We start from the raw sequence: 57,671 nt of genomic DNA, 5'->3' as shown, positions 1-57,671 counted from the left end.
TTTGTGCAAGGTTGTTTACAAAATGGTTATGACGAGACATCTGCAGAGAAAATTTACGATTTAATTGTAAGATTTGCAAATTACGGCTTTAACCGAAGTCACGCTGTAGCCTACAGTATGATTGGATATCAGCTTGCCTACTTAAAAGCGAATTATACGCTGGAATTTATGACGGCACTATTATCGAGTGCAATTGGAAATGAAGATAAGATTGTGCAGTATATACGCGAAACGAAGCGAAAAGGTTTTCATGTTTTGCCGCCGTCTCTTCAGAGAAGTGGTTACAATTTCCAAATAGAAGGAAATGCGATACGTTACAGCTTACTTTCCATTCGAAACATCGGAATGGCTACAGTGACAGCATTAATCGAAGAACGAGAGAAAAAAATGTTTGAAGATTTATTTGAATTTTGTCTGCGCATGCCATCAAAGTTTGTAACGGAGCGAAATTTAGAGGCGTTCGTCTGGTCTGGATGTTTTGATGATTTTGGTGTTTCGAGAACGAATTTATGGAAAAGTCTTAAAGGAGCGTTAGAGTATGCCAATCTTGCACGTGATTTAGGAGATGCTGTTCCGAAATCAAAATACGTACAAGGAGAAGAGCTCTCTTTTATTGAACAGTTAAATAAAGAGAAGGAAGTACTAGGTTTTTATTTATCAAGCTATCCGACAGCGCAGTATGTGAAGTTAGCGAAAGAATTAGAAATTCCAACTCTCGCTCAGGCGATGCGACATAAGAAAAAAGTACAAAGAGCTATCGTGTACATAACAAGCGTGAGAGTGATTCGTACGAAAAAGTTGCAAAAGATGGCATTTATTACATTTTGTGATCAAAATGATGAAATGGAAGCAGTTCTTTTCCCCGAGACGTATATACATTTCTCAGATAAGTTACAAGAAGGAGCAATTGTTTTAGTTGACGGCATGATTGAGCTTAGAAATCATAAGCTGCAATGGATTGTAAATGGACTATATCCGTTAGAAGAAATGGATGTGTATGAAGGAAAAAAAGATGCGTCTGTTTACGTGAAATTGCCGTCTCAATATGAGAAAAAGCTTTTAAATCAGGTTACTAAAATATTGTTTGACTATTCGGGTTTTGCGAAAGTACTAATTTATTATGAAAAGGAACATAAAATGGTACAATTATCTCGAAGTTTATCGATTCATCCAAGTGAAGAATGTTTAGGAGCACTTCGTGAAATTGTCGGGGAAGAAAATGTGGTTGTGAAAATATAATGGACAATTTCCCTACACTTCGATTATTATAGTAGTAGTGTTCGTGGTCAGACCACTTGGAGAAATTGATATCAGCAAGAATAATTTGAGGAGAGTGGATAGTTTGTCAACACTTCGTGAAGAAGCACTTCACATGCATAAAGTGCATCAAGGAAAATTAGAAACTGTATCAAAAGTAAAAGTAGAAAATGCAAAAGATTTAAGTCTTGCATATTCTCCAGGGGTTGCAGAACCTTGTAAAGAAATTTATGACGATAAAAGTAAGGTATATGAATATACGATGAAGGGAAATATGGTAGCAGTTGTGACTGATGGAACGGCTGTACTTGGTCTTGGTAACATCGGACCAGAAGCATCTCTTCCAGTAATGGAAGGTAAAGCTGTATTATTCAAGAGCTTTGCTGGTGTAGATGCATTCCCAATTGCCTTAAATACAAACGATGTAGATAAAATTGTTGAAACTGTAAAATTAATGGAGCCAACTTTTGGCGGCGTTAACTTAGAGGATATCGCAGCACCAAACTGCTTCATTATTGAAGAACGTTTGAAAAAAGAAACAAATATTCCTATCTTCCATGATGATCAACACGGAACAGCTATCGTAACAGTAGCAGGTCTTGTGAACGCGCTAAAATTAGTTGGAAAGAAAATGTCTGACATTAAAGTTGTCGCAAATGGCGCAGGTGCAGCAGGTATTGCAATTATTAAACTTTTATATCGCTATGGCGTACGCGACATTATTATGTGTGACCGTAAAGGCGCGATCTATGAAGGTCGTCCTACAGGTATGAATCCGGTGAAGGATGAAGTGGCAAAATATACAAATAAGAATCGTATCGAAGGTTCTTTAGCTGATGTTGTACAAGGTGCGGACGTATTCATTGGTGTATCTGCAGAAGGTGCATTAACAGAAGAGATGGTTCGTACAATGAATGACGATGCAATTATTTTTGCAATGGCGAATCCAGTTCCAGAAATTATGCCAGAATTGGCAAAAGCAGCGGGCGCAGCTGTTGTTGGAACAGGTCGTTCTGACTTCGCAAACCAAGTAAATAATGTACTAGCGTTCCCTGGTATTTTCCGCGGTGCACTTGACGTACATGCGACACAAATTAACGAAGAAATGAAGATGGCAGCTGTACAAGCTATTGCTGAGCTTGTAGCAGAAGATGAGTTAAATGCAGACTATATCATTCCAGCACCGTTTGACGCGCGTGTAGCGCCTCAAGTAGCAGCTTACGTTGCGAAAGCTGCAATGGAGACAGGAGTAGCTCGCCGTCAAGTAGATCCAAATGAAGTTGCTGAGAAAACAAAACAATTAGCGCTGATTGGTAAAGAATAAGCGAGGAATTTCCATTGACATCATCAAATACAAAAGTATATCTCGAAATTGTAAAAAAAATCCGTTCCATTATGGAAGAGGATGGATTGGTAGCAGGGGATCGTTTGCCGTCTGAGCGTGAGTTAAGTTCACGTTTAAACGTAGGACGTTCCTCTGTAAGAGAAGCGTTGCGTGCTTTAGAACTTGTAGGATTAATTGAAACGAGACGTGGTGAAGGGACGTTTATTCGAAACTTTTACGATAACGGTCTTGTACAATTGATTGCTCCGTTCTTGCTGCAAGATGAGAAAACAATTCGTGATTTATTACAAACAAAACGATTGCTTGAGAAAGATATGATTCGAATTGTATGTAATTTACCGAAAGAAACGTTTTCTAAAGTGCTAAGTAAATTACATCAAGTGCTTGAAGGAAATGAAAACTCAGTTCCAATGCTTCACCAAACGTTCTTTAAAACACTTATTGAACAAGTCGATAATTATTTACTATATCGCATTTGGATGATCGTAAATGATTACGTATCAACTCTTTCTTGTAAAGTTTCAGGAGATTCTATCGATATGTATAGAAAGCTTTACGCTATTTTGGAAGAAAAACAAGAAAATGATGCACTAAAAATTTACGATGAATTAGTAGAGAATATACAGTTTCACTCGTAATGTATAAAATTTGTCGAAATGACCATGACACGTTATGACAAACATTCTATCGCGTAGCGGTTAAAGTTAAACGTAAAGAGTGAGGTTATTAGACAGATTGAGAAGATAAGGCTAACATCAAACTTTGGTGTTAGCCCAATTTTCTTCTTACGCTAACCTTAGCTCTCAACGAAGGGGGTCAAATTGTGCTAAGAGATTTATTCGTGAAAAAGAAAAAGTACGCTGCAATACCTTCAGAACAAGTACGAAAAGATGTACCAGACGGCGTTATGACAAAATGTCCGAAATGTAAAAAAATCATGTATACGAAAGAGCTTCTAAAAAATTTAAAAGTATGTGTGAATTGTGGATATCATCATCCTATGAATGCATGGGAACGTCTTGATAGTATATTGGACGAAGGGTCATTCCGTGAGTATGACAAAGAAATGGTTTCATTAAATCCACTCGAGTTTCCAGGATATGAAGAGAAACTAGAGAGCGATCGTAAAAAGACTGAATTGAACGAAGCGGTTGTAACTGGTGAAGGAACAATTGATGACATGCTTGTTGTTGTTGCAGTAATGGATTCTCGTTTTCGAATGGGGAGCATGGGCTCTGTTGTAGGAGAAAAAATTGCCCGTGCGGTTGAAAAGGCGTACGACTTACAAGTTCCATTTATTATCTTTACTGCTTCGGGTGGTGCTCGTATGCAAGAAGGGATATTAAGTTTAATGCAAATGGCAAAAACAAGCGTAGCTTTGAAAAAGCATAGTAATGCAGGAGGATTATTTATTTCTGTTATGACTCACCCAACGACGGGCGGGGTTTCAGCGAGTTTCGCTTCACTTGGTGATTATAATCTTGCAGAACCAGGGGCGCTGATCGGATTTGCTGGTAGACGTGTAATTGAACAAACGGTGCGTGAGAAACTACCGGAAGATTTCCAAACGGCAGAATTCTTACTAGAACATGGTCAATTAGATGCGGTGGTACATCGTGATGATATGAGAGAATCGCTTCGTAAGATTTTAGAAGTTCATCAAGGAGGGGAAATGGCTGTATGGCAGAGCTAGAATTTGAGAAACCAGTTGTTGAGCTAAGAAATAAGATTCGTGAACTGAAAGACTATACGAAAAACAGCCAGATGGACTTCAGTGAGGAGATTCGTATTTTGGAAGACAAGCTAGAAAATTTAGAGGAAGATATATACGGCAATATGAAAGTGTGGGACCGTGTTCAAATTGCTCGTCATGCAGAACGACCGACAACGCTCGATTATATTGAGCACTTATTTACTGATTTTTTTGAATGTCATGGAGATCGTCTATTTGGCGATGATGCAGCGATTGTCGGCGGCATTGCGAAGTATAAAGGGATGCCTGTAACTGTAATCGGGCATCAACGCGGAAAAGATACGAAAGAAAATATTCGCCGTAATTTTGGGATGCCTCACCCAGAAGGATATCGAAAAGCATTGCGTTTAATGAAGCAGGCGGAAAAGTTCAACCGTCCAATTATTTGTTTTATTGATACAAAAGGAGCTTATCCTGGTAAAGCTGCTGAAGAACGTGGTCAAAGTGAAGCTATCGCCCGCAATTTATTCGAAATGGCAGGCTTAACGGTGCCTGTTATTTGTATCGTTATCGGCGAAGGTGGTAGTGGTGGTGCACTAGGTCTTGGAGTAGGAGATTACATTCATATGCTAGAAAATTCCACTTATTCTGTTATTACGCCAGAGGGTGCAGCGGCAATTCTTTGGAAAGATGCAGGAAAAGCAAAGGAAGCTGCAGAGGCGATGAGAATTACAGCAGCAGATTTGAAAGAATTAGGTGTAATTGACGAAATTATTCCAGAGACAAAGGGTGGAGCACACCGTAATATTTTGAAACAATCAGAAAATATAGATTTAATGCTAGGGAAAACTTTTGAACAATTAAACGGAATTTCGAAAGATGAATTAATCGAAAAACGTTATGAAAAATATATGAAAATTGGGCAAGTTTCGTTTTCAAACGCTTCCATTTGGATAAAATAAGAAAAGCGTGCGTTCCACTTCGCGAATGCACGTTTTTATTATGAAAAGACACATCTTCTCCATTGTATTTTTATATTTTTTCGTGTTATTTTATTATAAGGCAAATAATCTTTATGAGGTGAGTACAAATGAAACGTATTGGTGTATTAACAAGTGGTGGAGATTCACCTGGTATGAATGCTGCCATTCGTGCAGTTGTTCGTAAAGCGATTTTCCATGATATTGAAGTATATGGTATTTACCATGGATACGCTGGATTAATTTCTGGTCACATTGAAAAATTAGAACTAGGTTCTGTTGGCGATATTATCCACCGCGGTGGTACGAAATTATATACAGCAAGATGTCCTGAGTTTAAAGACCCAGAAGTACGACTAAAAGGTATCGAGCAATTAAAGAAACACGGTATCGAAGGACTTGTTGTTATTGGTGGAGATGGTTCTTACCAAGGCGCTAAAAAATTAACTGAACAAGGATTCCCATGTGTTGGTGTACCAGGTACAATTGACAATGATATCCCTGGAACAGACTTCACAATTGGTTTCGATACAGCTTTAAACACTGTTATTGATGCAATTGATAAAATCCGTGACACAGCTACATCTCATGAACGTACATATGTTATCGAAGTAATGGGACGTCACGCTGGTGATATCGCATTATGGGCTGGTTTAGCTGATGGTGCGGAAACAATCTTAATTCCAGAAGAAGAGTATGACATGGAAGATGTTATCGCTCGTCTAAAGCGCGGTAGTGAACGTGGTAAAAAACACAGTATTATCGTTGTAGCTGAAGGTGTTGGAAGTGCAATTGACATCGGTAAGCACATTGAAGAAGCAACAAACTTTGATACTCGCGTAACTGTATTAGGTCACGTACAACGTGGTGGATCACCAAGTGCACAAGACCGTGTATTAGCAAGCCGTCTTGGTGCAAGAGCAGTTGAATTATTAATTGCTGGTAAAGGTGGACGTTGTGTAGGTATTCAAGATAACAAACTTGTTGATCATGATATTATCGAAGCGTTAGCTCAAAAGCATACAATCGATAAAGATATGTATCAATTATCTAAAGAATTATCCATCTAATCGGCGTAATGTCGGATATTTGGGAACGGTTTCATAATTTTCGGAGGTGCAATATGCGTAAAACTAAAATTGTATGTACTATAGGTCCTGCTAGTGAAAGTATTGAAAAATTAGAGCAATTAATCGAAGCAGGTATGAACGTTGCTCGTTTAAACTTCTCTCATGGTAGCCATGAAGAACACGGCGCTCGTATTAAAAACATTCGTGAAGCTTCAAAGAAAACTGGTAAAACAGTTGGTATCTTACTTGATACAAAAGGTCCAGAAATCCGTACTCACGACTTCGTAGACGGACAAGCTGAGCTTGTAACAGGTGCAGAAGTTGTTATTTCTACTGAGCAAGTATTAGGTACTGCAGAGAAGTTCTCTGTATCTTATGCTGGTCTTTATGACGATGTAAACCCAGGTTCTCGCATTCTAATCGATGATGGTCTTATCGAGCTAGAAGTAATCGAAAAAGCTGACGGAAACATCCGTACAAAAGTTCTTAACAGCGGAACTGTAAAAAATAAAAAAGGTGTTAACGTACCAAACGTAAGCATTAAGCTTCCTGGTATCACTGAAAAAGACGTAAAAGATATCATCTTCGGTATCGAGCAAAAAGTTGATTTCATCGCAGCTTCATTCGTACGTAAAGCAGCTGACGTATTAGAAATCCGTGAATTACTAGAAGAGCATAACGCTCAATACATCCAAATCGTACCAAAAATCGAAAACCAAGAGGGTATCGACAATATCGATTCAATCTTAGAAGTTTCTGACGGTTTAATGGTAGCTCGTGGTGACATGGGTGTAGAAATTCCGCCAGAAGAAGTACCATTAGTACAAAAACGTCTAATCAAAAAATGTAACGTGTTAGGTAAACCAGTTATTACTGCAACACAAATGTTAGATTCTATGCAACGTAACCCACGTCCAACTCGTGCGGAAGCAAGTGACGTAGCTAACGCAATCTTCGATGGTACAGACGCAATCATGCTTTCAGGTGAAACAGCTGCTGGACAATACCCAGTAGAAGCAGTAACAATGATGGCTAACATTGCAGTACGTGTTGAAAAATCATTACAATATGAAGATATGTTCAAAAAACGTATTAAAGAGTTCACTCCAACAATTACAGATGCAATTAGCCAATCTGTTGCGCATACAGCACTTGCTCTTGATGTAGCTGCAATCGTAGCTCCAACAGAAAGTGGATATACTGCGAAAATGATCTCTAAATACCGTCCAAAATCTCCAATCGTAGCTGTAACATCTGACGAGCAAGTAGGACGTCGTCTTGCGCTTGTTTGGGGTGTACAAGCATTTATGGCTGAGAAGCGCGCAGCTTCTACTGACGAAATGTTAGATACAGCGATTCAAACAGGTATGGATGCAGGTCTAATCGGACTTGGAGACACTGTAGTAATCACTGCTGGTGTACCAGTTGCTGAAACTGGTACAACAAACTTAATGAAAATCCACGTTGTTGGTGAAGAAGTTGCTAAAGGACAAGGAATCGGTCGTAAAGCTGCAAAAGGTAAAGTAGTTGTAGCGAAAACAGCTGCTGAAGCTGTAGCGAACGTAAACGAAGGTGATATCCTTGTTACAACAAGCACTGATAAAGATATGATCCCTGCAATCGAAAAAGCTGCTGCTCTAGTTGTAGAAGAAGGCGGTCTAACAAGCCATGCGGCTGTTGTAGGTGTATCAATCGGTATTCCTGTTATCGTTGGTGTAAACGGCGTAACAGCAACTTTAAAAAATGGCCAAGAAGTAACAGTTGATGCAGCACGCGGAATTGTTTATAATGGACATGCGGAAGTGCTATAAGTAATACGGAGAGAAGGATCGGAGTCCTTCTCTTTTTTTTACACAAAAATGAGGTAAAATTAGCTTAAAACGTCTGAAATTGCTTTTAAAAGCTATTTATTATGAAGTTTGATGGGAAAGTGCGTTTGGCTTTTATATGGTGTATATGGACGTTGTGAGGGTGTTTAAAGTGATGGGATATGAAAGGAGTGTAGAACTATGAAGTGGTTACTATTCTTGTTTATTTTAATACCGGCTATTGAGATTACAGTCTTAATTGGGTCGAGTCATGTAATAGGTTTGTGGTCTACGTTCGCTATGATCGTATTTACAGGCGTTGTAGGTGTATATTTGGCGAAAAGACAAGGCTTTAAAGTGCTTGGAGAGATTCAATCTAAGTTGAATAGAGGAGAAATGCCAGGAGCAGCGGTTTTAGATGGTATTTTTATCTTTGTAGGAGGTATTCTTTTGGTGCTTCCTGGATATGTAACGGATATAATAGGTTTCATCTTTGTTGTCCCTATGACGAGGGCTTTATTGAAGCCGTTTGTTATGAAGTGGATGGAATGGAAGTTTAGAAAAAACTCAACTATTATTGTGCAGAAATAGTGCTTAGATTATAGCGATCTAAGCACTATTTTTTTGTCTGTAAAAGGATGAGAGGGTGGTTAAAATTCAGTTAATGAAAGATGTGTTTTAACATGCGGCGAATGTGACAGTTAATAATCGATGGGGATAGGATCCTTGTAGATTAAAGTTTTACTTTGTTGTGTATTTTTTCGATTGGATATGTGATTTGGGGAGTTGTTAACTCTGAATTAGTGTGTTTAAAGTGGGAATCTGAACTTAAGATTGTTTTTGTATGTAAAAAAGAATGAATTGGAATGAAAAAAGTTAAATAAGAATAGGCAAACGGTCAGTTTAAGTCTCATTTTATGCCATTTTGTATATTTATTCATTTACATAAAAAGTAATAAATGTAAGTAATAATTATAATGATAACAGAATAAATATGTAAAAACACCACGAAATATGCGTTTTTTATGCAAAAAAACAAGAGGATTATCTTTTTTGAGTGCAATTCTCTTGTTTTATGTAATGAGTATGAAAAATAAGTACAAGGAATAATCAGTGGGAAATTCCCACTGATTACATGTAAGTTTTTTTGTTGTGTATGAATTAGAAACTATTATTTTGAAGGTGAGCCTTTAATATATTTCCACAAATCATGGAATACACGAGCTTTGTGTAATGTATTAAGTAGTACTAAGGTGACTGGACCGATGATTAATCCTAAGAAGCCAAAGAGCTTAAAGCCGACAAATAGAGCAATCAGTGTTGCTAATGGATTAAGGCCGATGTTAGATGAAAGTACCTTTGGCTCCATAATTTGTCTTTGGACAATCACGACGATGTATAAAATGAGAAGACCGATGGCGAAAGCAGTGTCGCCAGTGAAAAATACGTATATAACCCAAGGAACGAAGACAGCTCCTGTTCCTAAATACGGGAGTAAATCTACAACCCCTGTAATAATCGCGATAGTAATGGCGTATGGTACGCGTAATATTAAAAGTCCGATTAATACAATAACAGTTGTCATAGATACGAGTGTAAGTTGTGCTTTAACAAAACCGAATAAAGCTTTTCTTAAATCCACAAAAATAGTTTTTCCATAGCCATGAACACGGTTGGGCAAAAACTTTCTTACCTTCTGAGCAAGACGATGCCAATCGTAACTAATGAAGAAAGTGGCTAATAAAACGAAAACAAGTACAGTTAAAGTAGTTGGTAGTGCACTAATAAAATTTGTTAACCCGCTTATAATAGCGGTTAAAAGTTCTTTCATTTGCGTCGTTGCTTCAGTTCCTAAGTTTTGAATGTTTTGTGTAATCGTATAGCGCTGTGGTTCCCCAAGATGATTAAATTTAGAAATTAAATCATCATAGAGAGGCATAATATGATTAAGTGCAAACTGCTGAGCGAATGCAACGATATCCGGAAATTTTATTGTAACAAGTTGTAGTAAGTATGTTGTAGCAGATATTGCTTCTGTTACAAGGTATGTAACGAGTCCGACGATAGCTCCAAATACGAGAATTAAGCTAACGAGTACTGCGAGTGCGCGAGGAAATTGTAGTTTTTGATTAAGGAAATTGACGACAGGATTAATCAAATAAGCAAATGCGAAAGCGATAATAAAAGGATAGATAAGTCCTGACATATATAGTAATGCATAGAACCCGGCTACCGTAGCTACAATGACAAATATGAGTCGCAATATCATATATAGTAAGTTTCGATTCAAAGATGTATACCTCCCATTCCAATTTGGATTATCCTAATTCGTTCAACTTATAACGAGTGTGCCCCACTGATTAAAGTTTCACTTTATGTTATAGTGGAATGATGGATTTTTCCTGCTTTTTCAGTACGTGAGTGACTGTGAAAGCTTGGTGTTGATGCTTCTACTATATGGTAAAAACTTCATTTTCTCTTCTTTTTATTTTACCTGTTTCTAATTAGAAAAGAAAGGAGAGACGCTCGTTTTTTAAAATGTATACATGCTTACATTTGTATGGTGAAAGTCTCAGTTTTTCATTTTAAAATGCATAAAAAATGAAGTGATTCATGTTGGATAGGCATCGATATAGCATGTATAACGATAGGTTTAAAGGTATTTTTGTTTGGAAATGAGTTCATTATTTTCAGAAAGGAAGTGCAAACATGATTAGTCAGTCAACGTTATTTTTATTCATACTACTTATTATAGGACTTATTGCGAAAAACCAATCGCTTACTGTAGCTATTGGTGTGTTATTTCTATTGAAATTTACGTTTCTAGGAGATAAAGTCTTCCCTTATCTACAAACGAAAGGGATTAACCTCGGTGTTACGGTTATTACAATAGCAGTACTCGTACCGATTGCAACGGGGGAAATAGGTTTTAAACAACTTGGGGAAGCAGCGAAATCGTATTATGCATGGATTGCTTTAGCTTCAGGGGTAGCAGTTGCTCTGTTAGCGAAAGGTGGCGTAAAATTATTAACGACAGATCCTCATATTACAACTGCACTCGTTTTCGGGACAATTATAGCAGTTGCTTTATTTAATGGGGTCGCTGTAGGTCCATTAATTGGGGCTGGAATTGCCTATGCAGTTATGAGTATTATACAGATGTTTAAATAAAGAATTTTATAGTAATATAAAATTTTTGAATTCTTTCTGTTCACAAAAGTCAGATAATTGTTTATAATAGGATTAGAAACTTTGAAAAGTTACATAACAGCAGAGACTTTACACCAGATAAAATAAAAACAACATAAAACAATTTTATAATGATATTGCTTTATGTTGTTTTTATCATAAAACTCTTCGGAATTCATTTTCCTCACTAACTTGTTGTTTTGAGCGTGAGGATTCGGGGAGACATTCACGCTCATGCTTTCCATGTAAACAATGGACAATAAGAGGGGAACAACGCAACAAATTTGCATGATCGTGCATTTTGCTTGCCTAAAGAGTGAACGGGCGTTCATAATTCAAAAGGGGAGCAAATAGATATAAGGAGCAAGGTTGGGAGAATTTTCAGGAAAAGGAGAGAATGTCATGACTGTTATTCGAGGTTTAGAAGGGGTAGTAGCAACAACATCATCTGTGAGCTCTATTATTGATGATACATTAACTTATGTTGGGTATAATATTGATGATTTAGCTGAGAATGCTACATTTGAAGAAGTAGTGTACTTATTATGGCATCGCAAGCTTCCTAACGAGCAAGAACTAGCGGAATTTAAGGAGATTGTATCGGAATACTATAAAGTTCCAGGTGAGATTTTAGCATATTTGAAACAAGTAGATTTAAAAATCGCACATCCGATGTCTGTTTTACGAACTGCAATTTCCATGCTATCATTATACGATGAGAGCGCTGAAATTATGGATGAAAAGTCCAATTATTTGAAAGCGGTTAAATTACAGGCTCAAGTAGGAACTTTAGTTGCTGCTTACGCAAGAATCCGTAAAGGCTTAGATGTTGTTGAGCCTAGAAATGATTTATCATTAGCTGCAAACTTCTTGTACATGTTAAATGATCGCGAGCCAAATGAAGTTGAAATTGAAGCTTTTGATAAGGCGCTTGTACTTCACGCAGATCATGAGTTAAACGCTTCTACATTTACTGCACGCGTTTGTGTAGCTACACTTTCAGATGTATATTCTGGTATTACAGCAGCAATCGGTGCGTTAAAAGGTCCTCTTCACGGCGGGGCAAATGAAAATGTAATGAAGATGTTAACTGAAATTGGCGAAGAAGAAAATGTAGAATCATATATTCATAATGCTCTTCAAAATAAAGTGAAAATTATGGGCTTTGGCCACCGTGTATATGAGCATGGTGATCCACGTGCAAAACATTTACGCGAAATGTCTAAGAGATTATGCGTGCTTTTAGGAGAAGAGAAATGGTATAATATGTCTATCAAAATTGAAGACATTGTAACAAAAGAAAAAGGTCTTCCACCAAATGTTGATTTCTATTCAGCTTCTGTATACCATTGTTTAGGAATTGACCATGACTTATTTACACCTATTTTTGCAATTAGCCGTATGTCAGGCTGGTTAGCTCATATTCTAGAACAATATGAAAATAACCGTTTAATCCGTCCGCGTGCTGATTATAATGGACCAACACATCAAGTTTATGTTCCGATTGCACAACGATAAGCGAATAACACTATTTTGATAGTGAAAATACGCTTTCAAAAGTCTGATTTTTTCGGAAAGATGTAATGATTAGAATATTTTAATTTGACTAACGGTTTGAACTGAGGGGTTATTCCCTCAGTTTCATACATATGAAATTTCAAACATGGGGGTTATCACATTGACGACAGGTGAAAAAATTACTGTAACTAATGGTGTTATGAATGTACCAAACAATCCGATTATTCCATTTATTGAAGGAGATGGAATTGGTCCTGATATTTGGGCAGCTGCATCTCGTGTACTAGAAGCAGCAGTTGAAAAAGCTTATGATGGTGAGAAGAAAATCGTTTGGAAAGAAGTGCTTGCAGGGGAAAAAGCATTCAACCAAACAGGCGAGTGGTTACCAGAAGAAACTTTAAATTTAATTCGTGAATATTTAATCGCGATTAAAGGTCCACTTACAACTCCAGTTGGCGGTGGTATTCGTTCTCTAAACGTAGCACTTCGTCAAGAATTAGATTTATATGTATGTCTACGTCCAGTTCGTTATTTTGAAGGTGTTCCTTCACCTGTAAAACGTCCGGAAGATACTGATATGGTTATTTTCCGTGAAAATACAGAAGACATTTATGCTGGAATTGAATATGCGCAAGGATCTCCAGAAGCAGAAAAAGTTCTTACTTTCTTAAAAGAAGCAATGGGTGTGAATAAAATCCGCTTCCCAGAAACATCTGGTATTGGTATTAAGCCAATCTCAGAAGAAGGGACAAAGCGTCTTGTTCGTGCTGCAATTCAATATGCAATTAACGAAAAACGCTCTTCTGTTACATTAGTTCATAAAGGAAACATTATGAAATTTACAGAAGGTGCTTTCAAAAACTGGGGTTACGAAGTAGCGGAACAAGAATTCGGCGACAAAGTATTTACTTGGGCTGAATATGATCGTATCGTTGAGAAAGATGGAAAAGATGCAGCGAATAAAGCGATGGCAGACGCTGAAGTGGCTGGAAAAATCATCGTAAAAGATTCTATTGCAGACATCTTCTTACAACAAATTTTAACTCGTCCACGTGAGTTCGATGTTGTTGCAACAATGAACTTAAACGGAGACTACATCTCTGATGCACTTGCTGCACAAGTAGGTGGAATTGGTATTGCACCTGGTGCAAACATTAACTATGTGACTGGACATGCTATCTTTGAAGCTACGCACGGTACAGCTCCAAAATATGCAGGTTTAGATAAAGTAAACCCATCTTCAGTTCTTCTTTCTGGTGTATTATTATTAGAGCACTTAGGATGGAACGAAGCTGCGAAATTAGTAACTGCTTCAGTTGAGAAAACAATTGCTTCAAAAGTAGTGACTTATGATTTCGCACGCTTAATGGAAGGTGCAACAGAAGTGAAATGTTCTGAGTTCGCTAATGAACTTATTAAAAACATGGATGTAGCGATAATCAAAAACGCATAATTAAAGCGGGGGGTAAATTATGACAATCAAACGCAAGAAAGTTTCAGTCATCGGTGCAGGATTTACAGGAGCAACAACAGCATTCTTATTAGCACAAAAAGAACTTGCAGATGTTGTATTAGTGGACATTCCACAACTGGAAAATCCAACAAAAGGGAAAGCGTTAGATATGTTAGAAGCGAGCCCAGTACAAGGTTTTGATGCTAACATTATTGGAACATCTGATTACGCAGATACTGCTGATTCTGACGTTGTTGTGATTACAGCAGGTATTGCGCGTAAGCCTGGTATGAGCCGTGATGACTTAGTAGCAACAAACTCTAAAATTATGAAAAGTATTACGCGCGACATTGCAAAACATTCACCAAATGCAATTATTGTTGTATTAACAAATCCAGTTGATGCAATGACATATTCTGTATTTAAAGAAGCGGGATTCCCGAAAGAGCGTGTTATCGGTCAATCGGGCGTATTAGATACAGCTCGTTTCCGTACATTCATCGCTCAAGAATTAAATCTTTCTGTGAAAGACATTACAGGATTTGTTCTTGGTGGACACGGTGACGATATGGTACCTCTTGTACGTTATTCTTATGCAGGTGGCATTCCGTTAGAAACGTTAATTCCGAAAGAGCGTTTAGAAGCAATTGTAGAACGTACCCGTAAAGGTGGCGGTGAGATTGTAGGCTTATTAGGAAACGGTAGTGCATATTACGCACCAGCTGCTTCTTTAGTTGAAATGACAGAAGCAATCTTAAAAGATCAACGCCGTGTATTACCGGCTATTGCGTACCTTGAAGGTGAATATGGTTATAGCGATCTTTACTTAGGGGTACCAGTAATTCTTGGTGGTAACGGAATTGAAAAAATTATTGAATTAGAACTTCTTGCAGATGAAAAAGAGGCGTTAGATCGCTCTGTAGAATCTGTACGTAACGTTATGAAAGTTCTTGTTTAATAATGAAATAGAAGTAGAAAAAGATTCGGGGCCCCGAATCTTTTTCTACTATTTATACAAATGTTTTTTTGAAATAACATGAAAACGCTATCATTTGTAATATCCTATAATGAAACTGTAGATTTATACTATACATTGCCCTCATCATAGTAAATTTCGGATCAGGTATCGCTTTTCGTAGGATAATAAGGTGAAAAAATCGGAGGGGGTTGTAACATGTTAAAGAAAAAAGTTCAAATTGGTCGTAAAATGGATGAAATTACAGTAGGAGAGAAATTATCTATCACTGAAAAAATTGAGGATAAAGATTTGTTATTGTACTTAGGGTTAACAAATGATGCCAATCCATTATATATTCAGCATGATTACGCATCCCAAACTCCGTATGAAAAGCCGATTGTACCAAGCATTATGCTAACTGGAATGATTACAACGGCAGTTACGAAATATTTACCAGGTCCAGGTAGTCATATTACGAGAAAGGACCTTACGTTCGTGAAGCATGTTCACCATTATGAAACGTTACAAATCCACTTTGAAGTAGTGGCTGTTTCTGAGGAGGAACATACAATTGATATGCTTGTATCTGCTCATGATGAAAAAGGAGAAACGGTTGTAAAAGGTTCCTTAACAGTAACGCCTCCTTTCAAATCAGTTTCTATTATGGAGAAAGCATTAGATAATTTTTAAAACATGAAAATATGAATAGCGCTAGCATACCTTTCATAAAGGAGCTAGCGCTATTTTTAATTGAAGAATCCTTCAGTAAATCCTTGAGCGAAATCTGAACAACCTGTTTTAATCGTATCCCAGCTTGGGGCGTTGAATGTAAGAATACACGTTACTAGTAAAGATAGAATAGGTAGAACTAGTCGCATAATAGACCTCCATACTGTTTATATCTATATATTTAAATTTATAATATACAGATTGTTAATGTAAGTCAATGGAAGGAGTGATTTTTAAGGTGAGATGGAAAAGAGAAGACGTTATCTTTGAAACGATAAGAGAAGCTGAAGTGTGGGCGGACGGGGTTGCGAATGAAATGCATGGAAGAGTATTTGATGGGTATGAAACACTAGATTATAAAATAGCGTACGCTCTATCTTTTTTCTTAGCGCAAAGTCGAGAATATCATATTCATACGAGTATTGAATTTAATAAAGATATAGAAGTGTATAAAGTATGGATCACTACAAGTTAATTGCGCAATCCGAATCCATGAATAGACAATTATATTGAGAGGGAACTTGTTTTCTAGTATGATGAGAATAACGGGGAAAATACTAGGATGAAGAAGGTTTCAAGTCTATAACTTGGAGGAAAAGAATGAACAATCGTATTTTAGTAGTTGATGATGAGGAGTTTATCTTAACTTTAATCGAATTTAATTTACAACAAGCTGGTTTTGAAGTGATAACAGCGATGGATGGAGAAATGGCGCTTCAAAAAGCGACAACAGAACGTCCAGATTTAATTATATTAGATTTAATGCTTCCAAAAATGGATGGTATGGAAGTATGTAAAGGATTACGATTGCAGCGCGTTATGACGCCGATTTTAATGTTAACAGCAAAAGATGATGAATTTGATAAGGTACTAGGTCTTGAGCTTGGGGCTGATGATTATATGACGAAGCCATTTAGTCCAAGGGAAGTTGTCGCGCGTGTGAAGGCAATTTTACGCCGCACGAAATTACAACAAGAAGAGCAAGTTACAGAATCGTCAGATGAAGAGAGCATTACAATTGCTGAACTTAAAATTTTACCAGAGTTTTATGAGGCTTATTTCCAAGGAAGAAAGCTTGAATTAACACCAAAAGAATTTGAACTACTTGTTTATCTTGCGAAAAATAAGAGCCGCGTGTTGACGCGTGATCAATTATTAAGTGCTGTATGGAATTATGATTTCGCTGGTGATACACGAATTGTTGACGTTCATATTAGCCATTTACGCGATAAAATTGAACAAAATACGAAAAAACCGACGTACATTAAAACGATACGTGGTTTAGGATATAAATTAGAGGAGCCAAAAGGGGATGAATAAATTTCGTTCCAGGCTTCTTTTTACATTTGTTTCTCTTATTGTTTTTATTTTAGTCGGACTCGGTTTATTGCTGGAGACCGTGTTTGAAAACTATTATATAGATCATGCGAAAGAGAGAATGGTAAAAGAGACAGAGTATGTTGCGGTATTAGCAGAAGAACAAGGTTTTGATGATGTTTTAAAAAATCCATATGTATTTGAGAAGTTAGAAGAAAAAATACAGGCTTCTATTGCATTTGTAGATGAAAAAAAGAAAGTTCAATATAGTGGGGGAGAACAATCTGCTTTTAGCCAAGGAATAATTAAAGAACTTTCCTCGGAAACAACGAAACAAAGAAATAAAGTCATTACGAAAGAAACAGATCAGAATAACGAATTTTACCATGCGGTGTTCGTGCAAGATGTAGCAGGGAAACAAGGATACATTTTGGTGAAGAGCACAATTGAGCCTTTGAAAGACGTTCATCAAAAAACGTGGGGATTATTAATTATCGGATTTGTTATCGCGTGTCTCGTCGTCGTATTTTTAGGTATGAAAATTACAGGGCAATATATTAGGCCGATTGAGTCCGTTACGAAAGTTGCCATCGAATTAGCGAAGGGGAATTATAAAGCGCGCGCTTATGAAAGTCATTCGGATGAAACGGGAATGTTAAGTAAAGCGATTAATATTTTAGCTCGTAATTTACAAGAGATGACACTTGAGCAAGAAATGCAACAAGATCGTCTGCATACGTTAATTGAAAATATGGGAAGTGGAATGATTTTAATTGATAGCCGCGGTTATATCAACCTTGTAAACCGTTCGTATAAGGAAACTTTCCACGTCACAGATGAAGAATATTTAGATCGTTTATATTATGAGTCATTTCATCATCCGGAAATTATAGAACTTGTGGAAGAAATCTTTATGACAGAAGTGAAAGTGCGCAAACAAATGTTATTGCCACTTGGCATTGAGCGAAAGCATTTTGAAGTATATGGAGCACCGATTATCGGGACGAATCATGAATGGAAAGGGATTGTCCTTGTATTCCATGACATTACTGAGCTGAAAAAGTTAGAACAAATGAGAAAAGACTTTTTAGCGAATGTTTCTCATGAACTAAAAACGCCGATTACTTCTATTAAAGGTTTTTCAGAAACACTTTTAGACGGTGCTATGGATAATAAAAAATTCTGCGAGCATTTCTTGCATATTATTTTAAAAGAAAGTGAACGTATGCAAGGATTAATTGAAGATTTATTAGATTTATCAAAGATTGAGCAACAAGGGTTTAAATTGAGTATGGGGACCGTTGATATGAAGGGACTTCTTGAAGATATTCATATGGTGCTTGATAATAAAGCGGGAGAAAAAGAAATCTCTTTACAAGTAAATACGCTAAAACGTGTCTCTGTCATTGGAGATCCAAGTCGTTTGCAGCAAATCTTTATCAATTTAATGAATAACGCAATCGTATATACACCGGCTGGAGGCGTTGTTTCTGTAGAATTAGCAGAAGATAAATATAATGCTTATATAAAAGTATCAGATACTGGAATTGGTATTAGTAAAGAGGAAATTCCACGTATTTTTGAACGCTTTTACCGAGTGGATAAAGCGAGAAGTAGAAATACTGGTGGTACAGGCCTTGGATTATCAATTGTAAAGCATTTAGTCGAGGCGCATCACGGTACGATTACAGTGGATAGTGAAGTTGGGGAAGGGACAACATTTACAGTTGTTTTACCAAAATCAGCAACTGAAAAATAGGATGAAGGATGTTTACAATATATTAACAATGGCTTAATTAAATATTAATAAAGCTCTGTTAATATAATACATGAAAACCCCTTCATCCAAGGAGTAATTTTGGACGAGAATAGTTAAGCTGTTCTCGTCACTTCCCTTTATGCCAATATAAGTCTGTTTTATATATGAAAGAAAATAACCGTTATTTTTCTTCTCTCTATTAGTCATGTTAATATAGAGAGAGGAAAGAAACGGTTTTTTTCTGTGAAAAAAATCATTTCAAATTTGTATGGGGAGGTTTCTGATTTGGAAAAAAAGGTCGTATTAGTAGATGGTAATAATATCGCGTATCGTGCTTTCTTTGCACTACCGCTTTTAAATAACGACAAGGGTATACATACGAACGCAATTTACGGTTTTACAATGATGTTAATGAGAATATTAGAGGAAGAAAAACCGACGCACATGTTAGTAGCATTTGATGCGGGTAAAACGACATTCCGTCATAAAACATATAGTGAGTATAAAGGAGGACGTCAAAAGACTCCACCTGAGTTATCAGAGCAATTCCCGTTTATTCGTGAGATGCTCGATGCATTCAATGTACCGCGTTATGAATTAGAAAATTATGAAGCGGATGACATTATGGGAACGCTAGCGAAAGAAGCGAGTGAACAAGGAGCTAGTGTAAAAGTTATTTCAGGAGATAAAGATTTACTTCAACTTGTTTCTGATAACACGCTTGTATGCATTCCTAGAAAAGGGATTACGGAAGTAGATGAATATACTAAAGAAGCTTTATTCGAGAAATACAGCTTATCACCAAAGCAAATTATCGATATGAAAGGCTTAATGGGAGACCAATCAGATAATATTCCAGGTGTACCAGGAGTTGGTGAAAAAACGGCGATTAAATTGTTAACACAGTTTGGAACAGTTGAAGAAGTGTATGAAAATATAGATCAAGTAAGCGGGAAGAAATTAAAAGAAAAGCTGGAAGCAAATAAAGAGCAAGCTCTTATGAGTAAAGATCTTGCAACGATTATTACAGATGCGCCGATTACTGTGCATGTGGATGATATGGAGTATAAAGGGTATGAAGCAAGTGATGTCATTCCAATGTTCGAGAATTTAGGATTCACATCTCTTTTAAATAAATTAGGTGTTACGCCAGAAGAAACGGCTCCAGCTGAATTAGATAATATTACATTTGATATTGTGGAAGAAGTTACAGAAGAAATGCTTCAACAAGATAGTGCGCTTATCGTTGAAGTACAAGAAGATAATTATCATAAAGCAGATATTCAAGGTTTCGGTATTCAAAATGAAAATGGATGTTACTTTATTCAGACAGACATTGCTCTTAAGTCAGATGCTTTTAAAGAGTGGCTTGCGGATGGAGAAATGAGAAAGTATACATTTGATGCGAAGCGTGCGATTGTTGCACTGAAATGGAACGGTATAGATGTGCAAGGGATTGACTTTGATCTATTAATTGCTGCTTATTTACTTGATCCGGCTGATACAGATAAAGATTTCCGCACTGTAGCGAAAATGAAAGAAACGCATGCTGTGAAATCCGATGAAGAAGTTTACGGAAAAGGTGCGAAGCGTGCTGTTCCAGAGCTAGAGATAGTAGCGGAGCATGTAGCTCGTAAAGTGCATGTATTATATGATGTGAAGCAAACGTTCGTTGAAGAGTTAGAAAAGAATGAGCAATATGAACTGTTTACAGAGTTAGAATTACCACTTGCACGTGTATTAGCTGATATGGAAGTAAAAGGTGTAAAAGTTGATACAGAACGTCTTCGTAATATGGGAGAAGAACTTGCCGGTAGATTAAAGGAGATGGAACAGGAGATTTATAAGCTGGCGGGAACAGAATTTAATATTAATTCACCGAAGCAGCTTGGTGTTATTCTGTTTGAGAATTTAAACTTACCGGTTATTAAGAAGACGAAAACAGGTTATTCTACGTCAGCTGATGTACTAGACAAGCTGATGGATCACCATGAAATTATTCCAAACATTTTACATTACCGTCAATTAGGGAAACTAAATTCAACTTATATTGAAGGGTTATTAAAAGTTGTACATGAAGATTCATCTAAAATCCATACTCGTTTCAATCAAGTATTAACGCAAACGGGCCGATTAAGTTCAACGGATCCAAACTTACAAAATATCCCGATTCGACTAGAAGAAGGAAGAAAGATTCGTCAGGCATTCGTTCCATCAGAAGAAGGATGGATTATGTACGCGGCAGATTATTCGCAAATTGAACTTCGTGTATTAGCTCATATTGCAAATGATAAAGGGCTAGTTGAAGCGTTCCAACATGACATGGATATTCATACGAAAACAGCTATGGATGTATTTGGCGTTGAAAAAGATGAAGTAACTTCAAATATGAGACGACAAGCGAAAGCTGTTAACTTCGGAATTGTGTATGGTATTAGTGATTATGGTCTTTCACAAAACTTAGGAATTACAAGAAAAGCAGCAGCGGAATTTATTGAAAAGTATTTAGAAAGTTTCCCTGGTGTACAAGAATACATGAATGACATCGTAAAAGATGCGAAACAAAAAGGGTATGTGGCTACATTATTAAATCGCCGCCGTTACATTCCGGAAATTACGAGTCGTAATTTCAACTTGCGTAGCTTTGCTGAGCGTACAGCTATGAATACACCAATTCAAGGTACTGCAGCAGATATTATTAAAAAAGCGATGATTATTATGGCAGATCGTTTAGAAGAAGAAGGATTACAAGCGCGTCTTCTATTGCAAGTACACGATGAATTAATATTTGAAGCACCAAAAGAAGAAATTGAAAAATTAGAGAAGCTTGTACCAGAAGTAATGGAGCATGCAATTGAACTCGCAGTTCCGCTGAAAGTTGATTATTCTTACGGCCCAACTTGGTACGACGCAAAATAAGGAAGTGATGAAATGCCTGAATTACCAGAGGTTGAAAACGTCAGACGGACACTTGAAAATCTTGTAACAGGAAAAACAATTGAAGATGTCATTGTTACCTATCCCAAAATAGTAAAACGTCCAGATGATGCAGAAATCTTTAAAGAAATGCTAAAAGGCGAGACGATTGAAAATATAAAGCGAAGAGGAAAGTTTTTGCTTTTATATGTAACGAATTATGTCATTGTTTCACATTTGCGTATGGAAGGTAAATTTTTACTGCATCAAGAGGATGAGCCAATTGATAAGCATACGCACGTCCGTTTCTTATTTACAGATGGAACTGAATTACATTATAAAGATGTGAGAAAGTTCGGTACGATGCATCTCTTTAAAAAAGGTGAGGAAATGAATCAAATGCCTCTTGCTGACTTAGGTCCAGAGCCATTTGATGCTGAATTGACACCACGGTATTTACAAGAGAGATTGCAAAAGACAAATCGTAAAATAAAAGTTGTATTATTAGACCAGCGTCTTTTAGTAGGACTTGGAAATATATATGTAGATGAAGTTTTATTCCGTTCTCAAATTCATCCAGAACGAGAAGCGTCGTCTTTAACAGCAGAAGAAATTGAGCGAATTTATGAGGCGACTGTTACAACGTTAGGCGAAGCAGTGAAGCGTGGCGGAAGTACAATTCGAACGTATATCAACTCACAAGGGCAAATTGGCTCATTCCAAGAACTTCTAAATGTATATGGAAAAAAGGGAGAACCGTGTGTGACTTGCGGTACGATATTAGAAAAAACAGTTGTTGGCGGAAGAGGAACGCATTACTGCCCGATTTGTCAGCCAAGAATATAGAAAAGAGATAACATCGGATAGGCATTTGTCATATACATACAGCAGAGCTATGTATAAGGGAGGAGCTTACCGATGTACCTTTATTTATCTCTTATTTTATTAGCTTTTACATTAAGCTTAGATAGCTGTAGTGTAGGGCTAACATATGGTTTAAGAAGCGTAAGAATTCCACTAAGATCAATTGTAATTATCGGAATGTGTTCAGCGGCTGTTATGCTTGTTTCAATGGGAGTTGGACATATGATCGCGAAAGTATTTTCACCTGTTATCGCAACGCGTATCGGTGGGCTTGTTCTTATTGGAATAGGAATTTGGGTATTATACCAATTTTTTCGAAGTGAGAAAAAAGAAGAACCGAAGCAAGAGGAGAAGGTCTGGAAGTTAGAGATTGCCTCGCTTGGGTTAGTCATTCAAATTTTACGGAAACCGACTGTAGCAGATTTCGATAAATCAGGCACCATTTCTGCAGGAGAAGCATTGCTTCTTGGTATCGCTCTTTCTGTAGATTCATTCGGTGCTGGAATTGGTGCATCTTTATTAGGGTATACACCCGCTATGATGGCGATATTAGTTGCAGTGATGAGTTCTTTGTTTTTATTTATTGGAATGAAACTTGGAACGGTTTTATCAAATATGAAATGGTTGCAAAAATTTACATTCCTGCCTGGAGTATTACTCATTATTATTGGAATTTGGAAAATGTAAGTACGGGCGTGGAACATTAGTTTCGCGCCTTTTATTATGAGGAGGGGTATGATGACAGTAGTAATTGGATTAACGGGAGGTATTGCAAGCGGAAAAAGTACAGTATCTCAAATGTTTCGCGAGCTCAGTATACCAGTTATTGATGCAGATATTATTGCACGAGAAGTTGTAGAACGAGGAAAGCCAGCATATAACAAAATTATAGAAGTGTTTGGAACGGAAGTATTACAAGAAGATGGGGAACTGGATCGGCCGAAATTAGGAAGTGTCGTTTTTTATAATGAAGAGAAACGATTGCAGTTAAACAAAATTGTTCATCCTGCAGTGCGTGAGGAAATGAATAGGCAAAAGGAAATGTACATAAAAGAAGGTATGCAAGCGGTTGTGTTAGATATTCCTCTCTTATTTGAAAGTAAATTAACAAGTCTCGTTGACCGCGTTTTAGTTGTAGCAGTTAAGCCACGTACGCAATTAGAACGTTTAATGAAGCGAAACGATTTTTCAGAAGAAGAAGCAACAGCTCGTATTCAATCTCAAATGCCGTTAGAAGAAAAAGTGAAACGTGCAGATGAAGTGATAAATAATGATGGCACAATTATGGGAACGAAAACACAATTACAGGTGATTTTAAAGAATTGGAACATTATTGACTAAAAAATTGTGAAATTAATGAAAATGCTTAGTGACATATCCCCTTTTTGTGTTATACTATTATTGGGATTGGAGATAAATAGTATAACGCATTCAAGGGGGATAACATATTATGACTCGTGTGGCAATTAATGGATTTGGACGTATTGGGAGAATGGTATTTCGTCAGGCAATAAAAGAAAGCGCATTCGAAATTGTAGCAATCAATGCAAGCTATCCATCTGAAACGTTAGCACATTTAATTAAATATGATACAGTTCACGGCAAGTTTGACGGAACAGTAGAAGCATTTGAAGATCACTTATTAGTTGATGGGAAAATGATTCGCCTTTTAAACAACCGCGATCCAAAGGAATTGCCTTGGACAGATTTAGGTGTTGAAGTTGTAATTGAAGCAACTGGTAAATTTAATTCAAAAGAAAAAGCAATTCTTCACGTTGAAGCTGGAGCGAAAAAAGTTATTTTAACAGCGCCTGGTAAAAATGAAGATGTAACAATTGTAGTAGGTGTGAACGAAGACCAATTAGATATTACAAAGCATACTGTTATTTCAAATGCATCTTGTACAACAAACTGTTTAGCGCCTGTTGTGAAGGTGTTAGATGAGCAGTTCGGAATTGAAAACGGTTTAATGACGACAGTTCACGCTTATACAAATGACCAAAAAAATATTGATAACCCACATAAAGATTTAAGAAGAGCACGTGCTTGCGGACAATCAATTATTCCGACAACGACAGGTGCTGCGAAAGCGCTAGCAAAAGTTCTTCCACATTTAAATGGAAAACTTCATGGTATGGCACTTCGTGTACCGACACCAAACGTGTCTCTTGTTGACTTAGTAGTAGATGTAAAACGCGATGTGACAGTAGAAGCTATTAACGATGCATTCAAAACTGTTGCAAACGGTGCGTTAAAAGGCATTGTAGAATTTAGCGAAGAGCCTTTAGTATCTATTGACTTTAATACAAATACACACTCAGCTATTATTGATGGTTTATCTACAATGGTAATGGGTGATCGTAAAGTGAAAGTACTTGCTTGGTATGATAACGAGTGGGGCTACTCTCGTCGTGTTGTAGATCTTGTAACGTTAGTTGTGGATGAATTAGCGAAACAAGAAAATGTACAACATATTTAATTGAATAAGGGGAGGGCAAGTGAATATTTGCCCTCTTTTTTTTATTTTTTCTGAAAAGGAAAAAAATTATATAAGTATATTTTTAGAAGTGGACATACCACGAAACGTTGAGGTTACTGTATTCGTGAATCATTTATTTTTTTTAGGGAAAAGTAAAGAGGAAAATATGACAGAAAATCGAAAAAACTGTTGTTGCAAAATGAAAATAAACAAAGTATACTAACACTCGTAAACTTAAGAGCTGAGGTACGTAGTCACTACTTAAAGGGTTAGGACCTCTCTGGACTAACTTTCCCCCGTGGTAGTGGAGCAAGCCAAATTGCAAATTAGTTTTCAATTCGAACAGTTAGAATAAATTTACAAGGGGGAACTGTAGAATGGATACTATGGATACGATGGGTCGTCACGTGATCGCTGAACTTTGGGATTGCGATTTCGACAAGCTTAATGACATGCCGTATATTGAACAATTATTTGTGGATGCAGCACTAAGAGCTGGTGCTGAAGTGCGTGAGGTGGCTTTCCATAAATTTGCACCACAAGGTGTAAGTGGAGTAGTAATTATCTCGGAATCACATTTAACAATTCATAGCTTTCCGGAGCACGGTTACGCGAGTATTGATGTTTATACTTGTGGGGATCGTATTGATCCAAATGTTGCTGCAGAATATATTGCAGAAGGTTTAAACGCGAAAACGCGTGAGAGCATCGAGCTTCCTCGAGGCACTGGTAGCTTCGAAATTAAGCAGAGAGAAACAAAAGCTCTTTAAAAAAGAACATAATTGATTTAAAATGTAAAGAGGTGTATAATGCACCTCTTTTTTAGTTTGAAAAAAAGGAAAAATATGACGTACTCGTTAGTTGAATGAATTGAGCTCTTGCGAATAAGTTAACGCCCTATTCTAGCATCTTATTTTTGGAACCGAGATGATAACATAATGCGTTTAAACTTAAAGTGGTAAGAGAGTTAGAATGAGTTATATAATACTGTATATATATTGTCAGATGAAGTAAGTAGAGAAAAATAAAGAGTATAGTGTAAAGGAGTGAATATATTGCGTTGTCCATCCTGTTCTCATAATGGTACAAGAGTGTTAGATTCGCGTCCGGTAGACGAGGGGCGCTCTATTCGAAGAAGGAGAGAGTGTGAAAGCTGTTTAAGCCGCTTTACGACATTTGAAAGAGTGGAAGAGTCACCTCTTATCGTTGTAAAAAAAGAAGGAACACGAGAAGAGTTTAATAAAGAAAAGATTTTACGCGGCTTAATTAAAGCGTGCGAAAAAAGACCAGTATCTTTAAGACAATTAGAAGAAGTAACTCAAAGTGTGGAACGTGAACTTCGTAATTTAGGTATATCAGAAGTGAAAAGTGATATGATTGGTGAAATTGTTATGGAAGAACTACGTGATATCGATGATGTTGCTTACGTGCGTTTTGCTTCTGTATATCGCCAATTTAAAGATTTAAATGTATTTATTGAAGAATTAAAAGATATACTGCAAAAAGAAAGAGAGTAGAATCTGTATTGTATTCTCTTTACATACCGTAAATAATGAGATAAGAGAGCTAGAAGCGAAAGCTAATAGCTCTTTTTCGCTAATAAATTATATAGTGAAGATTGGATGAGAGAAAGGAAAAGCAAGAATGGAAAAACAGTCATGGATGGAGCTATTGCCGATTGATCGTTATAAAGTAAGTGCGAAAGGGTTACTGCATAATTACGACCGAAAAGTGTTAACGATGTTATATCAGCCGTTAATAGGTAGTAGAGCTTTTAGCTTGTACATGACGCTATGGGGAGAGTTAGAGCAAGATCGTGTGTTTGGAAAAGAGAATACGCACCATTCCCTTATGGTGACCATGCAAATGCAACTTCCCGAAGTGTATGAGGAACGAGTAAAGTTAGAAGCAATTGGGCTTTTAAAAGTATATATTAAGAAAGAAAAAGATATTCGAATGTTTATATATGAGCTGCAACCACCTTTATCCCCGAAGCAGTTTTTTGATGATATTGTTTTAAGTATTTTTTTATACAATCGATTGAGTCGGACAAAATATAATCAAGTAAAACAATATTTCTTAGAAGAAGAATTTGATTTTGTATCGTATGAAAATGTTACGCGTTCTTTTAATGATGTATTTGGTTCGTTTAATCCAGGACAGCTTGAGCATGCGCAAGAAGATCTTCGTATTCCAAAAGCGACAGTTATGCCAAGTAATGAAAAGGGAGATGCTCCAAAAGTTTGGAATGATTTCTTTGATTTCTCCTTATTTGTAGACGGCTTGTCCGCTCTTGTTCCTAAAAAGGCGATTACAGATCAAGTGCGAGAATGTGTCATTACACTTGCTTACGTGTATGATGTAGATGTGTTATCGATGCAAAATATCGTTCTTGGTGCGGTGACAGAGATGCAGACAATTGATATCGAAAGGCTTAGAAAAGGAGCGCGTGATTGGTATCAGTTCGAAAACGGTCAAGCGTTACCTGTATTAAGTGAAAGAGTACAGCCTCACGCTGCACGTATGATGAAAGAAAAAGAGCCTACATCGCAAGAAGAGATGTTAATCAAACAGTTAGAGGAAATCTCACCAAAGCAACTATTGAAAGAAATCTCTGGCGGTGCAGAGGCGACGAAGGCTGACTTGCAAATTGTTGAAGATGTAATGATGAATCAAAAGTTAACACCAGGTGTTGTGAATGTACTTATTTATTACGTTATGCTACGCTCAGATATGAAACTTGCGAAAACGTATGTGGAGAAGATTGCGGGACATTGGGCACGTAAAAAGGTCGGTACAGTTGCTGAAGCAATGGCATTAGCGAAAGAAGAAAATCGTCAATATCAAGAATGGGCTGAGACGAAGAAGAAAGGTCGTACATCCAAGAAAACAGTACGAAAAGAAATGGTACCAGATTGGCTGAAAGAAGAGCCGAAAGAACAAGAGAAAGAAACTGTGAAAAAAGATGTAAGTGCTGAAAAAGGTGCAAGTACGTTAGAGGACGAACGAAAACGATTAGAAGAAGTGTTAAAAAAATATAAGCGTGATTAATAGAAGAGAATGAACGCTCTTTGAGGTGAGAAAATGGAGCATATTCAAAATTCATTTGCAAAGTTAATGGAAAATGAAAATTTTAAAAATAGATATGAAGTATTAAAGGCGGAAGTAATGGCACATCCGCGTGTGAAAGAATTTATAGACGAACATAAAGGGGAAGTAACAACGTCTATGATTGAACGCAGTCTTGTGAAATTATACGAATATATTGGACAAAGTGTAGGTTGCGCGGATTGTCCGGATCTAGGTTCGTGTAAAAACATGCTGCAAGGATATGAGCCAAAGCTCGTTATCCAAGGGAAGATGATTGATATTCAATATGATCGTTGTGTTAGAAAAGTAGCATATGACGAGAGGAAGAAATATGAAAAGCTCGTTCAAAGTGTATATATGCCAACTGATATTTTACAAGCAACGATGGAAAACTTAGACCCTTCAGATTTAGATGCGCGTATTGATGCGATTGGTGCAGCTAATGAGTTTTTAAGTACATATGAACCTGGTAAAAAAGTACAAGGTTTATATTTGTACGGTAAATTTGGTGTAGGGAAAACGTATTTGTTAGGAGCAATTGCGAATGAGCTTGCTCGAAAGAAAATAAGTTCGATGCTCGTATACTTCCCTGAATTTCTACGTGAAATTAAAAGTTCGATTCAAGATAATTCAATTGGGGAAAAGATTGATGCGGTGAAACGCGTACAAGTTTTAATGTTAGATGATATTGGAGCAGAAGCGATGTCAAGCTTTGTGCGTGATGATGTACTCGGTGCAATTTTGCAATTCCGTATGTTAGAAAACTTACCGACGTTCTTTACGTCTAACTTTGATTTTAAACAGCTAGAACATCATTTAACATATACGCAGCGCGGTGAAGCGGAAGAAATGAAAGCAGCTCGTATTATGGAGCGAATTAAATATTTAGCGAAACCAATTCCAATTGGCGGGAAAAACCGTCGTCATAAGTAAAGAGTAAGCTGAGAAGCTTGCTCTTTTTTTCGTAGTTAAACGCTTTTTAAAGTAGTCGAATGATAAAATGAAAAGTTCTTATTGAAAATTCCTAGTAGCTTGTATCATTTTTTTCTCCCTCCCTTAATATATATAAAATTAGCAAGCCATATCGAGTGGATTTTCTAACGATAGGAAATGTAATTCTACTAAGAGTGAACTTTCACGCGGGACGGACTCTTATAGGATTTGTAACGTATAGATACAGTCCTTTAGAGCAGGGATAAAAGGGGGGACAAAAGTGATTGAAATTTGCTTCGAAGAAAAAAATGATGCTATGCATGTATATAGACAACTACTGAAAAGAGCGGAACTGTTATATAAGGAAACGAGTGTGTATTTACAGAAACAAAAAGTGGTGATTCACATACCAGTATGTGAATCAAATTATATTGAAAAGATTTTATTGCCGGTAATGGTATATTTCATTGTGAATGTGAAACAAAATGAGTGGATATATACAATCTTAAAAGAGAAGTTTTTTTATGAAGAAGAGGAAGAGTGTCATCAAATATTGCATATGGCACAAGAGATTTTAAAAGGGAGAAGAAAAGGAATTGCTCGTGAATTAACACGTCACACATTTGAATCATATATTAAATCCTCTTTAAATAACTGGCTTTGTGATCCACTTTCATTCTCGTTTTCATCATATGTTCGCTTTCGTCTTCGTACATATAGGGAAATGGTAGCTAAGCTTGCTGAAGTGGCAATTGATGAGTATAAGTTAGAACAAGAATATCAAATGTTTATTGAAACGCTCCGGCAACAAGTTCGTAGCCGGAAATCACGTTTGTCATGTGTCCATCTTATTTTTGATGAAAGTTTTATTTTCTATGATGATAAAGGTAGACGTTTAAAACAAGAGAAATTGGTTCAATATATAGATGAAGACTTATTAAAACAAAAGGATGTATATATTGATACGAAAGTAATTGCACCACTTCTTTCTATTTCGCCGAAAAAAATTTATTTATATACGAAGGAACAAGATCATAATATGATTATTACTTTGCGAAATGTATTTCAAGAACGGGTACAATTACATGGATTACATGAGTTTGAGCGCAATGTGAAAAATTTAAAAAATAAAGGTAACGCCCTTGATTTTCTAAGTTTTTGAGCATATAATTACCTACATAAATGAAATATATTGAAATGTCATGATGAGGACATGAGTAGTTTTCTACGATTTTCAGAGAGGGAAGCCTTAGGGTGTGAGCTTCCTAGTACGGGATTATTACTTACCACCTCTAAACTTTAGCAGTGAACGGTTTTTCTAGTAATTGCTAACGGACAACACCGTTATGTTGAACTTGAGCAATTAACAATTATGTTAATTGGAACAAGGGTGGAACCACGAATTCAACACTCGTCCCTTTTTACGGGATGAGTGTTTTTTATTTTGAGAAAAAGAGGAGTGACCAGTGATGGCAGATGTAGTTAAAATTACTTTCCCTGATGGAGCTGTGAAGGAGTTTCCAAAAGGCGTAACAACTGAAGAAATCGCAGCTTCTATTAGCCCAGGCTTAAAGAAAAAAGCTGTGGCTGGAAAATTAAATGATGAGATGATCGATCTTGTTACACCAATCGAAGAAGATGGTGCAGTTTCTATCATTACATTAGATTCTGAAGATGGCTTATATATTTTACGCCACTCAACAGCTCACCTTTTAGCGCAAGCGTTAAAACGTTTATATAAAGATGTTAAGGTTGAGCTTGGCATTGGTCCAGTAATTGAAAATGGCTTCTACTACGATATTGATATGGAAGAAGCAATTACAGTTGAAGACTTCAAGAAAATCGAAAAAGAAATGCAAAAGATTGTGAACGAGAACTTAGAAATCGTTCGTCATGAAGTACCACGTGCAGAAGCAATTCGTCGTTTTGAAGAAATCGGCGATGAGTTAAAATTAGATTTAATTAACGATCTTCCAGAAGATGCAGTTATTTCAATCTATGAGCAAGGCGAATTCTTCGACCTTTGCCGTGGTGTTCACCTTCCATCTACAGGGAAAATTAAAGTATTTAAATTATTAAGCGTTGCAGGTGCTTACTGGCGCGGTGATAGCAATAATAAAATGCTACAACGTATTTATGGTACTGCATTCGTTAAGAAAGCAGAATTAGATGAGCACTTACGTATGCTTGAAGAAGCGAAAGAGCGCGATCACCGTAAATTAGGTAAAGAATTAAAACTATTTACTAATAGCCAAAAAGTAGGACAAGGTTTACCACTTTGGTTACCAAAGGGTGCAACAATCCGCCGCATTATCGAGCGTTACATCGTTGATAAAGAAGCAAGCTTAGGCTATGATCACGTATACACTCCAGTACTAGGAAGCAGAGAGCTTTATGAAACTTCTGGTCACTGGAACCACTACCGTGATGGTATGTTCCCATCAATGGAAATGGATAATGAAGAGTTAGTTCTTCGTCCAATGAACTGTCCTCACCACATGATGGTTTATAAAAACGATATTCACAGCTACCGTGAATTACCAATCCGTATTGCGGAACTTGGAACAATGCACCGCTATGAAATGTCAGGTGCGTTATCTGGATTACAACGTGTACGCGGAATGACTTTAAACGATGCGCACATTTTCGTACGCCCAGATCAAATTAAAGAAGAATTAAAACGTGTTGTAAACTTAACGCTAGAAGTGTACAAAGATTTCGGTTTAGAGAACTACTCATTCCGTCTATCTTATCGCGACCCAGCAGATACTAAAAAGTACTATGCTGATGATGAGATGTGGGAAAAAGCACAAGGTATGTTAAAAGAAGCTATGGATGAAATGGGTCTTGATTACTATGAGGCTGAAGGTGAAGCGGCATTCTACGGTCCAAAACTTGACGTTCAAGTTCGTACTGCTCTTGGAAAAGACGAAACACTTTCAACTGTACAATTAGACTTCTTACTTCCAGAACGCTTTGAACTATCTTACGTTGGTGAAGACGGTAAACAACATCGTCCAGTTGTAATTCACCGTGGTGTTGTATCTACTATGGAACGTTTCGTAGCCTTCTTAATTGAAGAATACAAAGGTGCATTCCCAACTTGGTTAGCTCCAGTTCAAGTACAAGTAATTCCAGTTTCTCCGCAAGTACATTTAGACTACGCGAAGAAAGTACAAGATGAATTGCGTCGTGCTGGTATCCGTGTTGAATTAGATACTCGTGAAGAGAAAATTGGTTACAAAATCCGTGAAGCACAAATGCAAAAAATTCCGTACATGCTTGTAGTAGGTGACAATGAAGTAACTGAAAACGGCGTAAACGTACGTAAATACGGTGAACAAAAATCAGAAACAATCGCATTAGATGCTTTTGTTGATATGATTAAAGTAGAAGGAAAACGATAAGAAAAAGCCGCGGTATACCGCGGCTTTTCTATGTAATATGAGTAAGGAAAATTAGAAAAAAAAACCATGTAACACTTATCGTAAAAAAGTATTGCAAGTATGTTAGTTGTTTGTTACAATATTTCTTGTTGTTAGTAAAACACATCGCGTCTTCTTGACAGACGTCATGTCCTATGATAAACTCATCAAGGATAATAGAATATTGTTTTGTGGAACAAGTAGAAGCACCCGCTTCTCACCTGATGGACGCATTCGCAGTTTACAGGTAAATGTATTTCTTACTTAAGATTTTACAAGTGTGGGTGTCGTATGCCCGCACTTTTTTTGTCGGGTTCTATGACTACAAACTATGTTCTGAGAAAACCTTGGAGGTGGCTTACTATTAGCAAGGATATGATGATTAACGAGCAAATTCGTGCACGTGAAGTACGTTTAGTTGGTGCAAATGGCGATCAACTTGGAATCAAGTCTCGTAATGACGCTTTAGACTTAGCTGCAAATCTTAATCTTGATTTAGTATTAGTTGCTCCAAATGCGAAACCGCCAGTATGCCGCATTATGGACTACGGTAAATTCCGCTTTGAGCAACAGAAGAAAGAAAAAGAACAGCGCAAAAATCAAAAAGTAATTAGCATGAAAGAAGTACGTTTAAGTCCAACAATTGATGAACACGACTTTAACACAAAACTTCGTAATGCTATCAAGTTTTTAGAGAAAGGCGACAAGGTTAAAGCGTCAATTCGCTTTAAAGGACGTGCCATTACTCATAAAGAAATCGGTCAACGTGTTTTAGATCGCTTCTCAGAAGCTTGTGCTGAAGTTAGTACAATCGAATCTAAGCCTAAAATGGAAGGACGCAGTATGTTCTTAGTTTTAGCACCGAAAAACGATAAGTAATAGATAGAGGAGGAAATACCTATGCCTAAACAAAAAACTCATCGCGGCGCTGCAAAGCGTTTCAAAAAGACTGGATCAGGTAAACTGAAACGTTCTCACGCTTACACAAGCCATTTATTCGCTAACAAATCTACAAAAGCTAAACGTAAACTACGTAAAGCTGGTGTAGTAAGCGCTGGTGACTTCAAACGCATTCGTCAAATGCTTGACAACTTAAAATAAGTTCGGCTGATATATAGAACAATTAGGAGGTAATATTATGCCAAGAGTAAAAGGTGGTACAGTTACTCGTCAACGTCGTAAAAAAGTAATTAAATTAGCAAAAGGTTACTACGGTTCAAAAAATACATTATTCAAGGTTGCTAACCAACAGGTTATGAAATCTCTAATGTATGCATTCCGTGACCGCCGTCAAAAGAAACGTGACTTCCGTAAATTATGGATTACACGTATCAACGCAGCAGCTCGTATGAATGGTCTTTCTTACAGCCGCTTAATGCACGGTCTTAAAAATGCTGGCATCGAAGTTAACCGCAAGATGCTTGCTGACTTAGCTGTTCATGACGAAAAAGCTTTCGCTGAATTAGCAACAGTTGCAAAAAACAACATTAACTAATTAATTAGTTGAAACCTTAGGAGAATTTTCTTCTAAGGTTTTTTATTTGTATACAAAGAGAGAGATGTCGTTATTGATATGACAAAACCTATATAAAAGCTATAGCAATATAGAAGAATATACATATGAAGTCAGGAGAATCCTTCTGGCTTTTTTTTATTATGCCCCTTTGGAAAGAAGAGTATCTTTCCTAGGTGAAACGACACTGCTATAATGGAAAGATGATATGGAACTTTCATCAGATAAAATAACATTTTCATTAGTGGACAATACACAGATAATGATTACCTATCACCAATCGGAGTGAACAATCTAATCGTGATGATTGAAACGTATTTGTAAATTAAGGACAAGCTATTTTGTAAAGAGGTAAATGGCTTACTTATTAATAAGAAATGAAAAATAATAATGAACTTTGAAATGAAACAACATTGTTGCGTAACATGCGATGTTGGAGGAGGACAATAGAGTGGACTTACTACAACTATTTAAATTACAAAAAGAATTAGATGACCGTATTGCGAAAGAACATGACTTACAACCGAAAAAATTGTTAAAAGAGAAAATGTTAGCTCTTCTTGTAGAAATTGGAGAACTTGCAAATGAAACACGTTGTTTTAAATATTGGAGCAACAAACCAGCATCAGAACGTGAAGTCATACTAGAAGAATACGTAGATGGTTTACATTTTATTTTATCAATCGGAATTGATTTAGGTATTGATAAAAACTTCCTATTCTATAAGTGTGCACAGACGAATAAAACACAAGTAGAAATTTTCTTAGACACATATGCGAAGGTAATTCGTTTTACAGATCAACCATCTATTACGAACTATATTGAATTATTTACAAGCTACCTTCGACTAGGACAAGCGCTTGAGTTTGAACAAGAAGAGATTGAAAAGGCATATTTAGATAAAAACGAAGTAAATCATCAGCGTCAAACACAAGGATACTAAGTTAATTTTTGAATATTTCAATTTCCTTTTGTATAATGAAGTGACTGAAGAAAAAGGAGGGTGTTGGCAATGACAAAATTAGACGAGACATTGACAATGCTAAAAGAATTAACAGATGCACGTGGTATTGCGGGTAACGAGCGTGAACCACGTGAAGTAATGAAGAAATATATTGAGCCGTTTGCGGACGAACTTTCTACTGATAATTTAGGAAGTTTAGTTGCGAAAAAAGTAGGGGAAGAAAACGGCCCGAAAATTATGGTTGCAGGTCATTTAGATGAAGTTGGCTTTATGATTACACAAATTGATGACAAAGGTTTCCTTCGTTTCCAAACAGTTGGTGGCTGGTGGTCACAAGTTATGCTTGCACAGCGCGTAACAATTGTAACGCGTAAAGGAGATGTAACAGGTGTTATCGGTTCAAAACCACCTCATATCTTACCTCCAGAAGCGCGTAAAAAGCCAGTTGAAATTAAAGACATGTTCATCGATATTGGTGCTTCTAGCCAAGAAGAAGCAATGGAGTGGGGCGTACGACCAGGAGATCAAGTTGTACCTTACTTTGAATTCCAAGTGATGAAGAATGAAAAAATGTTACTTGCAAAAGCATGGGATAACCGAATTGGTTGTGCAATTGCAATTGATGTATTAAAACAATTAAAAGGTGAAAAGCATCCAAACGTTGTATATGGCGTCGGGACTGTACAAGAAGAAGTCGGTCTTCGTGGTGCAAAAACATCTGCAAACTATATTAAACCAGATATCGCGTTCGCAGTAGATGTTGGTATCGCTGGTGACACACCTGGTGTAACATCAAAAGAAGCGCAAAGTAAAATGGGTGATGGACCACAGATTATTTTATATGATGCTTCTGTTATTGGTCATACAGGTTTACGTGACTTTGTAGTTGATGTTGCTGATGAATTACAAATTCCATACCAATATGATTCAGTAGCGGGCGGTGGAACGGATGCAGGTGCAATTCATATTGCTGTAAATGGTATTCCGTCTATGGCCATTACGATTGCAACGCGTTACATTCATTCTCATGCGGCAATGTTACACCGTGATGACTATGAAAATGCAGTGAAGTTAATTGTAGAAGTTATTAAACGTCTTGATAAAGAGGCAGTACATAACATTACATTTAATTAATAGAAAAAGCGAAGGAGCCTCTCCTTCGCTTTTTTATGTTTTAAAAAGGCCGTTCTAATCCAGCTGCAGTATGAGCCCCTAAAATGATTAAACGAGTTAATTGCATGGCCATAAAATGCGGGGTATATATCATTCCTTTTTTTAGCCATGACATAATCATGCCGAGGTGGGCACCAGTAACATAACTAATAAGAATATCACGTGGAACCATTAGTTTTTCATCGTTAGGTTGTGAAATAGAGAGGCTTAATGTTAAATGTGTTTGAATTGCTTTCATCATTTTATACGTATAATTTCCGGCAGCTTTATCACCAAGCATGACGTTATAGAAGTTCGCATTTTCTGCAATATGTTCGAACAAGGCCAAAAAACTTGGATGTGGTGAATCAAATGTAAGTTGAAAATCTTCTTTATTTCTATTTTTTTGTTTAATGACTTTTGTTAACTTCTCTAACATTTCTTCAATGCTTTTGTCTAATAAGTCATATTTATCGTGATAATGGCTATAAAACGTAGCACGATTTACAGGAGCACGTTCTGCAATATGTTGAACAGTTACATTTTCAAACCCTTTTTCGCCTACTAAAGCGACAAAAGCATCCTGTATGAGTTGTCTCGTCCGTTTTACACGTGGATCATTTGTATTTTTAATAGACATTTTTATTTCCCCTTGTTTAATTTTCTTTACTTAAACAACATATCAGCGTTATATTGTTGTTTAAACGACATTTCATACGTAAATTGTCGGTTGTAGATTTAAAATAATTATTTATAATTATAAACGATAGTCCTTCAGAAATCAGCACCGCTCGCAGGTAGATAAATTTCGATTTACACCGCAGATGGTGTGATTTTTTTGTTTAAAAGTTAATATAATTAACAATTAAGCAATCTAAACAATAAGGACATAAATAGTTTAGAAAAAAATTATATGCGATATAAGGAGAGGAATGCAATGAATCAGTTTCGAAGAATGGTAATTATCAACATTATCACATTAATTGTACTAGTTGGCGGCGGTATTGGCGCTTATTACTATTACAACCAAACGGAAAATTACTTAAAAACAGACAATGCAAAGATTGACGGAAAGGTAATTCCGATTGCGTCACCAGTAGCAGGTAAACTAACTGACTGGAAAGCAGAAGTAGGTAAGAACTACAATGAAAACGATAAATTAGGTGCTGTTACTGTAGCAGCAGCAAATGGAGAACAAACAGTAGATGTAACAATTCCGCAAAACGCAACAGTTGTACAATCAAACGCAACAACAAATGCTTTCGTTGGAGCAGGTAGCCCGATTGCTTATGCATTTGATATGAACAATTTATGGGTAACAGCAAATATTGAAGAAACAGTAATTGATGATGTTCAAAAAGGCCAAACAGTAGATGTATATGTAGATGCATACCCAGATACAACGTTAACAGGAAAAGTAGAACAAGTTGGCTTAACAACAGCGAACACATTCTCAATGTTACCATCAAGTAACGCAACAGCGAACTATACGAAAGTAAAGCAAGTTGTACCAGTTAAAATTTCTTTAGATCATAGTAAATCAGTAAATATTGTTCCTGGAATGAATGTGTCAGTTCGTATTCATAAGTAAGGGGGAGATGAGATGTCCTCAATTGCAATTGTAGGATATGCACTATTTTGTATAATCGTCTTCTTCCTTGTAAATCGTCTTTTACGAAAGAAAAAAACGAACGTGGGAGAAGAACAAGTCCCAGCCGTAAGTAAAATAGAAGTAAGTAAGGTAGAAACAGAAGAGAAAGAAAATGAACAAAAGCAAGAAGTAGAAATTTCTAATGTAGTTGAGTTAGAAACAAGCAAGCAAGAAGAAGTAAAACAAGAAAAAGAAATGCCGAAAAAACAAACGTCTATGCCTATAGAGAATGTAAATGTAAAAGCAGTTGTAACAGTATTAATTCTCGGTATGTTCGTTTCTATTTTAAACCAAACAATTATTAACGTTGCATTGCCACCGTTAATGAATGAATTTAACGTATCAACTTCAACAGCACAATGGTTAATTACAGGATTCATGCTTGTAAATGGTATTTTAGTACCGATTAGTGCCTTTTTAGTTTCACGATTTACGTATCGTAAATTATTCGTAGCAGCAATGTTATTCTTTACTGTAGGATCTATCATTTGTGCTACATCAGGAAACTTTACAATGATGATGACAGGTCGTATTATTCAAGCGGTCGGTGCAGGTATTTTAATGCCGGTTGGTATGAATATTTTCATGACATTATTCCCACCTCATAAGCGCGGAGCAGCGATGGGATTACTAGGTGTAGCGATGATTTTAGCTCCAGCTATCGGACCAACTGTAACAGGTTGGGTAATTGAAAACTACAGCTGGAACTTAATGTTCTATGCGATGTTTATTATCGGTTTAATTATTACCTTCCTATCTTTAAAATTCTTTACACTAGCTCAGCCAGTATCTAAAACGAAATTAGATGTATTTGGTGTTATTAGTTCAAGTATTGGACTAGGAAGCTTGTTGTACGGATTTAGTGAAGCTGGAAATAATAGTTGGACTAGTGCCGAAGTTGTTATTTCACTTGTTATCGGTGTAATTGGTTTAGCGTTATTTATTTGGAGAGAGTTGACAACAGACAATAAAATGCTTGATTTACAAGTATTTAAATATCCAGTATTTACTTTCACTTTATTAATTAACGCAATCGTTACGATGGCATTATTCGGAGGTATGCTACTACTTCCAGTATATCTGCAAAACATTCGTGGCTTCACACCAATTGAATCAGGTTTATTATTACTTCCAGGTTCATTAATTATGGGAATCATGGGACCTATTGCAGGTAAACTATTTGATAAATATGGAATTCGTCCGTTAGCGATTGTTGGATTAGCTATTACAACGTTTGCGACATATGAATTTACAAAGTTATCAATGGATACGCCATATAGCGTTATTATGACGGACTATATTATACGTTCAATTGGTATGTCATTCATTATGATGCCAATTATGACAGCTGGTATGAACGCACTGCCGATGAAATTAATTTCTCACGGTACAGCAACGCAAAATACATCAAGGCAGGTAGCTGGTTCAATCGGAACAGCGATTTTAATCACACTTATGACGCAACAAACAACTGCTCACGTAGCAGATTACGGTAACATGTTAACAACGTCAAACCCAATTTTAGTTGATAAAGTACATGGCATGGGGCAAAGCTTAGCGGCCTTAGCTGGATCAGCGCAAGCAGGAGATGCGATGAGCACGCAACTATTATATGGACAAATTTCAAAGCTATCTGCAATTAACGGTATTAACGATGCATTCTTAATTGCAACAATATTAGCAGGTGTTGCATGGGTGTTATCGTTCTTCTTACAATCAGGAAATAAACCAAATAGAAAAGCAGGGAATTAATTTCCCTGCTTTTTTGTGTTCTTTATGCAGTTACATATAAAAGCTGATAACCAGCTACGGAGCAAAGCCCTGCTATAAACAAAATCGTCCCCATAGAACGAATACTCGATATGTGTCTGCCGCTTATAATAGTTAATAGTCCAGCTAAAGAGAAGAAGCACCAATATAAAGTTCCCGAAATTGGAACCATCCCTTCTAAATCTATTCCAGAACCTATACAAAAGATAGGAACAACGATAAGTAATATGCTAATGAAACCAGCTATAGTGGTAAGTGATTTCCGATGTTTCATGCCAGCAATAATTAAAAAAATACCGACGATGAATTCACATAACATGAAAGTAAGAGCTAAAATCATCCAAGTTAATATTCCGAACACTTCTGTATTACCTCCGATTTTTGGGTTTCAAAAAATGTTATATATAGAATGAATCACCTACAGACATGAGCACCCAGAAAATAACCCCTAATATTCCAGCGGTAAAAATAATGAATCCCATATTACGTATACTTTTAATTTTGGCTTGTAATCCACTTATCCCTGCTAATAATCCAGTTAAAGAAAACAGTATCCAATATAAAGTAGTTGAAATAGGGATGATTGTATTGCTCTCCACTCCCATGCCCCAAAAAACAAAAGGTAGTGTGACAAAGGAAAAGCTAAGTAACCCCATTAAACCGACAAATAATTTACGGTGTTTCACGCTAGTAACAATTAAAAAAATACCACCGAAAAATCCGCATAAAACAAGAAGTGGCATATAAACAATCCAAAGTAAGCTCAACATATGTAATCTCCTTCTGTGTAATCAGTTATATTTTACTACATGAGGTTTATTTTGGATATTATTAATGAATATGTATAATTTGATAGAAATGAGTAGTGGTCATACGAATTAATAAAAGAGGTATCGCGATGATACCTCTTTTTAACTCAAGAACGCCAACATATTATTCATAATATGAAATAACATAGCTGGAATAATGGATTTTGTTTTTTTACATAAAATAGCCATTAATAATCCCATGAAGAAAGTAATTACCATAACCCCAAGTGAGTATGTATGAGCGATACCGAAGAAGAAACTTGTTACGATGGCTGCGATCCAAAATGGAAAGCGTTCTGAGAAGAAGCGAAGTATAAAACCACGGAAAATAAGTTCTTCAAAAATGGGTGTGAGTATGGCGAAGCTGAGAAGCAATAATATTTGATATTGCTTAAAGACGTCTAAGCTTAGTGCGGAAGATTGCTGCTTCGTTGCATTTTGGAACACATAATTTAACAGTATGTAATTGAGTACGATGTTTATAACGAAGAAAAGAAGTAAATATACGTATGTGCGCCATTCTTTCAGTGCTTTAAAGTTAAAAGATTTTAGTAGTAATTTTTTTGCGGGTTCGAATTTAAAAATGAAGAATAACAGTACGGCTAGTTGTAATACGGTACTTGCGGTATTGGCAATAGATTCGTACAGGGCAATTTGTTTTTTATTTGTGAGACCAGCTGTATAAATTGTTAATGGCATTGCGAGGAACACAGTAATAAGTCCGGTTCCGAAAAAAGCGAATAAAACGGAGCTAATAAATTGTAACCATGACATAGAGTATTTCTGTTCATTAGAAAGTTGTGTAGCGGGTTGCATTTGTAAAATCACCTCTTTATATTTGTATATTTAATTATAAAGCATATCGTTTTCGGGTGTAACATTTAAATATTACATATAAAGGTGTATTTTCCATAAAATAATAAAAGAGGTATCACCCTATAGTGATGCCTCTTTCTTATTGATAACTATGTTCTGCTTTGTTATTCGATTTTGATTGCTCTATTTGCAATTCACGCTCTACTAAACGGTCTAACTGTTGAATAGCTTTTAATGCTTTTTCATAAGAAATTGTTCGATAATGATGCGCTCCGCCCGGTTCTTCATCTGCTTCGTCTGCCCATTTAATAATGTTTTGAAGAGATGTTCTTTCGATTTCTTGTTCTACTAAGAAAGAATCAGTATGAAGAAGAATGGCGATAGAAATCTCTTTTGCTAGTTTAGGGTGCTCTCCTAATCTAATAAGCAATTTATGAGCTCTTTCTGCTCCTTTAATTGCGTGTATATCATTCTTTTTATATAAATCATAGTCCCATTCGCCGCCTGTGTACCACGTATGATGTCCGATATCATGAAGGAAACCAGCCTTTGTAGCAGCATCGACTGAGGCGTGATGCTTTTTAGCTAAGTGAAACGCATGGTAAGCGACAGCAATCGCGTGGACCATCCCAGAACGATTTACGTATTTTTGTGTAATATGGTGTTTAAAAATTTGTTCAAGCGTAATACGGTGCATAAAACATTCACTCCTTTTATCCCGCTTTAACGGGCAGTAAGATTCCTACTTCAAAATTCAGCGAATACGAGGAAGTTAGGTGAGGAATCAATTGCCCGTAAAAGCCCGATTGGTTCAACTAATAATTAGTGGGGATGAACCCCCCTCCCCACTAATTAAAGTTTCACTTTATCTTATGGTGTCTATAAAGAAAATCGATCGGTTTAAATGTATTTTGAACATTGTACTCCATCATAGTTCGTTAGTAAAGTAGAAATGTTTAGGAGAAGAAAAAAATTTTCCGCAAAAAAAATCACCTTGGCCTATGCAAAGGTGATTTTCAAATTGCTTATTTTTTTAATCCTTGCTCTAGTGTTTCTAACATTTCGTGCTTTTCATTTTCATCGGCGTTTTTCCAAATGACTTCAAATAAAACACCAAGACCTGGTAGCATTTTTTCTTCACCGCTTTGAATTGCATCGACAATTGTTTCTTGTAATTGATCTTGTGTATTACCAGATACATTTGCTAATACAGCACCGCGTAAATTAAAACTCATTGTTTTCACCTCTTCTTCAGAATTGAAACTGACGTTAGTTTTTGTTCTTTTTTATGTAAATATGTATGAAAAATAGGCTATAATGATAAGACAAGAAGAGAGGGAAATACATATTATGAAAAACATTGATTCAGTACAAAATCCGCGTGTGAAGCAGTGGAAAAAGCTGCAAACGAAAAAAGAACGCGATAAAAAAGGTTTATTTTTTGTAGAAGGATTCCACTTAGTGGAGGAAGCTTTAAAAGTAGGAGTTGTAACAGAACTTATCGTTTCAGATCAGACAGACCTTCCGAAAGATTGGACAGTTAATGATGTAGAGATGTATATCGTACCGGAAGCAATCGTAAAAGTACTTCGTGAAACAGAAACGACGCAAGGTGTATTTGCTGTCTGTGAAAAGCATGAGAAAGAAGTAGCTCTTGCTGATGGAAAGTTTCTTTTACTAGATGGTCTGCAAGACCCAGGTAACTTAGGGACGATTATTCGTACAGCTGATGCAGCTGGCATTCATGCCGTTGTGCTTGGAGAAGGTTGTGTTGATGTTTATAATAGTAAAGTACTCCGTTCTACACAAGGCTCTATTTTCCACTTACCAATTGTAAAAGGGAACTTAGAAGAATGGGTAGACAAGTTAAAAGAAAATAACGTTCCTGTATATGGAACAGCTCTTGAAAATGGAGTTCCGTACGGGGAAGTAACACCAGCTGGTAGTTTTGCATTAATTGTAGGAAATGAAGGAAACGGCGTACGTCAAGAAATTCTTGCGAAAACGGATCAAAACTTGTATATTCCGATTTACGGCGGGGCAGAATCATTAAATGTTGCAGTTGCAGCAGGGATTTTAACGTATTATTTGCAAAGCCCGGTTGCGAACAAATAAAAAACTTCTTATAATAAGTTGAAGTACATTATATTAAAAGTTAAATAACGAAAAACGTTGATAGAGAAGAGTAGCTTACAAAATCGCCATATAGGGAGAGAATGCCGTAGACTGAAAGCATTCTTATGGTAGACGGAAGTGAATTCACCTCTGGAGTTGACGCCAGGACCATGTATATGTAAAGGCGTTCCGGTCAGAATTGATCGTTATAACTAATGAGTGGGCAGACATGTTCTGTCAATTTAGGGTGGTACCGCGAATTTACCTCGTCCCTTTTTGGGAGCGAGGTTTTTTTATTTTTAAAATTAGGAGGGTTCCAAATGGAAGCACGTTTAAAAGAGCTAAAGCAAAAAGCGTTAGAGCTTATTGAAGAAGCGAAAGAGCTAAAAGGCTTAAACGACGTACGCGTAGCGTATTTAGGAAAAAAAGGTCCAATTACAGAAGTATTACGCGGCATGGGAAAATTATCAGCAGAAGAGCGTCCACGTATGGGAGCATTAGTAAATGAAGTACGTGAAGCGATTCAAATGCGTCTAGATGACAAAATCAGCAACTTAGAAAAAGCAGTAATTGAAGCGAAATTAGCTACTGAAACAATTGATGTTACCTTACCAGGTCGTCCTGTTGAAACAGGTTGTCACCATCCGTTAACAGCTGTTGTTGAACAAATTGAAGATGTATTCATCGGTATGGGTTATGAAGTAGCGGAAGGAACAGAAGTAGAAAAAGACTACTACAACTTCGAAGCATTAAACTTACCGAAAGATCACCCAGCACGTGATATGCAAGATACATTCTACATTACAGAAGAAACGTTACTACGTACACATACATCTTCTGTGCAAGCACGTACGATGGAAAATAATAAAGAAAAAGGCCCAATTAAAATTATTTGTCCTGGTAAAGTGTATCGCCGCGATGACGATGATGCGACGCATTCACACCAGTTCATGCAAATTGAAGGTCTTGTAATTGATAAAAATATTCGTATGAGTGACTTAAAAGGTACACTGCAAGTATTCGTGAAAAAGATGTTCGGTGAAGATCGTGAAATCCGTCTTCGTCCAAGTTTCTTCCCATTCACAGAGCCATCTGTAGAGATGGATATTTCTTGTATGATGTGTCACGGCAAAGGTTGCGGCACTTGTAAAGGAACTGGTTGGATTGAAATTTTAGGCGCAGGTATGGTTCACCCGAACGTACTTGAAATGGCTGGTTATGATTCAAAAGAATATCAAGGTTTCGCATTCGGTATGGGCGCAGAGCGTATCGCAATGTTGAAATACGGCGTAGATGACATTCGTCATTTCTATACAAATGATGTACGTTTCTTACAACAATTCAAACGAGCGTAAGGGAAGGAGAGGATAAGTATGTTCGTATCATATCGTTGGTTACAAGAGTATGTAGATATTAAAGATGTAACGGCACAAGAACTAGCAGACAAAATCACGAAAAGTGGTATTGAAGTAGAAGGCGTTGAAGTATTAAATAAAGGTGTAAAAGGTGTTGTAGTTGGTCACGTATTAGAATGTGAAAAACACCCAGAAGCTGATAAGTTAAGCAAATGCTTAATCGATATCGGTGAAGAAGAACCAGTTCAAATTATTTGTGGTGCTGCTAACATTGCAAAAGGTTTAAAAGTGCCAGTTGCAAAAGTTGGCGCTGTACTACCTGGTAATTTCAAAATTAAAAAAGCAAAACTACGTGGTGAAGCTTCTCACGGTATGGTTTGTGCTCTTCAAGAGCTTGGCATTGATGGAAAGTTAGTTTCAAAAGAATATGCAGATGGTATCTTCATCTTCCCAAGTGACGCTGAAGTTGGTGCAGATGCACTTGAAATTTTAAACTTACATGATGAAGTACTTGAGCTTGGTTTAACACCAAACCGTGCAGATTGCTTAAACATGTTAGGTGTTGCATATGAAGTAGCTGCTATTTATGGCCGTGAAGTAAAACTTCCAGCTATCGACTTACAAGAAACAGCAGAAAAAACTGCTGATTACATTTCTGTAAGTGTAGAAGCGAAAGAAGAAAACCCATTATACATTGCAAAAATGGTAAAGAACGTAAAAATTGGTCCGTCACCAATGTGGATGCAAACTCGCCTTATGGCAGCTGGCATTCGTCCAATTAGCAACGTAGTTGATATTACAAACTACATTTTAATGGAATACGGTCAACCGTTACATGCATTCGATTACGATAAATTAGGTTCAAAAGAAATCGTTGTTCGTCTTGCAAAAGAAGGCGAAAAAATTGAAACGTTAGATGATCAAGAACGTACATTACAAAGCCACCATCTTGTCATTACAAACGGTACAAAAGCTTTAGCTGTTGCTGGTGTAATGGGTGGAGCGGATTCTGAAGTTACAAATGAGACAGTAAACGTTCTAATTGAGTCTGCATATTTTGCGGGTCAAACAGTGCGCCGTACATCAAAAGACTTAGGTCTTCGCAGTGAGTCAAGTGCGCGTTTCGAAAAAGGAATCGACCCAACACGTACATTTGAAGCAATTCAACACGCAGCTGCTTTAATGGCGAAATACGCTGGCGGTGAGGCGCTTGAAGGTGTAGTAGAAGCTGACAACTTACAAGTACAAGAGCGTACAGTATCTGTTACTGCTGACAAAGTAAACCGTGTATTAGGTACAAATATTTCTGCAAGTGAAATGGGTACAATGTTCACAAACTTAAAGTTCCCATTCACAGAAGTAGAAGGAACATTCCACGTGAATGTACCAGCACGTCGTCCTGACATTACAATTTCAGAAGACTTAGTAGAAGAAGTGGGCCGTCTATACGGTTATGACCACATTCCAGTTACATTACCTTCTGGAACGATGACTCGTGGTAAATTAACATCAGCACAAACGAAACGTCGTAAAGTACGTCGCTTCTTAGAAGGTGCTGGTTTATATGAAGCAATCACGTATTCATTAACAAGCACTGACAAAGCGAAACAATATATGGTTGAGCCAAACGAAAAGGCGCCTGTCGCTCTTGCACTTCCAATGAGTGAAGAACGTAGCCAACTTCGTTTAAGCTTAGTACCACAATTGTTAGAAGCAGTTTCATACAACGTTGCACGTAAAAACGACAGTGTTGCTTTATACGAAGTAGGTTCTATCTTCTTACCGACAGAAGAAGGAGAACTTCCGAAAGAAGAACAACATCTTGCAGGTGTTATGACAGGTCTTGCTCTTCACCATGCATGGCAAGGTGAGAAGAAAGTAGTAGACTTCTTCGTTGTGAAAGGTGTACTAGAAGGATTATTCGACGTACTTGGCGTTTCAAACCAAATCACTTATGCACCAGCAAAACGTGAAGGTATGCACCCAGGTCGTACAGCTGACATCGTATTAGATGGCGAAGTAATTGGTTTCATCGGTCAATTGCACCCAGAAGCAGAAAAACAATTAGATGTGAAAAATACATTCGTATTTGAACTATCTCTTGTAAAAGTATTCGGTGCAGACGCAGAAGAAACTTACTACTCAGCGATTCCACGTTTCCCATCCATGACACGTGACATGGCTGTTGTCGTAACGAAAGAAACAAAAGCTGGCGAAATGAAGCAAGTTATTGCTGAAGCTGGCGGGGAACTTCTGAAAGACGTAACACTATTTGACTTATACGAAGGTGAAAAAATGGAAGAAGGCAAGAAGTCACTTGCATTCTCTATGAACTACTTCGATCCAGAGCGTACGTTAACAGACGAAGAAGTAACAGAAGCACATAACCGTGTATTAACAGCGGTAGAAGAGAAATTTGGTGCGGAGTTACGTAAGTAATAAGAAATTGCCGGATTTATTCCGGTGATTTTTTTATTGGATTGGTTGTCGGAAAATGTCGGTAAGTCGATATATTACAAAAATCGCCGATATATTTTCCGACATCTTGCATCTTTCTCTCGAATGTAGTACATTAATTTTAGTTTAACAAAATGAAAGACGATGATAAGGAAAAGTAGTATATACTATAATCCAAAGCGAGTCAGGGACGGTGAAAGCCTGATGAGGCGGTATATGTGAAGAACACCTTGGAGTTGCTAACCGAAATTGAATCTTGTATTCAAGAGTAGACTTAGACGGGAATCCGGCCTGTTACAAACCGGGAAGTATGTATTACATACGAGTTAAAGTTGGTCTTTATGACAAATTGGGTGGTACCGCGAAGTTTAACCTTTCGTCCCTTTATGGATGAAAGGTTTTTTTGTATTTAAATATATCAGCAAAGGAGAATTTCACTATGGAAAACACATTAGTAAAAAGTCTGTATAGAGATACAGATAAATACGCAGGTCAAACAGTACAAGTATCAGGGTGGATTCGTAACTTACGTGATTCAAAAGCGTTTGGTTTCATCGAATTAAACGACGGTAGCTTCTTCAAAAGCGTTCAAATCGTTTTCGATACAGAATTAGATAACTTCAAAGAAATTGCAAAACTTCCACTTAGCTCTTCAGTTAAAGTAGAAGGTAAAGTAATTGTAACGCCTGGAGCGAAGCAACCATTTGAAATTAAAGCAGAAAAAATTGATATTGAGGGCTTATCAGATTCTGATTACCCACTTCAAAAGAAACGTCATACGTTTGAATACTTACGTACAATCGCTCACTTACGTCCAAGAACAAATGCATTCTCTGCAACGTTCCGCGTACGTTCTATCGCAGCATTTGCGATTCACCAATTCTTCCAAGAGCGTGGATTCGTACATGTTCACACACCTATCATCACTGGTAGTGATACAGAAGGTGCGGGCGAAATGTTCCGCGTAACAACGCAAGATTTAAATAACGTACCAAAAGGCGAAGACGGACAAGTTGATGAATCAAAAGACTTCTTCGGCAAAGAAACAAACTTAACAGTAAGTGGACAGCTGAACGCTGAAGCTTATGCATTAGCATTCCGTGATGTATACACATTCGGACCTACATTCCGTGCAGAAAACTCAAACACAACTCGCCACGCTGCTGAGTTCTGGATGGTTGAGCCTGAGATTGCATTCGCTGAACTAGGTGACGTAATGAACCTTACAGAAGATATGCTGAAATATGCAATGAAATACGTATTAGAGCATGCACCAGAAGAAATGGAATTCTTCAACAGCTTCGTTGATAAAACAGTTCTAGAGCGCATGAACAACGTAATTAACTCTGACTTCGGTCGTATCACTTATACAGAAGCAATTAAAGTACTTCAAGAATCAGGTGCTGACTTCAAATACCCAGTAGAATGGGGAATTGACTTACAAACAGAGCACGAAAGATACTTATCAGAAGAAATCTTCAAACGCCCTGTATTCGTAACTGACTATCCGAAAGACATTAAAGCATTCTACATGCGCTTAAATGACGACGGTAAAACAGTGGCTGCTACTGACCTTCTAGTTCCTGGCATCGGCGAATTAATCGGCGGAAGTCAACGTGAAGAAAGAATGGACGTTTTAGTAGACAGAATTAAAGAATTAGGTATGAACGAAGAGGACTACTGGTGGTACTTAGAACTTAGAAAATACGGCGGTACAAAACACGCTGGATTCGGTCTAGGTTTCGAGCGCTTCCTAATGTACATCACTGGCATGGCTAACATCCGTGACGTAATTCCATTCCCAAGAACTCCAGGTTCTTCTGAATTCTAAAATATGAAAAAAGCGAGAGGATTTCCTCTCGCTTTTTATTTTGTATAGTTTATTCTCCTGTAGCAAAAAGTAACGCGAAGGGGTGAATATAAATGAGTAAAAAAGTGAAAAAAGATCATTCAAGATCGGGCCTAGGTTCTCCAGAAGTAGAAGGACAAGGAACGACAACACATGAAACAGGTTCTCATAAAGTACCTTCATCAAATAAGAAGCAGAAACGAAGCTAACATAAAAAAGGAGAGTCTTGGCGACTCTCCTTTTTTATATATTACATTTTCTTATCGTTAATTTCTTTTGTAATGTTATCTACATCCTTGTCTAATCGATCGAAATAGAAAAACCACAGTAAGCTCATGAACACGTAATAGATGGCCATCACACCAAGATTATCAGATATATTTTCAAATGTAGATTTAGTAGTGAAAAAAGCTCCCCAAATGGTAGAAATAGTGAGGTAAGAAAGTGGACCTACGATGTGTACGAAAGCATATAATATCTTTTTTACTTTTACAGTGTTCATATGAAAAACCTCCTTTTTCTAATCATACATTCAAGCTCCTCGCAGAAGTGTTGTAGTTTTGCGGGATTATGTATTAACGAGCGGGCATCGTGTTTCCCGATAAAGTGAAACTTTAATCAGTGGGGGGGGTCATCCCCCACCGATTATTAGTTGAACCAATCGGACTTTTATGGGCAGTTGATCCCCCACCCAACTTCTTTGCTTTCGCTGAATTTTGAGGTGGGGGTCTTACTGCCCGTTAAAGTGGGATAAATCTGCGGATCCGAAAGTTTAATAAGAAAGATCGACCATAGCGCTCTATTAAATCGTTAAACTCTCGTTGTTCACTGAGTAGCTGAATGTTTTCTCTAATTTCAAACTGTCTTTCGTGTGGATCGCCTAGTAAAATATTTAGAATCATTTGTAGAAGTAGCAATGGGAATCTCCTCCTATGTTAGAATAATCTGTATATTATAATTATAACAAAGCTATAAGGACAATAGTAGGGTGAAACAAAAAACAGGAGTTTGTAGGCTCCTGTTTTTGTCGATACTATTTTAATAAGCGAAACGCCTTCTCTGTATTAGCAAAATGCAGTTTCACAAACTCAGGTAATCGCTCTTTACCAAGCTTTTGAATTAATTTAGCAGCGGCGATATCAACTTGTTTACCAGCACCCTTTGGAAGCGGCATACCAGCTTTTTTACTTAGTTCGTCAAATTGTTTTACGAATGAGTAACGAGCTAAAATGGAAGCAGCGGCTACTGCTAAATGTACACTTTCACCTTTCGTCGCGAAATAAACATTTTCACGCTGTACCTGTTTTTGTTTAGCTAAATATTTGTAGTATGTATCAGGTTGTGTAAATTGGTCGATTAAGACGCCTTCAGGTTTTGTAGGTGCAATTTTAGCTAATAAGTTTGTAATAGCTTTATTGTGTAGTAAAGCTTTTAACTTACCTTGGTTGTTTCCTTTATCAAATAGCTCGTTATATTTTTCGTTATGAAGGACGAGAGAGCTGTAAGGGACAACGTGAAGAAGTTGTTTCGCAATGGCAGTAATTTGTTCGTCATTTAAGTTTTTAGAGTCTTTTACACCAAGCTCTTTTAGTAGTGGGATTTGCTTCGCATCCACATATACAGCAACTACTGTCATCGGTCCGAAGAAATCACCAGTACCCACTTCATCTGACCCTACGATTGACATTGTACCGATAGAAGCAGGCGGTGCATAACGGTGTGAATCGACAGATTTTTTTACAGCTGTTTTTGGAGTTTGGGAGACAGTTTGCCAACGGGCAGCTTCTGCTTCAGCACGTCCACCTTGGAACATTACTTTTCCGGATTTATACGCTGTAATGGTGCACGATGGCACTTTTGCCATGAAGATTCCGCCTTGCGGAGTTTTCGGGCTAAGCGAATGTTTATATTGTTGTTTCATGTCTTCAATTACTGTAGAACTTGTTTGAATTACGATAGAATTTGACATAATGGTCGCCCCTTTTTTTATATTGTTATTTTTATCATATCGGATTGTTCTTTCTGTTTCCATATTATGAAGGTTCATGGTATGATAAACTTTAGGATTCTGTACGTGATTGGAGGCCGGTGAGTTGTCACAACAAAAGGGAAAGAAAAGTCGAATTAATGTAGAAATCTATGGTCAGCAATATTCAGTTGTTGGCGATGAAAGTACAAGTCATATCCGCATGGTAGCAGCGATTGTGGATGATAAAATGCGCGAACTCAATGCCAAGAATCCTTCGCTTGACACGAGTAGACTAGCGGTATTGACGGCGGTAAACGTCATACACGATTACATAAAATTAAAAGAAGAACATGAGAAATTGAAAGAAAGTATGACAAAAAAAGGAATGGAATAACATGATTGATATTATTATCATTTTACTGCTTGTTATGGGATTTTTCCTCGGCTTACGCAGAGGGTTCATCTTGCAACTTGTAAAGTTAACAAGCTTTATTATCGCATACCTTGTTGCATACTGGTACTGTAAAGATTTAGCGCCAGCACTTGCGAAATTTATTCCGTATCCATTTGATAAAAACGTATCTGTTCCAGAATGGATTGATGCAAATAATATTGAGACAGTATTTTATCAAGCGCTTGCGTTTATCATATTGTTTATTATCACAAAAATTGCACTTTCATTACTTGGTAATTTGTTAAATATGTTTGCAGAAATACCGGTTTTAAAGCAAGTAAATGCGTTTGCGGGGGCAATCCTCGGATTTTTAGAAGTATATATTATTTTGTTTGTCTTAATTATCATTGGGAACATTCTTCCGATTGAACAATTACAAACACCATTACAACAATCATCAATTAGCAAAATAATTGTAGACGATACACCGATTCTCTCTGAAAAGGTGAAGGAACTATGGCAGACAGGTAGCAGAGTATAACTTCTCTTTTTTCGGAAAGAGAAGTTTTTTTCTATGAAAGAAAGGCGGGACAATGATGAAAGTAAATAAAAAACAAGTGATTAAATTATTAGAGACAATCGGGCTTTTTATGGAACTAAAGGGCGCGAATCCATTTAAAATATCGGCGTTTCGTAAAGCGGCAGCAGCATTAGAAAGTGATGATCGTAGTCTTTCTGAGATTGAAGATTTCACGAAGATTCCTGGCATTGGAAAAGGAACAGCAGCAGTTATTCAAGAATATATAGAGTCGGGAACATCTGAAGTATTACAAGAGCTTGAAAAAGAAGTGCCAAGTAGCTTATTACCGTTATTAAAATTACCAGGCCTTGGTGGTAAAAAGGTAGCTAAGTTATATAAAGAACTTGGTGTTGTTGATATGGAATCGCTAAAAGCGGTTTGTGAGGAAAATAAAGTACAAGCTTTAGCTGGTTTCGGTAAGAAGACAGAAGAGAAAATATTAGAAGCAATCGATCAAGTAGGATCTCGTCCGGAGCGTTTACCAATCGCGACGGTATTGCCTATTGCCGGGGAAATAGAGGAGAAATTGTCGAATATTGCTGAGGTAATTCGTTTCTCGCGCGCTGGTAGTTTGCGCCGCGTTCGTGAAACAGTGAAAGATTTAGACTTTATTATTGCAACGACAGAACCAGCTGCAGTACGTGAGCATTTACTACAATTCGATAATATGATTGAAGTAATTGCGAGCGGGGATACGAAAGTTTCTGTTCGTCTTCAATATGAATATGATATTTCGATTGATTTCCGCTTAGTAAAACCAGAAGAGTTTATTACAACTCTTCACCATTTCACAGGATCAAAAGACCATAACGTAAAAATGCGTCAAATCGCAAAAGATAAAGGCGAGAAAATTAGTGAATATGGCGTGGAGAACTTGGAAACAGGTGAAGTGAAAACATTCGAGACGGAAGAAGAATTCTTTGCTCATTTCGGTCTTCCATTTATCCCGCCAGAAGTGCGTGAAGATGGAAAAGAAATTGAATTAATTAAAGAGTATCCAAACTTAATTCAGTTCTCTGACATACAAGGTGATTTACATATGCATACAACATGGAGTGACGGTGCTTTTTCTATTGAAGAGATGGTACAAGCATGCCGTGCTCGTGGATATAAATTTATGGCAATTACGGATCACTCACAATACTTGAAAGTAGCGAACGGTTTAACGAAAGAGCGCCTTCGTGAACAAGCGAAAGAAATTGAACGTATGAACGAAAAGTATCCAGACATTACAATTTTACGCGGAATTGAAATGGACATTTTACCGGATGCTTCGCTTGATTTTGATGATGAAGTATTAGCAGAATTAGATTATGTCATTGGAGCAATTCACTCGAGCTTCTCACAAGACCGTGAAACGATTATGAAACGTCTTCGTGCGGCGCTAGAGAATAAGCATGTCACAATGATTGCTCATCCGACAGGACGTCTTCTTGGACGCCGTGAAGGTTATGATGTAGATACAGACTTATTAATCGAACTCGCAAAAGAAACAAATACAGTTTTAGAATTAAATGCAAATCCAAACCGTCTAGATTTAAGCGCGAAATTATTAAAACAAGCACAAGATGCTGGTGTAAAAGTAGCGATTAATACGGATGCTCATACACTTGAAATGTTAGAAGATATGGAAACAGGTGTAGCGGCAGCGCGTAAAGGTTGGATTCAAAAAGATAACGTGATTAACACGTGGGATATTGAACGTTTATTAGACTATATTAAACGTAATAAGTAACACAAGGGGGACCTGCAACATGTTAGAAAGAACGTTGCGTGTATTAGAATACAATAAAGTAAAAGAACAATTACTTGAACATACAGCATCTTCACTTGGTCGTGACAAAGTGAAGCATTTAGTGCCGAGCACTGATTTTGAAGAAATTGTAGAAATGCAAGATACAACGGATGAAGCAGCGAAAGTCATTCGTTTAAAAGGTAGTGCACCATTAGGTGGTATTACGGATATTCGCTCCAATGTGAAGCGTGCAAAGATTGGAAGTATGTTAAGTCCAAATGAACTACTTGATATTGCGAATACGATGTATGGTAGTCGCAATATGAAACGTTTCATTGAAGATATGGTTGATAATGGTGTCGAGCTTCCCATTTTAGAAACGCATGTTGCTCAAATTGTATCTTTATATGATTTAGAAAAGAAAATTACAAATTGTATCGGTGATGGCGGGGAAGTAGTCGATAGCGCAAGTGATAAACTGCGCGGTATTCGTACTCAAATTCGTACTGCGGAAAGCCGTATTCGTGAAAAGTTAGAAAATATGACGCGTTCTTCAAACGCGCAAAAGATGCTGTCTGACTCGATTGTAACGATTCGTAACGAACGTTACGTAATCCCGGTAAAACAAGAATACCGCGGCGTATATGGCGGTATTGTTCACGATCAATCGGCTTCTGGACAAACGTTATTTATTGAACCGCAAGTCATTGTAGAATTAAATAACGCGCTTCAAGAAGCACGTGTGAAAGAAAAACAAGAAATCGAACGCATCTTATTAATGTTAACAGAAGAAGTGGCAGTAGAAGCGGATATCGTTTTATCAAACGTAGAAGTAGTTGCAAATCTTGACTTCATCTTTGCGAAAGCTTTTTATGCGAAGCGTATTAAAGCAACGAAGCCAATCGTAAATAACGAGCGTTATATGGATTTAAGACAGGCACGTCATCCGCTTATTGATCCAGAAGTTATCGTGCCAAATAACATTATGTTAGGGAAAGATTTCACGACAATTGTTATTACGGGACCGAATACAGGTGGTAAAACAGTTACGCTGAAAACAGTTGGTATTTGTGTATTAATGGCGCAATCAGGTCTTCACATTCCAGTAATGGATGAGTCAGAGATTTGTGTATTCAAAAATATCTTTGCTGATATCGGTGATGAGCAATCGATTGAACAAAGCTTAAGTACGTTCTCCTCACATATGGTGAACATTGTTGATATTTTAGAAAAAGCTGATTTTGAAAGCTTAGTTTTATTCGATGAGTTAGGTGCTGGAACAGACCCGCAAGAAGGGGCTGCACTAGCCATTTCCATTTTAGATGAAGTATGTAATCGTGGTGCTCGCGTTGTTGCTACGACGCATTATCCAGAATTAAAAGCATACGGATATAACCGTGAGCAAGTTATTAATGCGAGCGTTGAGTTTGATGTAAACACGTTAAGCCCAACGTATAAATTATTAATCGGTGTACCAGGACGTAGTAATGCCTTTGAAATTTCGAAACGTCTTGGATTATCTGATCGCGTCATTGAACAAGCGCGTAACCACATTAGTACAGATACAAACAAAATTGAAAATATGATTGCGAAGCTAGAAGAAAGTCAAAAGAATGCAGAGCGTGACTGGAACGAAGCAGAAGCGCTTCGCAAGCAATCGGAAAAACTGCATCGTGAATTACAACGTCAAATTATTGAATTTAACGAAGAACGTGATGAACGATTATTAAAAGCGCAAAAAGAAGGGGAAGAAAAAGTCGAAGCTGCAAAGAAAGAAGCAGAAGGCATTATTCAAGAACTTCGTCAATTGCGCAAAGCACAGCTTGCAAACGTGAAAGATCACGAGCTAATTGAAGCGAAGAGCCGTCTAGAAGGCGCAGCGCCAGAGCTTGTAAAGAAACAAAAGGTAAACGTGAAAAACACTGCGCCGAAACAACAGTTGCGCGCAGGTGATGAAGTAAAAGTATTAACGTTCGGTCAAAAAGGTCAATTACTTGAAAAAGTAAGCGATACAGAGTGGAGCGTACAAATCGGTATTCTGAAGATGAAAGTAAAAGAATCCGATATGGAATACATTAACACACCGAAGCAAACAGAGAAAAAAGCAGTTGCAACAGTAAAAGGTAGAGACTATCACGTTTCTTTAGAACTTGACCTTCGTGGAGAACGATTTGAAAATGCAATGGCGCGCGTCGAGAAATATTTAGACGATGCCCAGCTTGCAAGCTATCCTCGCGTATCAATCATTCACGGTAAAGGAACAGGAGCACTTCGCCAAGGTGTACAAGATTACTTGAAGAAGCATCGCGGTGTGAAAACATTCCGTTACGGTGATATGGGCGAGGGAGGCCTAGGCGTAACAGTTGTCGAATTAAAATAGAAAACAACGAAACAAAGGGGAAACCATTATATGTTTATGGACAAACTTGCAAAAGTATTGTTAGCTTGTTGCGGAATATTTTTGGTGATTGGGGTTATTTATTTAGTTGTTTTTGCGAAGTAAACGAGCGTCAATCGTGGCATAATGATATTGCCATAGATTGACGCTTTTAATATATATGAAAAGGAATAAGCTATGAAAATCAACCAATACATAAGCGAAGCAAAATCTTGCTCAAGACGTGAAACAGATCGCTTTATTAAAGCTGGACGCGTGGCGATTAACGGTGAAATATGTACGCACGGTGCACTCGTGGGCGATGGTGATGTTGTAACGATTGATGGGCAGGTTATTGCAAAAGAAGAGAAAGAAAAGGTGTATATCGCCTTTCATAAGCCAGTTGGTATTACTTGTACAGCAGCTGATCATATTGAGGATAATATTATTGATTATATTAATTATCCTGAGCGTATCTTTCCTGTTGGGCGATTAGATAAAGCGTCAGAAGGTCTTATTTTATTAACGAATGACGGTGCGATTGCAAATCAAATTTTACACGGTGATCATGAGCATGAGAAAGAATATGTTGTCACAGTCGATAAACCTTTTACAGATTGGTTTATTGATGAGATGTCTAGCGGTGTAAAGATTAAAGATGGGATGACGAAGCCGTGTAAAGTGACGAGGGTTGATCAGTCTACATTTCGAATCGTTTTAACGCAAGGAATGAACAGACAGATTCGTAGAATGAGTCGGGCTTTCGGGTTTACTGTAACAAAGTTAAAGAGAGAACGCATTATGAATATAGAGCTAGACGATCTTGAAGTGGGAAAATGGCGAAACATTACAGATGGGGAATTAGAAATATTAATAGGACAGCTATAGGGAGGAAAAATTTTCTCCCTATATTTTTTTGTCAGAAAAAATAAAACTATTGATTTTTTAAAAAATAGACCATATAATAAAAAACAACAAGTTTCGACAAGATATTTTATAAAAGTAATGATGAGGACATGAGTTGTTTTTTACGATTCTCAGAGAGGGAAGCCTTAGGCTGTGAGCTTCCTAATACGAAAAGACAGACTTACCACCTCTAAACTTCAAGAGTGAACTGCATGATGCATTGTAATTCTTGGCGGATAAAACCGTTATCAATTTACACGAGCTATAAAATGAGCTTATTTCGTTATAAATTCATTTTATTAGAATAAGGGTGGAACCACGATTTCAACACTCGTCCCTTTGTTAGGGACGGGTGTTTTTTGCGTTCTTTTACGGGGAAGTATGCTTGAAAGAGGATATGTGACGGATTTTGATTCAAAATATTTTGTTAATTCACAATTATTATGTAGGAGGTTAGTAGAAATGAAATCATCTTT

56 protein-coding genes and 5 other annotated features (2 of these 61 cut by a window edge) are annotated in these 57,671 nt (G+C 37.1%); of the genes, 45 read left to right on the top strand and 11 right to left on the bottom strand.

Going from position 1 to position 57,671, the window contains the following annotated elements:
* From dnaE to PDQ68_RS05065, 8 genes are all read left to right on the top strand, one after another.
* On the top strand, positions 1-1,239 hold the final stretch of the coding sequence (dnaE, locus tag PDQ68_RS05100; protein WP_000673748.1) for a DNA polymerase III subunit alpha. The gene continues 2,088 nt to the left of window position 1, outside the view; 1,239 of the gene's 3,327 nt are visible here — the last part of the coding sequence; its start codon lies off the left edge, out of view; the stop codon is at positions 1,237-1,239.
* Between the two features lie 133 nt (positions 1,240-1,372).
* Entirely contained in the window at positions 1,373-2,581 is a 1,209-nt protein-coding gene (ystJ, locus tag PDQ68_RS05095; RefSeq protein ID WP_011199012.1) for an NADP-dependent malic enzyme, read from the top strand.
* A 14-nt stretch (positions 2,582-2,595) separates the two neighbouring features.
* Entirely contained in the window at positions 2,596-3,240 is a 645-nt protein-coding gene (locus PDQ68_RS05090; RefSeq protein ID WP_000204442.1) for a FadR/GntR family transcriptional regulator, read from the top strand.
* 185 nt (positions 3,241-3,425) lie between these two features.
* Positions 3,426-4,295 (top strand): acetyl-CoA carboxylase, carboxyltransferase subunit beta, encoded by an 870-nt coding sequence (accD, locus tag PDQ68_RS05085; protein ID WP_000942865.1) that lies wholly within the window; start codon positions 3,426-3,428, stop codon positions 4,293-4,295.
* Positions 4,283-5,257, top strand: a complete 975-nt coding sequence (gene accA, locus PDQ68_RS05080) for an acetyl-CoA carboxylase carboxyl transferase subunit alpha (RefSeq protein WP_000818797.1) — start codon at positions 4,283-4,285, stop codon at positions 5,255-5,257. The genes accD and accA overlap by 13 nt, the downstream gene beginning before the upstream one ends.
* A gap of 128 nt (positions 5,258-5,385) precedes the next feature.
* Positions 5,386-6,345: a 6-phosphofructokinase gene (gene pfkA / locus PDQ68_RS05075; RefSeq protein ID WP_000821163.1), complete on the top strand. Its 960-nt coding sequence runs from the start codon at positions 5,386-5,388 to the stop codon at positions 6,343-6,345.
* 53 nt (positions 6,346-6,398) lie between these two features.
* Positions 6,399-8,156 (top strand): pyruvate kinase, encoded by a 1,758-nt coding sequence (pyk, locus tag PDQ68_RS05070; protein ID WP_001232661.1) that lies wholly within the window; start codon positions 6,399-6,401, stop codon positions 8,154-8,156.
* Between the two features lie 198 nt (positions 8,157-8,354).
* Entirely contained in the window at positions 8,355-8,744 is a 390-nt protein-coding gene (locus PDQ68_RS05065) for an FxsA family protein (RefSeq protein ID WP_000871625.1), read from the top strand.
* Between the two features lie 580 nt (positions 8,745-9,324).
* On the opposite strand, the gene ytvI is transcribed toward PDQ68_RS05065, so the two are convergent.
* On the bottom strand, positions 9,325-10,443 hold the full coding sequence (ytvI, locus tag PDQ68_RS05060) for a sporulation integral membrane protein YtvI (RefSeq protein ID WP_061183842.1): 1,119 nt from the start codon (positions 10,441-10,443) through the stop codon (positions 9,325-9,327).
* Positions 10,444-10,862: 419 nt separating this feature from the next.
* Between ytvI and PDQ68_RS05055 the strand changes: the two genes are divergently transcribed.
* From PDQ68_RS05055 to PDQ68_RS05035, 5 genes are all read left to right on the top strand, one after another.
* Positions 10,863-11,324 (top strand): DUF441 domain-containing protein, encoded by a 462-nt coding sequence (locus tag PDQ68_RS05055; RefSeq protein ID WP_061183843.1) that lies wholly within the window; start codon positions 10,863-10,865, stop codon positions 11,322-11,324.
* 387 nt (positions 11,325-11,711) lie between these two features.
* On the top strand, positions 11,712-12,860 hold the full coding sequence (citZ, locus tag PDQ68_RS05050; RefSeq protein ID WP_000503657.1) for a citrate synthase: 1,149 nt from the start codon (positions 11,712-11,714) through the stop codon (positions 12,858-12,860).
* 160 nt (positions 12,861-13,020) lie between these two features.
* Positions 13,021-14,313 (top strand): NADP-dependent isocitrate dehydrogenase, encoded by a 1,293-nt coding sequence (gene icd, locus PDQ68_RS05045; protein ID WP_000206903.1) that lies wholly within the window; start codon positions 13,021-13,023, stop codon positions 14,311-14,313.
* Positions 14,314-14,332: 19 nt separating this feature from the next.
* Positions 14,333-15,271, top strand: coding sequence for a malate dehydrogenase (mdh, locus tag PDQ68_RS05040; RefSeq protein WP_000153232.1), 939 nt, complete (start codon positions 14,333-14,335; stop codon positions 15,269-15,271).
* Positions 15,272-15,487: 216 nt separating this feature from the next.
* The gene (locus PDQ68_RS05035) at positions 15,488-15,961 is read left to right on the top strand and encodes a MaoC family dehydratase (protein ID WP_000914180.1); all 474 of its coding nucleotides are present in this window, start codon (positions 15,488-15,490) and stop codon (positions 15,959-15,961) included.
* A gap of 56 nt (positions 15,962-16,017) precedes the next feature.
* Here PDQ68_RS05035 and PDQ68_RS05030 read toward each other — a convergent pair whose 3' ends face one another.
* Positions 16,018-16,149, bottom strand: a complete 132-nt coding sequence (locus tag PDQ68_RS05030) for a hypothetical protein (RefSeq protein ID WP_001241582.1) — start codon at positions 16,147-16,149, stop codon at positions 16,018-16,020.
* An 89-nt stretch (positions 16,150-16,238) separates the two neighbouring features.
* Here PDQ68_RS05030 and PDQ68_RS05025 point away from each other — a divergent pair, with 89 nt between their 5' ends.
* The 19 genes from PDQ68_RS05025 to PDQ68_RS04935 all read left to right on the top strand — a co-directional run bounded on the left by PDQ68_RS05025 (position 16,239) and on the right by PDQ68_RS04935 (position 36,394).
* Positions 16,239-16,475 (top strand): hypothetical protein, encoded by a 237-nt coding sequence (locus tag PDQ68_RS05025; RefSeq protein ID WP_001267377.1) that lies wholly within the window; start codon positions 16,239-16,241, stop codon positions 16,473-16,475.
* Positions 16,476-16,600: 125 nt separating this feature from the next.
* On the top strand, positions 16,601-17,320 hold the full coding sequence (gene phoP / locus PDQ68_RS05020) for a two-component system response regulator PhoP (RefSeq protein WP_270786597.1): 720 nt from the start codon (positions 16,601-16,603) through the stop codon (positions 17,318-17,320).
* Positions 17,313-19,076 (top strand): sensory box histidine kinase PhoR, encoded by a 1,764-nt coding sequence (gene phoR / locus PDQ68_RS05015; protein ID WP_061183845.1) that lies wholly within the window; start codon positions 17,313-17,315, stop codon positions 19,074-19,076. The genes phoP and phoR overlap by 8 nt, the downstream gene beginning before the upstream one ends.
* A gap of 285 nt (positions 19,077-19,361) precedes the next feature.
* Positions 19,362-21,995 (top strand): DNA polymerase I, encoded by a 2,634-nt coding sequence (gene polA, locus PDQ68_RS05010; protein ID WP_061183846.1) that lies wholly within the window; start codon positions 19,362-19,364, stop codon positions 21,993-21,995.
* Positions 21,996-22,007: 12 nt separating this feature from the next.
* Positions 22,008-22,838: a DNA-formamidopyrimidine glycosylase gene (gene mutM, locus PDQ68_RS05005; RefSeq protein WP_016718642.1), complete on the top strand. Its 831-nt coding sequence runs from the start codon at positions 22,008-22,010 to the stop codon at positions 22,836-22,838.
* Positions 22,839-22,910: 72 nt separating this feature from the next.
* Positions 22,911-23,543 (top strand): sporulation membrane protein YtaF, encoded by a 633-nt coding sequence (gene ytaF / locus PDQ68_RS05000; protein ID WP_061183847.1) that lies wholly within the window; start codon positions 22,911-22,913, stop codon positions 23,541-23,543.
* 51 nt (positions 23,544-23,594) lie between these two features.
* Positions 23,595-24,197 carry a dephospho-CoA kinase gene (gene coaE / locus PDQ68_RS04995; protein ID WP_061183848.1) on the top strand — a complete coding sequence of 201 codons (603 nt, stop codon included), beginning with the start codon at positions 23,595-23,597 and terminating at the stop codon, positions 24,195-24,197.
* Between the two features lie 109 nt (positions 24,198-24,306).
* Complete coding sequence (locus PDQ68_RS04990) at positions 24,307-25,335, top strand: glyceraldehyde-3-phosphate dehydrogenase (protein WP_000198972.1); 1,029 nt, start codon at positions 24,307-24,309, stop codon at positions 25,333-25,335.
* A gap of 386 nt (positions 25,336-25,721) precedes the next feature.
* Positions 25,722-26,105 (top strand): adenosylmethionine decarboxylase, encoded by a 384-nt coding sequence (gene speD / locus PDQ68_RS04985; RefSeq protein ID WP_002003660.1) that lies wholly within the window; start codon positions 25,722-25,724, stop codon positions 26,103-26,105.
* Between the two features lie 285 nt (positions 26,106-26,390).
* Entirely contained in the window at positions 26,391-26,852 is a 462-nt protein-coding gene (gene nrdR, locus PDQ68_RS04980; protein WP_001203687.1) for a transcriptional regulator NrdR, read from the top strand.
* Positions 26,853-26,979: 127 nt separating this feature from the next.
* Positions 26,980-28,386: a replication initiation and membrane attachment family protein gene (locus PDQ68_RS04975; RefSeq protein WP_016718640.1), complete on the top strand. Its 1,407-nt coding sequence runs from the start codon at positions 26,980-26,982 to the stop codon at positions 28,384-28,386.
* Positions 28,387-28,419: 33 nt separating this feature from the next.
* On the top strand, positions 28,420-29,358 hold the full coding sequence (dnaI, locus tag PDQ68_RS04970) for a primosomal protein DnaI (protein ID WP_000400101.1): 939 nt from the start codon (positions 28,420-28,422) through the stop codon (positions 29,356-29,358).
* A 280-nt stretch (positions 29,359-29,638) separates the two neighbouring features.
* Entirely contained in the window at positions 29,639-30,520 is an 882-nt protein-coding gene (gene ytxC, locus PDQ68_RS04965; RefSeq protein ID WP_061183850.1) for a putative sporulation protein YtxC, read from the top strand.
* Positions 30,521-30,551: 31 nt separating this feature from the next.
* Positions 30,552-30,780, top strand: a binding site (T-box leader).
* A gap of 47 nt (positions 30,781-30,827) precedes the next feature.
* Positions 30,828-32,765: a threonine--tRNA ligase gene (gene thrS, locus PDQ68_RS04960; protein WP_000786083.1), complete on the top strand. Its 1,938-nt coding sequence runs from the start codon at positions 30,828-30,830 to the stop codon at positions 32,763-32,765.
* Between the two features lie 210 nt (positions 32,766-32,975).
* Positions 32,976-33,096, top strand: a sequence feature (ribosomal protein L20 leader region).
* A gap of 62 nt (positions 33,097-33,158) precedes the next feature.
* Complete coding sequence (infC, locus tag PDQ68_RS04955) at positions 33,159-33,662, top strand: translation initiation factor IF-3 (RefSeq protein ID WP_000973214.1); 504 nt, start codon at positions 33,159-33,161, stop codon at positions 33,660-33,662.
* A gap of 21 nt (positions 33,663-33,683) precedes the next feature.
* On the top strand, positions 33,684-33,884 hold the full coding sequence (gene rpmI / locus PDQ68_RS04950) for a 50S ribosomal protein L35 (protein WP_001125945.1): 201 nt from the start codon (positions 33,684-33,686) through the stop codon (positions 33,882-33,884).
* Positions 33,885-33,921: 37 nt separating this feature from the next.
* Positions 33,922-34,278, top strand: coding sequence for a 50S ribosomal protein L20 (gene rplT, locus PDQ68_RS04945; protein ID WP_001138362.1), 357 nt, complete (start codon positions 33,922-33,924; stop codon positions 34,276-34,278).
* 469 nt (positions 34,279-34,747) lie between these two features.
* A complete protein-coding gene (locus PDQ68_RS04940) occupies positions 34,748-35,239 on the top strand; it encodes a dUTP diphosphatase (protein ID WP_000365050.1) in 492 nt (163 codons plus the stop codon).
* Between the two features lie 69 nt (positions 35,240-35,308).
* Positions 35,309-36,394: a M42 family metallopeptidase gene (locus tag PDQ68_RS04935; protein WP_061183851.1), complete on the top strand. Its 1,086-nt coding sequence runs from the start codon at positions 35,309-35,311 to the stop codon at positions 36,392-36,394.
* A 40-nt stretch (positions 36,395-36,434) separates the two neighbouring features.
* Here the strand turns inward: PDQ68_RS04935 and PDQ68_RS04930 are convergent, their stop codons facing one another.
* Positions 36,435-37,052, bottom strand: a complete 618-nt coding sequence (locus PDQ68_RS04930; RefSeq protein ID WP_000023673.1) for a TetR/AcrR family transcriptional regulator — start codon at positions 37,050-37,052, stop codon at positions 36,435-36,437.
* A gap of 297 nt (positions 37,053-37,349) precedes the next feature.
* On the opposite strand from PDQ68_RS04930, the gene PDQ68_RS04925 reads away from it, so the two are divergent.
* Both PDQ68_RS04925 and PDQ68_RS04920 read left to right on the top strand, forming a co-directional pair.
* Positions 37,350-38,003, top strand: coding sequence for an HlyD family secretion protein (locus PDQ68_RS04925; protein ID WP_001071400.1), 654 nt, complete (start codon positions 37,350-37,352; stop codon positions 38,001-38,003).
* Between the two features lie 12 nt (positions 38,004-38,015).
* Positions 38,016-39,815: a DHA2 family efflux MFS transporter permease subunit gene (locus PDQ68_RS04920; protein WP_000094780.1), complete on the top strand. Its 1,800-nt coding sequence runs from the start codon at positions 38,016-38,018 to the stop codon at positions 39,813-39,815.
* A 22-nt stretch (positions 39,816-39,837) separates the two neighbouring features.
* Here PDQ68_RS04920 and PDQ68_RS04915 read toward each other — a convergent pair whose 3' ends face one another.
* The 5 genes from PDQ68_RS04915 to sspI all read right to left on the bottom strand — a co-directional run bounded on the left by PDQ68_RS04915 (position 39,838) and on the right by sspI (position 42,693).
* The gene (locus tag PDQ68_RS04915; RefSeq protein WP_016718638.1) at positions 39,838-40,194 is read right to left on the bottom strand and encodes a hypothetical protein; all 357 of its coding nucleotides are present in this window, start codon (positions 40,192-40,194) and stop codon (positions 39,838-39,840) included.
* A 37-nt stretch (positions 40,195-40,231) separates the two neighbouring features.
* A complete protein-coding gene (locus PDQ68_RS04910; protein ID WP_000950042.1) occupies positions 40,232-40,603 on the bottom strand; it encodes a hypothetical protein in 372 nt (123 codons plus the stop codon).
* Between the two features lie 141 nt (positions 40,604-40,744).
* Complete coding sequence (locus PDQ68_RS04905; RefSeq protein ID WP_001182127.1) at positions 40,745-41,458, bottom strand: CPBP family intramembrane glutamic endopeptidase; 714 nt, start codon at positions 41,456-41,458, stop codon at positions 40,745-40,747.
* 139 nt (positions 41,459-41,597) lie between these two features.
* Positions 41,598-42,155: an HD domain-containing protein gene (locus PDQ68_RS04900; RefSeq protein ID WP_000554788.1), complete on the bottom strand. Its 558-nt coding sequence runs from the start codon at positions 42,153-42,155 to the stop codon at positions 41,598-41,600.
* 328 nt (positions 42,156-42,483) lie between these two features.
* Positions 42,484-42,693 carry a small acid-soluble spore protein SspI gene (gene sspI / locus PDQ68_RS04895; RefSeq protein ID WP_000009513.1) on the bottom strand — a complete coding sequence of 70 codons (210 nt, stop codon included), beginning with the start codon at positions 42,691-42,693 and terminating at the stop codon, positions 42,484-42,486.
* 82 nt (positions 42,694-42,775) lie between these two features.
* Between sspI and PDQ68_RS04890 the strand changes: the two genes are divergently transcribed.
* The 5 genes from PDQ68_RS04890 to PDQ68_RS04870 all read left to right on the top strand — a co-directional run bounded on the left by PDQ68_RS04890 (position 42,776) and on the right by PDQ68_RS04870 (position 49,443).
* Complete coding sequence (locus PDQ68_RS04890; protein WP_016718637.1) at positions 42,776-43,573, top strand: TrmH family RNA methyltransferase; 798 nt, start codon at positions 42,776-42,778, stop codon at positions 43,571-43,573.
* Positions 43,574-43,621: 48 nt separating this feature from the next.
* Positions 43,622-43,850: a binding site (T-box leader), on the top strand.
* A gap of 43 nt (positions 43,851-43,893) precedes the next feature.
* Positions 43,894-44,928: a phenylalanine--tRNA ligase subunit alpha gene (pheS, locus tag PDQ68_RS04885; protein WP_061183313.1), complete on the top strand. Its 1,035-nt coding sequence runs from the start codon at positions 43,894-43,896 to the stop codon at positions 44,926-44,928.
* A gap of 18 nt (positions 44,929-44,946) precedes the next feature.
* Complete coding sequence (gene pheT, locus PDQ68_RS04880; RefSeq protein WP_016718636.1) at positions 44,947-47,367, top strand: phenylalanine--tRNA ligase subunit beta; 2,421 nt, start codon at positions 44,947-44,949, stop codon at positions 47,365-47,367.
* 153 nt (positions 47,368-47,520) lie between these two features.
* Positions 47,521-47,772: a binding site (T-box leader), on the top strand.
* Positions 47,773-47,824: 52 nt separating this feature from the next.
* Positions 47,825-49,216 (top strand): asparagine--tRNA ligase, encoded by a 1,392-nt coding sequence (gene asnS / locus PDQ68_RS04875; protein ID WP_000432167.1) that lies wholly within the window; start codon positions 47,825-47,827, stop codon positions 49,214-49,216.
* 92 nt (positions 49,217-49,308) lie between these two features.
* The gene (locus tag PDQ68_RS04870) at positions 49,309-49,443 is read left to right on the top strand and encodes a YuzL family protein (RefSeq protein ID WP_000039588.1); all 135 of its coding nucleotides are present in this window, start codon (positions 49,309-49,311) and stop codon (positions 49,441-49,443) included.
* Between the two features lie 41 nt (positions 49,444-49,484).
* Here PDQ68_RS04870 and PDQ68_RS04865 read toward each other — a convergent pair whose 3' ends face one another.
* From PDQ68_RS04865 to rnhC, 3 genes are all read right to left on the bottom strand, one after another.
* Positions 49,485-49,736 (bottom strand): hypothetical protein, encoded by a 252-nt coding sequence (locus tag PDQ68_RS04865; RefSeq protein WP_061183312.1) that lies wholly within the window; start codon positions 49,734-49,736, stop codon positions 49,485-49,487.
* 238 nt (positions 49,737-49,974) lie between these two features.
* Positions 49,975-50,151, bottom strand: a complete 177-nt coding sequence (locus PDQ68_RS04860; RefSeq protein WP_162230575.1) for a hypothetical protein — start codon at positions 50,149-50,151, stop codon at positions 49,975-49,977.
* A 116-nt stretch (positions 50,152-50,267) separates the two neighbouring features.
* Positions 50,268-51,203 (bottom strand): ribonuclease HIII, encoded by a 936-nt coding sequence (gene rnhC, locus PDQ68_RS04855; RefSeq protein WP_000071611.1) that lies wholly within the window; start codon positions 51,201-51,203, stop codon positions 50,268-50,270.
* Positions 51,204-51,327: 124 nt separating this feature from the next.
* On the opposite strand from rnhC, the gene zapA reads away from it, so the two are divergent.
* The 6 genes from zapA to brnQ6 form a co-directional block, all read left to right on the top strand.
* The gene (gene zapA / locus PDQ68_RS04850) at positions 51,328-51,597 is read left to right on the top strand and encodes a cell division protein ZapA (RefSeq protein ID WP_000082701.1); all 270 of its coding nucleotides are present in this window, start codon (positions 51,328-51,330) and stop codon (positions 51,595-51,597) included.
* Between the two features lies 1 nt (position 51,598).
* Positions 51,599-52,138 (top strand): CvpA family protein, encoded by a 540-nt coding sequence (locus PDQ68_RS04845; protein ID WP_000565408.1) that lies wholly within the window; start codon positions 51,599-51,601, stop codon positions 52,136-52,138.
* 55 nt (positions 52,139-52,193) lie between these two features.
* Positions 52,194-53,912 carry a DNA polymerase/3'-5' exonuclease PolX gene (polX, locus tag PDQ68_RS04840; RefSeq protein WP_061183311.1) on the top strand — a complete coding sequence of 573 codons (1,719 nt, stop codon included), beginning with the start codon at positions 52,194-52,196 and terminating at the stop codon, positions 53,910-53,912.
* Between the two features lie 19 nt (positions 53,913-53,931).
* Positions 53,932-56,292 carry an endonuclease MutS2 gene (locus PDQ68_RS04835; protein WP_000893733.1) on the top strand — a complete coding sequence of 787 codons (2,361 nt, stop codon included), beginning with the start codon at positions 53,932-53,934 and terminating at the stop codon, positions 56,290-56,292.
* A 195-nt stretch (positions 56,293-56,487) separates the two neighbouring features.
* Positions 56,488-57,177 (top strand): 23S rRNA pseudouridine(2604) synthase RluF, encoded by a 690-nt coding sequence (locus tag PDQ68_RS04830; RefSeq protein ID WP_061183310.1) that lies wholly within the window; start codon positions 56,488-56,490, stop codon positions 57,175-57,177.
* Between the two features lie 108 nt (positions 57,178-57,285).
* Positions 57,286-57,537: a binding site (T-box leader), on the top strand.
* Positions 57,538-57,657: 120 nt separating this feature from the next.
* Positions 57,658-57,671 carry the start of a branched-chain amino acid transport system II carrier protein BrnQ6 gene (brnQ6, locus tag PDQ68_RS04825; protein ID WP_061183309.1) on the top strand. Its footprint extends 1,312 nt past the window's final position, so only the first 14 of its 1,326 coding nucleotides appear in the window; the start codon lies at positions 57,658-57,660; its stop codon lies off the right edge, out of view.

Source organism: Bacillus cereus group sp. Bc010, from assembly GCF_027716745.1.
Classification (GTDB): Bacteria; Bacillota; Bacilli; order Bacillales; family Bacillaceae_G; genus Bacillus_A; species Bacillus_A pacificus.
The sequence above is the reverse complement of the archived record's forward strand: the minus strand, read 5'-3'. Positions and strand labels throughout refer to the sequence as shown.

What these genes read in the sequence shown, in the direction of transcription:
- ystJ (WP_011199012.1), top strand. Translation starts at nt 1,373, where the DNA reads ATGCATAAAGTGCATCAAGGAAAATTAGAAACTGTATCAAAAGTAAAA.
- accA (WP_000818797.1), top strand. Translation starts at nt 4,283, where the DNA reads ATGGCAGAGCTAGAATTTGAGAAACCAGTTGTTGAGCTAAGAAATAAG.
- pfkA (WP_000821163.1), top strand. Translation starts at nt 5,386, where the DNA reads ATGAAACGTATTGGTGTATTAACAAGTGGTGGAGATTCACCTGGTATG.
- pyk (WP_001232661.1), top strand. Translation starts at nt 6,399, where the DNA reads ATGCGTAAAACTAAAATTGTATGTACTATAGGTCCTGCTAGTGAAAGT.
- PDQ68_RS05065 (WP_000871625.1), top strand. Translation starts at nt 8,355, where the DNA reads ATGAAGTGGTTACTATTCTTGTTTATTTTAATACCGGCTATTGAGATT.
- PDQ68_RS05055 (WP_061183843.1), top strand. Translation starts at nt 10,863, where the DNA reads ATGATTAGTCAGTCAACGTTATTTTTATTCATACTACTTATTATAGGA.
- mdh (WP_000153232.1), top strand. Translation starts at nt 14,333, where the DNA reads ATGACAATCAAACGCAAGAAAGTTTCAGTCATCGGTGCAGGATTTACA.
- PDQ68_RS05035 (WP_000914180.1), top strand. Translation starts at nt 15,488, where the DNA reads ATGTTAAAGAAAAAAGTTCAAATTGGTCGTAAAATGGATGAAATTACA.
- PDQ68_RS05030 (WP_001241582.1), bottom strand. Translation starts at nt 16,149, where the DNA reads ATGCGACTAGTTCTACCTATTCTATCTTTACTAGTAACGTGTATTCTT.
- phoP (WP_270786597.1), top strand. Translation starts at nt 16,601, where the DNA reads ATGAACAATCGTATTTTAGTAGTTGATGATGAGGAGTTTATCTTAACT.
- phoR (WP_061183845.1), top strand. Translation starts at nt 17,313, where the DNA reads ATGAATAAATTTCGTTCCAGGCTTCTTTTTACATTTGTTTCTCTTATT.
- mutM (WP_016718642.1), top strand. Translation starts at nt 22,008, where the DNA reads ATGCCTGAATTACCAGAGGTTGAAAACGTCAGACGGACACTTGAAAAT.
- ytaF (WP_061183847.1), top strand. Translation starts at nt 22,911, where the DNA reads ATGTACCTTTATTTATCTCTTATTTTATTAGCTTTTACATTAAGCTTA.
- coaE (WP_061183848.1), top strand. Translation starts at nt 23,595, where the DNA reads ATGACAGTAGTAATTGGATTAACGGGAGGTATTGCAAGCGGAAAAAGT.
- PDQ68_RS04990 (WP_000198972.1), top strand. Translation starts at nt 24,307, where the DNA reads ATGACTCGTGTGGCAATTAATGGATTTGGACGTATTGGGAGAATGGTA.
- speD (WP_002003660.1), top strand. Translation starts at nt 25,722, where the DNA reads ATGGATACGATGGGTCGTCACGTGATCGCTGAACTTTGGGATTGCGAT.
- PDQ68_RS04975 (WP_016718640.1), top strand. Translation starts at nt 26,980, where the DNA reads ATGGAAAAACAGTCATGGATGGAGCTATTGCCGATTGATCGTTATAAA.
- dnaI (WP_000400101.1), top strand. Translation starts at nt 28,420, where the DNA reads ATGGAGCATATTCAAAATTCATTTGCAAAGTTAATGGAAAATGAAAAT.
- thrS (WP_000786083.1), top strand. Translation starts at nt 30,828, where the DNA reads ATGGCAGATGTAGTTAAAATTACTTTCCCTGATGGAGCTGTGAAGGAG.
- infC (WP_000973214.1), top strand. Translation starts at nt 33,159, where the DNA reads ATGATGATTAACGAGCAAATTCGTGCACGTGAAGTACGTTTAGTTGGT.
- rpmI (WP_001125945.1), top strand. Translation starts at nt 33,684, where the DNA reads ATGCCTAAACAAAAAACTCATCGCGGCGCTGCAAAGCGTTTCAAAAAG.
- rplT (WP_001138362.1), top strand. Translation starts at nt 33,922, where the DNA reads ATGCCAAGAGTAAAAGGTGGTACAGTTACTCGTCAACGTCGTAAAAAA.
- PDQ68_RS04935 (WP_061183851.1), top strand. Translation starts at nt 35,309, where the DNA reads ATGACAAAATTAGACGAGACATTGACAATGCTAAAAGAATTAACAGAT.
- PDQ68_RS04930 (WP_000023673.1), bottom strand. Translation starts at nt 37,052, where the DNA reads ATGTCTATTAAAAATACAAATGATCCACGTGTAAAACGGACGAGACAA.
- PDQ68_RS04925 (WP_001071400.1), top strand. Translation starts at nt 37,350, where the DNA reads ATGAATCAGTTTCGAAGAATGGTAATTATCAACATTATCACATTAATT.
- PDQ68_RS04920 (WP_000094780.1), top strand. Translation starts at nt 38,016, where the DNA reads ATGTCCTCAATTGCAATTGTAGGATATGCACTATTTTGTATAATCGTC.
- PDQ68_RS04910 (WP_000950042.1), bottom strand. Translation starts at nt 40,603, where the DNA reads ATGTTGAGCTTACTTTGGATTGTTTATATGCCACTTCTTGTTTTATGC.
- PDQ68_RS04905 (WP_001182127.1), bottom strand. Translation starts at nt 41,458, where the DNA reads ATGCAACCCGCTACACAACTTTCTAATGAACAGAAATACTCTATGTCA.
- PDQ68_RS04900 (WP_000554788.1), bottom strand. Translation starts at nt 42,155, where the DNA reads ATGCACCGTATTACGCTTGAACAAATTTTTAAACACCATATTACACAA.
- sspI (WP_000009513.1), bottom strand. Translation starts at nt 42,693, where the DNA reads ATGAGTTTTAATTTACGCGGTGCTGTATTAGCAAATGTATCTGGTAAT.
- PDQ68_RS04890 (WP_016718637.1), top strand. Translation starts at nt 42,776, where the DNA reads ATGATAAGACAAGAAGAGAGGGAAATACATATTATGAAAAACATTGAT.
- pheS (WP_061183313.1), top strand. Translation starts at nt 43,894, where the DNA reads ATGGAAGCACGTTTAAAAGAGCTAAAGCAAAAAGCGTTAGAGCTTATT.
- pheT (WP_016718636.1), top strand. Translation starts at nt 44,947, where the DNA reads ATGTTCGTATCATATCGTTGGTTACAAGAGTATGTAGATATTAAAGAT.
- asnS (WP_000432167.1), top strand. Translation starts at nt 47,825, where the DNA reads ATGGAAAACACATTAGTAAAAAGTCTGTATAGAGATACAGATAAATAC.
- PDQ68_RS04870 (WP_000039588.1), top strand. Translation starts at nt 49,309, where the DNA reads ATGAGTAAAAAAGTGAAAAAAGATCATTCAAGATCGGGCCTAGGTTCT.
- PDQ68_RS04865 (WP_061183312.1), bottom strand. Translation starts at nt 49,736, where the DNA reads ATGAACACTGTAAAAGTAAAAAAGATATTATATGCTTTCGTACACATC.
- rnhC (WP_000071611.1), bottom strand. Translation starts at nt 51,203, where the DNA reads ATGTCAAATTCTATCGTAATTCAAACAAGTTCTACAGTAATTGAAGAC.
- PDQ68_RS04845 (WP_000565408.1), top strand. Translation starts at nt 51,599, where the DNA reads ATGATTGATATTATTATCATTTTACTGCTTGTTATGGGATTTTTCCTC.
- polX (WP_061183311.1), top strand. Translation starts at nt 52,194, where the DNA reads ATGAAAGTAAATAAAAAACAAGTGATTAAATTATTAGAGACAATCGGG.
- PDQ68_RS04835 (WP_000893733.1), top strand. Translation starts at nt 53,932, where the DNA reads ATGTTAGAAAGAACGTTGCGTGTATTAGAATACAATAAAGTAAAAGAA.
- PDQ68_RS04830 (WP_061183310.1), top strand. Translation starts at nt 56,488, where the DNA reads ATGAAAATCAACCAATACATAAGCGAAGCAAAATCTTGCTCAAGACGT.